Annotated in this window: 53 protein-coding genes and 2 tRNA genes (2 of these 55 only partly in view); 36 read left to right on the top strand and 19 right to left on the bottom strand. The window is 71.7% G+C overall.

Annotated elements, in window-relative coordinates; all coding sequences use genetic code 11:
* Positions 1-1,106 carry the 3' portion of an ABC-F family ATP-binding cassette domain-containing protein gene (locus B2363_RS06635; RefSeq protein ID WP_286929293.1) on the top strand. Its footprint begins 667 nt before the window's first position, so only the last 1,106 of its 1,773 coding nucleotides appear in the window; its start codon lies off the left edge, out of view; it ends in the stop codon at positions 1,104-1,106.
* 8 nt (positions 1,107-1,114) lie between these two features.
* Here the strand turns inward: B2363_RS06635 and B2363_RS06640 are convergent, their stop codons facing one another.
* A complete protein-coding gene (locus tag B2363_RS06640) occupies positions 1,115-1,600 on the bottom strand; it encodes a MarR family winged helix-turn-helix transcriptional regulator (protein WP_181754703.1) in 486 nt (161 codons plus the stop codon).
* A 105-nt stretch (positions 1,601-1,705) separates the two neighbouring features.
* Here B2363_RS06640 and B2363_RS06645 point away from each other — a divergent pair.
* Positions 1,706-1,784 (top strand) — tRNA-Gln (locus B2363_RS06645).
* Positions 1,785-1,789: 5 nt separating this feature from the next.
* Here B2363_RS06645 and B2363_RS06650 read toward each other — a convergent pair.
* A complete protein-coding gene (locus B2363_RS06650) occupies positions 1,790-2,269 on the bottom strand; it encodes an SRPBCC domain-containing protein (RefSeq protein WP_286929295.1) in 480 nt (159 codons plus the stop codon).
* Positions 2,270-2,287: 18 nt separating this feature from the next.
* Here B2363_RS06650 and B2363_RS06655 point away from each other — a divergent pair, with 18 nt between their 5' ends.
* The 6 genes from B2363_RS06655 (at position 2,288) to pth (ending at position 6,844) form a co-directional block, all read left to right on the top strand.
* On the top strand, positions 2,288-2,611 hold the full coding sequence (locus tag B2363_RS06655) for an ArsR/SmtB family transcription factor (RefSeq protein WP_286929297.1): 324 nt from the start codon (positions 2,288-2,290) through the stop codon (positions 2,609-2,611).
* Between the two features lie 56 nt (positions 2,612-2,667).
* Positions 2,668-4,119, top strand: coding sequence for a bifunctional UDP-N-acetylglucosamine diphosphorylase/glucosamine-1-phosphate N-acetyltransferase GlmU (gene glmU / locus B2363_RS06660; RefSeq protein WP_286929298.1), 1,452 nt, complete (start codon positions 2,668-2,670; stop codon positions 4,117-4,119).
* A gap of 22 nt (positions 4,120-4,141) precedes the next feature.
* Positions 4,142-5,080, top strand: coding sequence for a ribose-phosphate diphosphokinase (locus B2363_RS06665; protein WP_181756193.1), 939 nt, complete (start codon positions 4,142-4,144; stop codon positions 5,078-5,080).
* Between the two features lie 7 nt (positions 5,081-5,087).
* A complete protein-coding gene (locus B2363_RS06670; RefSeq protein WP_286929299.1) occupies positions 5,088-5,456 on the top strand; it encodes a hypothetical protein in 369 nt (122 codons plus the stop codon).
* A 171-nt stretch (positions 5,457-5,627) separates the two neighbouring features.
* On the top strand, positions 5,628-6,278 hold the full coding sequence (locus B2363_RS06675; RefSeq protein ID WP_181754723.1) for a 50S ribosomal protein L25/general stress protein Ctc: 651 nt from the start codon (positions 5,628-5,630) through the stop codon (positions 6,276-6,278).
* The gene (pth, locus tag B2363_RS06680) at positions 6,278-6,844 is read left to right on the top strand and encodes an aminoacyl-tRNA hydrolase (protein WP_181754725.1); all 567 of its coding nucleotides are present in this window, start codon (positions 6,278-6,280) and stop codon (positions 6,842-6,844) included. The genes B2363_RS06675 and pth overlap by 1 nt, the downstream gene beginning before the upstream one ends.
* A gap of 10 nt (positions 6,845-6,854) precedes the next feature.
* Here pth and B2363_RS06685 read toward each other — a convergent pair whose 3' ends face one another.
* Positions 6,855-7,607, bottom strand: coding sequence for a hypothetical protein (locus B2363_RS06685; RefSeq protein ID WP_286929300.1), 753 nt, complete (start codon positions 7,605-7,607; stop codon positions 6,855-6,857).
* Positions 7,608-7,952: 345 nt separating this feature from the next.
* Here B2363_RS06685 and B2363_RS06690 point away from each other — a divergent pair, with 345 nt between their 5' ends.
* Genes B2363_RS06690 through B2363_RS06720 form a run of 7 tightly spaced genes read left to right on the top strand, consistent with a single transcriptional unit; the run spans position 7,953 to position 17,950 of the window.
* On the top strand, positions 7,953-11,957 hold the full coding sequence (locus B2363_RS06690) for a BACON domain-containing protein (RefSeq protein ID WP_286929302.1): 4,005 nt from the start codon (positions 7,953-7,955) through the stop codon (positions 11,955-11,957).
* 3 nt (positions 11,958-11,960) lie between these two features.
* Complete coding sequence (locus B2363_RS06695; RefSeq protein WP_286929304.1) at positions 11,961-13,007, top strand: hypothetical protein; 1,047 nt, start codon at positions 11,961-11,963, stop codon at positions 13,005-13,007.
* On the top strand, positions 13,004-13,468 hold the full coding sequence (locus B2363_RS06700) for an acyltransferase (protein ID WP_286929306.1): 465 nt from the start codon (positions 13,004-13,006) through the stop codon (positions 13,466-13,468). The genes B2363_RS06695 and B2363_RS06700 overlap by 4 nt, the downstream gene beginning before the upstream one ends.
* Entirely contained in the window at positions 13,465-14,580 is a 1,116-nt protein-coding gene (locus B2363_RS06705; protein WP_286929307.1) for a DegT/DnrJ/EryC1/StrS family aminotransferase, read from the top strand. Before B2363_RS06700 ends, B2363_RS06705 begins: the two co-directional genes overlap by 4 nt.
* Positions 14,577-15,641 carry a glycosyltransferase family 2 protein gene (locus B2363_RS06710; RefSeq protein WP_286929309.1) on the top strand — a complete coding sequence of 355 codons (1,065 nt, stop codon included), beginning with the start codon at positions 14,577-14,579 and terminating at the stop codon, positions 15,639-15,641. The genes B2363_RS06705 and B2363_RS06710 overlap by 4 nt, the downstream gene beginning before the upstream one ends.
* A 4-nt stretch (positions 15,642-15,645) precedes the next feature.
* Entirely contained in the window at positions 15,646-16,875 is a 1,230-nt protein-coding gene (locus tag B2363_RS06715; protein WP_286929311.1) for a lipase family protein, read from the top strand.
* 10 nt (positions 16,876-16,885) lie between these two features.
* Positions 16,886-17,950, top strand: coding sequence for a glycosyltransferase family 2 protein (locus B2363_RS06720; RefSeq protein ID WP_286929312.1), 1,065 nt, complete (start codon positions 16,886-16,888; stop codon positions 17,948-17,950).
* Here the strand turns inward: B2363_RS06720 and B2363_RS06725 are convergent.
* Genes B2363_RS06725 through B2363_RS06740 form a run of 4 tightly spaced genes read right to left on the bottom strand, consistent with a single transcriptional unit; the run spans position 17,934 to position 21,668 of the window.
* Positions 17,934-19,370: a DUF4082 domain-containing protein gene (locus tag B2363_RS06725; RefSeq protein ID WP_286929313.1), complete on the bottom strand. Its 1,437-nt coding sequence runs from the start codon at positions 19,368-19,370 to the stop codon at positions 17,934-17,936. The two genes, B2363_RS06720 and B2363_RS06725, sit on opposite strands and share 17 nt — an antisense overlap.
* Complete coding sequence (locus tag B2363_RS06730) at positions 19,370-20,215, bottom strand: glycosyltransferase (RefSeq protein WP_286929314.1); 846 nt, start codon at positions 20,213-20,215, stop codon at positions 19,370-19,372. The genes B2363_RS06725 and B2363_RS06730 overlap by 1 nt, the downstream gene beginning before the upstream one ends.
* The gene (locus B2363_RS06735; RefSeq protein WP_286929316.1) at positions 20,212-21,135 is read right to left on the bottom strand and encodes a glycosyltransferase family 2 protein; all 924 of its coding nucleotides are present in this window, start codon (positions 21,133-21,135) and stop codon (positions 20,212-20,214) included. The genes B2363_RS06730 and B2363_RS06735 overlap by 4 nt, the downstream gene beginning before the upstream one ends.
* Entirely contained in the window at positions 21,132-21,668 is a 537-nt protein-coding gene (locus tag B2363_RS06740) for an acyltransferase (protein ID WP_181754749.1), read from the bottom strand. Before B2363_RS06740 ends, B2363_RS06735 begins: the two co-directional genes overlap by 4 nt.
* A gap of 151 nt (positions 21,669-21,819) precedes the next feature.
* Here B2363_RS06740 and B2363_RS06745 point away from each other — a divergent pair, with 151 nt between their 5' ends.
* Positions 21,820-23,328, top strand: a complete 1,509-nt coding sequence (locus tag B2363_RS06745) for a lipopolysaccharide biosynthesis protein (protein WP_286929317.1) — start codon at positions 21,820-21,822, stop codon at positions 23,326-23,328.
* Between the two features lie 2 nt (positions 23,329-23,330).
* On the opposite strand, the gene B2363_RS06750 is transcribed toward B2363_RS06745, so the two are convergent.
* Positions 23,331-24,533 (bottom strand): glycosyltransferase family 4 protein, encoded by a 1,203-nt coding sequence (locus B2363_RS06750; RefSeq protein WP_286929319.1) that lies wholly within the window; start codon positions 24,531-24,533, stop codon positions 23,331-23,333.
* A 140-nt stretch (positions 24,534-24,673) separates the two neighbouring features.
* On the opposite strand from B2363_RS06750, the gene B2363_RS06755 reads away from it, so the two are divergent.
* On the top strand, positions 24,674-25,942 hold the full coding sequence (locus tag B2363_RS06755) for a hypothetical protein (RefSeq protein ID WP_286929321.1): 1,269 nt from the start codon (positions 24,674-24,676) through the stop codon (positions 25,940-25,942).
* A gap of 4 nt (positions 25,943-25,946) precedes the next feature.
* On the opposite strand, the gene B2363_RS06760 is transcribed toward B2363_RS06755, so the two are convergent.
* Together B2363_RS06760 and B2363_RS06765 are read right to left on the bottom strand one after the other, a co-directional pair.
* Positions 25,947-27,317 (bottom strand): O-antigen ligase family protein, encoded by a 1,371-nt coding sequence (locus B2363_RS06760; protein WP_286929322.1) that lies wholly within the window; start codon positions 27,315-27,317, stop codon positions 25,947-25,949.
* On the bottom strand, positions 27,314-28,150 hold the full coding sequence (locus tag B2363_RS06765) for a hypothetical protein (protein ID WP_286929323.1): 837 nt from the start codon (positions 28,148-28,150) through the stop codon (positions 27,314-27,316). The genes B2363_RS06760 and B2363_RS06765 overlap by 4 nt, the downstream gene beginning before the upstream one ends.
* A gap of 199 nt (positions 28,151-28,349) precedes the next feature.
* On the opposite strand from B2363_RS06765, the gene B2363_RS06770 reads away from it, so the two are divergent.
* Entirely contained in the window at positions 28,350-29,033 is a 684-nt protein-coding gene (locus tag B2363_RS06770; RefSeq protein WP_286929324.1) for a hypothetical protein, read from the top strand.
* 84 nt (positions 29,034-29,117) lie between these two features.
* Here B2363_RS06770 and B2363_RS06775 read toward each other — a convergent pair whose 3' ends face one another.
* Both B2363_RS06775 and B2363_RS06780 read right to left on the bottom strand, forming a co-directional pair.
* A complete protein-coding gene (locus tag B2363_RS06775; RefSeq protein ID WP_286929326.1) occupies positions 29,118-30,656 on the bottom strand; it encodes a DUF4082 domain-containing protein in 1,539 nt (512 codons plus the stop codon).
* A gap of 195 nt (positions 30,657-30,851) precedes the next feature.
* Positions 30,852-32,165: a glycosyltransferase family 4 protein gene (locus B2363_RS06780; protein ID WP_286929327.1), complete on the bottom strand. Its 1,314-nt coding sequence runs from the start codon at positions 32,163-32,165 to the stop codon at positions 30,852-30,854.
* A gap of 112 nt (positions 32,166-32,277) precedes the next feature.
* Here B2363_RS06780 and B2363_RS06785 point away from each other — a divergent pair, with 112 nt between their 5' ends.
* Together B2363_RS06785 and B2363_RS06790 are read left to right on the top strand one after the other, a co-directional pair.
* Positions 32,278-32,883 carry a serine O-acetyltransferase gene (locus tag B2363_RS06785; protein ID WP_286929329.1) on the top strand — a complete coding sequence of 202 codons (606 nt, stop codon included), beginning with the start codon at positions 32,278-32,280 and terminating at the stop codon, positions 32,881-32,883.
* A complete protein-coding gene (locus B2363_RS06790; RefSeq protein ID WP_286929331.1) occupies positions 32,880-34,283 on the top strand; it encodes a class I adenylate-forming enzyme family protein in 1,404 nt (467 codons plus the stop codon). The genes B2363_RS06785 and B2363_RS06790 overlap by 4 nt, the downstream gene beginning before the upstream one ends.
* Positions 34,284-34,286: 3 nt before the next feature.
* Here the strand turns inward: B2363_RS06790 and nadE are convergent, their stop codons facing one another.
* The 3 genes from nadE to B2363_RS06805 are packed head-to-tail and all read right to left on the bottom strand — an operon-like array spanning position 34,287 to position 37,456.
* Complete coding sequence (gene nadE / locus B2363_RS06795) at positions 34,287-35,252, bottom strand: NAD(+) synthase (RefSeq protein ID WP_181754770.1); 966 nt, start codon at positions 35,250-35,252, stop codon at positions 34,287-34,289.
* On the bottom strand, positions 35,249-37,189 hold the full coding sequence (gene asnB / locus B2363_RS06800; RefSeq protein ID WP_286929333.1) for an asparagine synthase (glutamine-hydrolyzing): 1,941 nt from the start codon (positions 37,187-37,189) through the stop codon (positions 35,249-35,251). Before asnB ends, nadE begins: the two co-directional genes overlap by 4 nt.
* Before the next feature lie 18 nt (positions 37,190-37,207).
* A complete protein-coding gene (locus tag B2363_RS06805) occupies positions 37,208-37,456 on the bottom strand; it encodes a hypothetical protein (RefSeq protein ID WP_286929334.1) in 249 nt (82 codons plus the stop codon).
* Positions 37,457-37,658: 202 nt separating this feature from the next.
* On the opposite strand from B2363_RS06805, the gene B2363_RS06810 reads away from it, so the two are divergent.
* From B2363_RS06810 to B2363_RS06835, 6 genes are all read left to right on the top strand, one after another.
* Complete coding sequence (locus B2363_RS06810) at positions 37,659-38,498, top strand: hypothetical protein (protein ID WP_286929335.1); 840 nt, start codon at positions 37,659-37,661, stop codon at positions 38,496-38,498.
* Positions 38,495-38,881: a holo-ACP synthase gene (gene acpS, locus B2363_RS06815; protein ID WP_286929337.1), complete on the top strand. Its 387-nt coding sequence runs from the start codon at positions 38,495-38,497 to the stop codon at positions 38,879-38,881. Before B2363_RS06810 ends, acpS begins: the two co-directional genes overlap by 4 nt.
* A 50-nt stretch (positions 38,882-38,931) precedes the next feature.
* Positions 38,932-42,411, top strand: a complete 3,480-nt coding sequence (gene mfd / locus B2363_RS06820; RefSeq protein WP_286929338.1) for a transcription-repair coupling factor — start codon at positions 38,932-38,934, stop codon at positions 42,409-42,411.
* A gap of 71 nt (positions 42,412-42,482) precedes the next feature.
* Positions 42,483-43,502, top strand: coding sequence for an LCP family protein (locus B2363_RS06825; protein ID WP_286929339.1), 1,020 nt, complete (start codon positions 42,483-42,485; stop codon positions 43,500-43,502).
* Positions 43,503-43,527: 25 nt separating this feature from the next.
* Entirely contained in the window at positions 43,528-44,151 is a 624-nt protein-coding gene (locus B2363_RS06830) for a hypothetical protein (protein WP_286929340.1), read from the top strand.
* A gap of 1 nt (position 44,152) precedes the next feature.
* Positions 44,153-44,722, top strand: a complete 570-nt coding sequence (locus B2363_RS06835; protein ID WP_286929341.1) for a MazG family protein — start codon at positions 44,153-44,155, stop codon at positions 44,720-44,722.
* Positions 44,723-45,202: 480 nt separating this feature from the next.
* Here the strand turns inward: B2363_RS06835 and B2363_RS06840 are convergent, their stop codons facing one another.
* Both B2363_RS06840 and B2363_RS06845 read right to left on the bottom strand, forming a co-directional pair.
* Positions 45,203-45,721 (bottom strand): cysteine hydrolase family protein, encoded by a 519-nt coding sequence (locus tag B2363_RS06840; RefSeq protein ID WP_286929343.1) that lies wholly within the window; start codon positions 45,719-45,721, stop codon positions 45,203-45,205.
* On the bottom strand, positions 45,718-47,220 hold the full coding sequence (locus B2363_RS06845; RefSeq protein WP_286929345.1) for a purine-cytosine permease family protein: 1,503 nt from the start codon (positions 47,218-47,220) through the stop codon (positions 45,718-45,720). Before B2363_RS06845 ends, B2363_RS06840 begins: the two co-directional genes overlap by 4 nt.
* 195 nt (positions 47,221-47,415) lie before the next feature.
* Between B2363_RS06845 and eno the strand changes: the two genes are divergently transcribed.
* From eno to B2363_RS06875, 6 genes are all read left to right on the top strand, one after another.
* Positions 47,416-48,690, top strand: coding sequence for a phosphopyruvate hydratase (gene eno, locus B2363_RS06850; RefSeq protein ID WP_181754790.1), 1,275 nt, complete (start codon positions 47,416-47,418; stop codon positions 48,688-48,690).
* 3 nt (positions 48,691-48,693) lie between these two features.
* Entirely contained in the window at positions 48,694-49,245 is a 552-nt protein-coding gene (locus tag B2363_RS06855) for an FtsB family cell division protein (RefSeq protein WP_181754792.1), read from the top strand.
* Positions 49,242-49,736 carry a DUF501 domain-containing protein gene (locus tag B2363_RS06860; protein WP_286929347.1) on the top strand — a complete coding sequence of 165 codons (495 nt, stop codon included), beginning with the start codon at positions 49,242-49,244 and terminating at the stop codon, positions 49,734-49,736. Before B2363_RS06855 ends, B2363_RS06860 begins: the two co-directional genes overlap by 4 nt.
* 55 nt (positions 49,737-49,791) lie before the next feature.
* Positions 49,792-50,715, top strand: coding sequence for a Ppx/GppA phosphatase family protein (locus tag B2363_RS06865; RefSeq protein WP_286929349.1), 924 nt, complete (start codon positions 49,792-49,794; stop codon positions 50,713-50,715).
* The gene (locus tag B2363_RS06870) at positions 50,715-51,632 is read left to right on the top strand and encodes an NAD(P)-dependent oxidoreductase (RefSeq protein WP_286929350.1); all 918 of its coding nucleotides are present in this window, start codon (positions 50,715-50,717) and stop codon (positions 51,630-51,632) included. The genes B2363_RS06865 and B2363_RS06870 overlap by 1 nt, the downstream gene beginning before the upstream one ends.
* 10 nt (positions 51,633-51,642) lie before the next feature.
* A tRNA-Leu gene (locus B2363_RS06875) sits at positions 51,643-51,715 on the top strand.
* A 2-nt stretch (positions 51,716-51,717) separates the two neighbouring features.
* Here the strand turns inward: B2363_RS06875 and B2363_RS06880 are convergent.
* Positions 51,718-52,167, bottom strand: a complete 450-nt coding sequence (locus B2363_RS06880; protein ID WP_181754800.1) for a hypothetical protein — start codon at positions 52,165-52,167, stop codon at positions 51,718-51,720.
* A complete protein-coding gene (trmB, locus tag B2363_RS06885) occupies positions 52,164-52,907 on the bottom strand; it encodes a tRNA (guanosine(46)-N7)-methyltransferase TrmB (RefSeq protein WP_286929352.1) in 744 nt (247 codons plus the stop codon). Before trmB ends, B2363_RS06880 begins: the two co-directional genes overlap by 4 nt.
* Before the next feature lie 35 nt (positions 52,908-52,942).
* Between trmB and B2363_RS06890 the strand changes: the two genes are divergently transcribed.
* From B2363_RS06890 to B2363_RS06905, 4 genes are all read left to right on the top strand, one after another.
* Positions 52,943-53,449, top strand: a complete 507-nt coding sequence (locus B2363_RS06890) for a DinB family protein (protein WP_286929354.1) — start codon at positions 52,943-52,945, stop codon at positions 53,447-53,449.
* 145 nt (positions 53,450-53,594) lie between these two features.
* Positions 53,595-53,921, top strand: a complete 327-nt coding sequence (locus tag B2363_RS06895) for a PadR family transcriptional regulator (RefSeq protein ID WP_078698918.1) — start codon at positions 53,595-53,597, stop codon at positions 53,919-53,921.
* On the top strand, positions 53,918-54,967 hold the full coding sequence (locus tag B2363_RS06900) for a hypothetical protein (protein WP_286929356.1): 1,050 nt from the start codon (positions 53,918-53,920) through the stop codon (positions 54,965-54,967). Before B2363_RS06895 ends, B2363_RS06900 begins: the two co-directional genes overlap by 4 nt.
* An 81-nt stretch (positions 54,968-55,048) precedes the next feature.
* Positions 55,049-55,892, top strand: the 5' portion of a protein-coding gene (locus tag B2363_RS06905) for a Bax inhibitor-1/YccA family protein (protein ID WP_286929358.1). It continues 8 nt past the right edge of the window; only the first 844 of its 852 coding nucleotides appear in the window; the start codon lies at positions 55,049-55,051; its stop codon lies beyond the right edge, outside the window.

Raw genomic sequence — 55,892 nt, forward strand, 5'->3', positions numbered from 1 at the left:
AGCGGCGCCAGAACCTCATGCGCAAGGAGCTGGCCTGGCTGCGACGCGGCGCGCCCGCCCGGACGTCGAAGCCCAAGTTCCGCATCGACGCGGCGAACGAGCTGATCGAGCGCGAGCCGCCCGTGCGCGACTCGGTGTCCCTGGCCAAGCTCGCCACGGCGCGGCTGGGCAAGGACGTCGTCGACATCCTCGACGTCTCGGTCTCCTACGACGACCGACCCGTCCTGCGCGACGTGGAGTGGCGGATCGGTCCGGGCGACCGCGTCGGCATCCTGGGCCCGAACGGCGCGGGCAAGAGCACCCTGCTCGGCCTCGTGACGGGCGAGGTGACGGCCACGTCCGGCCGGGTCAAGCGTGGCAAGACCGTGAAGATCGCGGCCCTCACGCAGCACCTCGCCGATCTCGACGCCGTGGCGGACGACCGGGTCAGCGAGGTCGTCGGCCGCAGGCGCACGTCCTACGAGACCGAGGGCAAGGAGATGACCCCGGGCCAGCTGCTGGAGCGCCTCGGCTTCACCTCCGCCCAGCTCTCCACGCCGGTGCGCGACCTGTCGGGCGGCCAGAAGCGACGCCTGCAGCTCATGCTGATCCTGCTCGACGAGCCGAACGTGCTGATCCTCGACGAGCCGACGAACGACATGGACACCGACATGCTCGCGGCCATCGAGGACCTCCTCGACACGTGGCCCGGCACCTTGCTGGTGGTGTCGCACGACCGCTACCTGCTCGAGCGCGTCACCGATCACCAGTTCGCCGTCCTCGACTCGCACCTGCGCCACCTGCCGGGCGGGGTGGACGAGTACCTCCGGCTCCGGGCGGCCCAGCCCGTCGCCGCTTCCGGCGCCCCCGCGAAGCCGGCGGCGCCCGCGTCCTCGTCGCAGCGCGGTGGCCAGAACGAGCGCCAGCTGAAGAAGGACGTCGCCCGGATGGAGCGCCAGATCGAGCGGCTCACCGAGCGGATCGCGGACCTCGACCGCGCGATGGTCGACGCCTCGACCCAGCCCTCGCGGCTCATGGAGCTCGATGCCGAGCGCCGCCCGCTGGCCGAGGAGCTCGAGGCCACCGAGGAGGCGTGGCTCGAGGCCTCGGCCGAGCTCGAGTCCTGACCCGCGGGTCAGCCGTTGAAGTGAGCCGTGAGGGTGCGCAGCGCGTCGGCGACGTGGTCGCGCTCGGACTCCGGGAGGTCCGCCAGGATCGTGGTCTCCAGGGCCAGCAGCGTGTCGAGCGCGCCGTCGACGCGACGGCGGCCCTCCGGCGTCAGCCGCACCAGCACGCCGCGCCGGTCGGAGGGCGCGGGGCGTCGCTGCACCAGGCCGCGCTGGACGAGCCGGTCGACGCGGTTGGTCATGGTGCCGCTCGTGACCATCGTGGCGGCGACGAGGTGGCCGGGGGAGAGCTCGTAGGGTTCGCCCGAGCGACGGAGGGCCGAGAGGACGTCCCACTCCCACACGTCGAGCTCGTGCGTCGTGAAGGCCTGCTTGCGGAGCCGCTCGAGGTGCTTGGCCAGCCGCATGAGCCGGCTGAAGACCTCCAGCGGGGAGACCTCGACGTCCGGGCGCTCGCGGCGCCACGCCGCGACGATCTCGTCGACCTCGTCCATGTCGCCACGGTAGACCATCAAGAATCTTGACGTAGAGATAGTTCCCCGGAGCGCTTCACGGGGGCGTCGGCGGACCGCGCGGCTCCGGTAGCCTGAGGCCACCGATCCCCGGTTGGTCTGCCGGCAGGGCCCGCCTGACTTTGAATCAGGACTAGCGACGTAGGTTCGACTCCTACCCGGGGAGCCGTCTCAGCGGTAGAAGCCCTCACGCAGGTTGATCCCGTGCTCGACCCACACCTTGAGGGCGGCGAGCATCCCCGTCCAGCCCTCGCAGTTGCCGAACGCGTTCGTGGCGCCCTCGGGGGTCACCGTCCACGACTGCTCGGAGATGGTGACCAGGGTGCGGCCCTCGTCGCCCTCGACGGGCTCGAGCTCGAACGTCGTCCGCGTCGTGCCGCTGTCGCTCGTCGTCGCGTTGCCCTCCCACTCGATCACGAGGCGGCGGGGCGGGTCGGCCTCGACGACGGTCACCGGGAAGCGGCCGGGGTAGTCGTGGAAGTCCCAGGTCACCTCGGCGCCGGGCTCGAGGCGGCCGCGCGCCCCGCCCGTCGTGAAGTACCGGGAGAGCTGGTCGGGATCGACGATGGCCTCGTACACCTCGACGCAGGGTCGGGCGATGCGGCCGGAAACGGTGAACGACAGGGTGTCGAGACGCGTGGAAGGGCTCATGTGTTGTAAATTTACAACATGAATGCCGCCACGAAAAGGAGTGACGACGACCTGGTCTTCAAGGCCCTCGCCAATCCCGTCCGCCGGCGGATGCTCGACGCGCTCCGCGAGGAGCCCCTGACGACGGGTGCGCTCTGCGCGGCATTCGACGACCTCGACCGCACCACGGTCCTGCAGCACCTGCGCGTGCTGGAGCGTGCCGAGCTGGTCACGGGTCGGAAGATCGGTCGCGAGCGCCACCTGTCCCTCGCCCCGCTGCCCATCAAGCGCATCCACGACCGCTGGATCAGCGACTACGCCCGCGCCGCGGTCGACCTCCTGGGGCGCCTCGACGACGACTGACCCGCTGGGCTCGCGGGAGGCACCTACACTCGGAAGGTCGTCAACGAAGGAGTGCCGTGAGCGAGCAGGTCACCGCGATCGTCCTGGCCGCAGGGGCCGGGACGCGCATGAAGTCACGCCGGGCGAAGGTGCTGCACGAGATCGCCGGGCGCCCCATGCTGGGCCACGCGCTCGACGCCGTGCGGGCCGCCGGGGTCGACCGGGTCGTCACCGTCGTGGGCCACGACCGCGAGCAGGTCGAGGCCGCCGTGGCCGCGCTCGACCCCTCCGTCACGATCGCCGTCCAGTTCGAGCAGCGCGGCACCGGCGACGCGGTGCGCGTGGCGCTCGACGCCGCGGGCGCCGACGCCGCCACCTACCTCGTCACCTACGCCGACGTGCCGCTGCTCTCGGCCGACACCCTGCGCGCGCTCGTGGGCGAGCACCGCGCCAACGGCCGCGCCGTCACGATCCTCACCTCCGAGCCCGAGGACCCCACCGGCTACGGCCGCATTCTGCGCGACGGGACCGGCGCCGTCGTGGCGATCCGCGAGCACAAGGACGCCACCGACGACGAGCGCGCGACCCGCGAGGTCAACAGCGGCATCCTCGTCGTCGACGGACCGTTCCTCGACCGCGCCGTGCGCGCGCTCAGCACCGACAACGCGCAGGCCGAGCTGTACCTCACGGACATCGTCGGTCAGGCCGTCACCGAGGGGCTGCCCGTCGGCGCGCACGTCCTGGAGGACGTCTGGCAGACCGAGGGCGTCAACGACCGTCGCCAGCTCGTCCGCCTCGGCCGCGAGCTGAACACGCGGATCGTGAACCACTGGCTCGCCGAGGGCGTCACGATCCTCGACCCCGGGACCACGTGGATCGACACCGGTGTGACGATCGGCCGCGACACCACGATCCTGCCCGGCACGCAGCTGCTGGGCGCCACCACGATCGGCGAGGGCGTCACGATCGGACCGGACACCACGGTGCGCAACGTCGAGATCGGCGACGACGCCTCGGTGGTGCGCACGCACGGCTCGGACTCCGTCGTCGGGCCCCGCGCCAGCGTCGGTCCGTTCGCCTACCTGCGCCCGGGCACGGTCATCGACGAGGGCGGCAAGGTGGGCACGTTCGTCGAGGTCAAGAACAGCCACATCGGCGCCGGCGCGAAGGTGCCGCACCTGTCCTACGTCGGCGACGCCGAGGTGGGGGAGGGCAGCAACCTCGGTGCCGGGGCGATCACGGCGAACTATGACGGGGTGAACAAGCACCGGACCACCATCGGTGCCCACGTGAAGACCGGCTGCCACAACGTGTTCGTGGCGCCCGTCGAGCTCGGTGACGGAGCGCACACCGGCGCGGGAACGGTCGTGCGCGACGACGTGGCGCCGGGGGCGCTGGCCGTCCCCGCCGCTGGACAGAGGACAATCGAGGGGTGGGTCGCGAGCCGGCGACCGGGTACGCCTTCCGCGCTTGCCGCGGACCAGACCACGCAGGAGACCAGCGGTGGCCACTCACAAGAGCCTCAGTAAGCGCACGCCCACGAGCAACCTCATGTTGTTCTCGGGCCGCGCGCACCCCACGCTGGCGAAGGAGGTCGCCGAGCTGCTCGAGGTCGACTGCGTTCCGACCACGGCCTACGACTTCGCGAACGGCGAGATCTACGTCCGCTTCGAGGAGTCGGTCCGCGGCTGCGACGCCTTCGTGATCCAGAGCCACGCGGCGCCGATCAACGAGTCGATCATGGAGCAGCTCATCATGATCGACGCGCTCAAGCGCGCGTCGGCCAAGCGCATCACCGTGGTGCTGCCGTTCTACGGCTACGCCCGCCAGGACAAGAAGCACCTGGGCCGCGAGCCGATCAGCGCGCGCCTCATGGCCGACCTCTTCCTGGCCGCCGGCGCCGACCGCCTCATGACGGTCGACCTGCACACGGCGCAGATCCAGGGCTTCTTCGACGGCCCGGTCGACCACCTGCTGGCCATGCCGATCCTGACCCGTCAGGTCCGCAAGCGCTACGGCAAGAAGCCGCTCGCCGTCGTGTCGCCGGACGCCGGTCGCATCAAGGTGGCCGAGCAGTGGGCGCGCCAGTTCGACAACGCGCCGCTGGCCTTCATCCACAAGACCCGCGACGTCTCCAAGGCGAACGTCACCAAGGCCAACCGCGTCGTGGGCGAGGTCGCCGGCCGCACGTGCATCCTGGTCGACGACCTCATCGACACCGGCGGCACGATCTGCCAGGCCGCCGAGGCGCTCATGAACGACGGGGCGGCCGAGGTCGTCATCGCGGCCACCCACGCCGTGTTCTCGGGCGAGGCGATCGACAAGCTCAAGAACTCCGTCGCCACTGAGGTCATCGTCACCAACACGCTGCCGCTCGCCGACGAGCACCGCTTCGACAAGCTCACCGTCCTGTCGATCGCGCCGCTGCTCGCGCAGGCCGTCTCGGCCGTGTTCGAGGACGGTTCGGTCACCAGCCTGTTCTCGGAGTGAGGACGCCGTGACCACGGGACAGGTGCTGCGCGCCGCCGTGCAGCTGGGCCTGCTCTACGCCGCGATCGGCGTCCTCGCCACGCTGCTGCTGGCGCTCGTGGGCGGCGGTCTCGGCGAGTCCCTGCTGCTGCCGCTGGTGGTGCTGGCCGTCGCGCTGTTCGTCGCCGCCGCCTTCATCGTGGTGCTCGCCCGGCTGGCCGCCGGCTGGCTGCAGGGACGCGTCCGCGATCCCGTCGCCGGCGCGATCATGATCGCCTCCGCGGTCGTGCTGCTCAGCGGAGCGCTCACCGTGCAGTCGCTCGGCGTCCTCGCGCTGGCCGTCTCCGCCCTGATGGCGCTGGCCACGCATCTCGTGCTGACCCGCCGCTGGGCCTGATCCCGGGTCCGCAGCCGATTTCGGCTCCCGCTCGAGGGTGCGTTAGACTCGTGGGGTTGCCTCGGCGAGGGTCCACCTGACCGTGATCGACAGGGCGCTCCACAGGAGTGCTGTGTCGAGCGCCGAGACCAAAGACTTCAGACTGAACCCCCTCCCAAGGAGAGAATCCCCGTGGCCGAGATCAAGCTTTCCGCCGAGCAGCGCACCGAGTTCGGCAAGGGTGCCGCCCGCCGCATCCGTCGCGAGAACAAGGTTCCCGCCGTCCTGTACGGACACGGCTCCGACCCCATCCACGTCACGCTGCCCGGCCACGACACCATGCTGGCGCTCAAGACCGCCAACGCGCTGCTCGCGATCGACCTGGGCTCGGACAACCACCTGGCCATCCCGAAGCAGGTCCAGCGCGACCCGCTCAAGGGCTTCATCGAGCACGTCGACCTGCTGATCGTCAAGAAGGGCGAGAAGGTCACCGTCGACGTCGCGATCACCGTCGTCGGCGAGCCCGAGCCGGGCGTGCTGCTCGTCACCGAGAACACCACCGTCTCCCTCGAGGTCGAGGCCACGCACATCCCCACCGACATCGAGGTGCCCGTCGCCGGCCTCGAGGTCGGCGCCCAGGTGCTCGCCTCCGACCTCGCCCTGCCCGAGGGCGCGTCCCTCGCGGTCGAGGAGGACCTGCTGATCCTCAACCTGACCCACGCGCCCACCGCGGCCGAGGTCGACGCCGAGCTCGAGAGCGCCGAGGCCGATGCCGGCATCGAGCACGACCAGCCCGAGACGCCCACCGAGGGCGCGCCCGAGCCGGAGTCCTCCGAGGGCTGATGACCTGGCTGGTCATCGGGCTGGGCAACCCCGGCCCGTCCTATGCCGCCACCCGGCACAACGTCGGGTACCACGTGACCGATGAGCTGGCCGCCCGCATGGGCGGCCGGTTCTCGTCTCTGAAGGCGGCCCGCGCCGACATCGTCTCCGGACTGCTCGCCGGCGAGCGCACGGTCCTGGGCCGGTCGCGTGCCTACATGAACGAGAGCGGCGGCGCCGTCTCGTCACTGATGAAGTACTACGACGTCACGCCCGAGCGCCTCATCGTCATCCACGACGAGCTCGACCTCCCACTCGGCTCGCTGCGCTGCAAGTCCGGCGGCGGCGACAACGGGCACAACGGCCTCAAGTCGATCCGTCAGTCGATCGGCACGGGCGACTTCCTGCGCGTCCGGTTCGGGATCGGCCGCCCGCCGGGACAGCAGCCGGTGCACGACTTCGTCCTGAAGCCGTTCGCCAAGACCGAGCGCACGGAGGCCGACATCGTCACGCAGGAGGCCGCCGACGCGGTCGAGAGCCTGATCTCGGTGGGCCTGGAGAAGACGCAGAGCGCCTTCAACTCCTGAGCGCGATGCGTCAGAGGCGCTTGAGCTGGACGAGCTCGCCCTCGGCGAAGACGCCGACGTAGCGCGTCGCGACACCGCAGGCCGCGAACTCGCGCTCCTGGATCGAGCGCACGCCCTTCGCCGCGAGGCGGCGCAGTGGCGCCAGCTCGGCGTTCGCCTGGGCCATCACGTTCGGGTCGCCGGCGTACAGCTGGGAGAGGCGCGCCGAGTGTTGGAGCACCTGCGACACGTCGACCCGCTCGAGGACGCCCGGCGAGCGCATGAGCCGCTGGGCCTGCGCCAGGGTGGTGCCCCTCACGGAGGGGGAGTACGCCGCGTCGACCTTGAGGGCGCGCACGTCGGGTGACGTCGCGCAGGCGTTCTGGCGCACGACGAGCCGCAGGGATCGGCGGGTGGTGCTGGTGCGGCCCCTGGCCTTCGACTTGACCTTGACGACGAGGCGGTAGGTGCCGGGGCGCAGGCTCACGGCCCGGCGGTTCGCCTGGCGCAGCTTGCCGGAGCGGTAGACGGTGATCCGCTTGGAGACGACCTTGACGCCGGACCCCTTCTTCACCAGCGGGGTGACGCGAACCGACCCCGACCAGCCCACCACGCGCTGGGTGGGGTTGGTGATCTTGACCTTGCCCTTCGGCACCTTCGTCGCGGCGCTGACGGTTCGCGGGGCCGGGGAGCTGGCCTTGGCGGACGTGATCGCACCGGCCACGAGCACGGCGGTCGCGATCGTCGCCACGAGCGATCCCAGCGCCCACGTCTTGGTGTTCACCCCTGAAGTATGGGGCACATGTGACTCGCGTGACCACTGATATGCCAGATACAGGTTGCTACTCGTGGTACCGCAGCGTGCTGGACGCGTATCACCGCCGGCCCCGGAGCGCTCATGGGCAGCAAGGTCGGTTCGCCGGGAACGAAGTTTCGAACCACATACGTCGCACTGGTCACAACATTGGTGAAGGCGCCAAAGTGCAGTCGTTCCAGTCGTTAGGCTCCACTCACGGGGGTGCTCGCGGTCGGTCACGTTCACGGCGCGCCGCGTGGCAACGGTGAAGATTCGGGTCTCATGCGTCGCACAGGGCGGGAGTTGCAGAGGCCATCGGTGAAGGACGGCACGATGCTCCATCTCAACCCTCCCGGGCGACGCACAGCTGCCATCGCAGCCGCGCTGGTCGTCCTGACGGCGGCGCTCCAGGGCCCCGCCGCGGCGGAGACGGAGGCGACGACGTCCCCCACGGCACCGACCTCCGCGCCCACCAGCACGCCGACCTCGGCGGCCCCCACCACGGCACCGACCACCGCACCGACGCCGGCGCCCACGCCGGCGCCCACGAGCGCGCCGAGCCCGTCCGCCTCCGCGCTGACCGTCCCGGACTACAGCCGCTCCGTGCTCGACACGTCGCCGTCCCAGCTCGCCTTCGGGACCCGCCACGCCGTGCAGTGCGACGGTGCCCAGACCGTCTCCGTCGTCACCTGGAGCGGTGACAACCTGCCCTGGGTCGCCTCGGCCGACGCGTCGTGGATCACCCTGTCGGCCACGTCCGGAGCCAGCCCGGCGCAGTTCACGGTCACGGCCGACTGCGACGACCTCGCCGTGGGCGTGCACTCCGCCCGGGTGACGGTCCGTGACGACGTGCCCGGGGTCGACCAGAGCCAGACCGTCGACGTGCGCGTCGTGGTCAACCCGTCCGGTCCCGTCGGCATCTCCACGTGGAAGGACGGCCACCGCGGCGCGTTCAGCTCGTCGACCGATGACAGCTTCTCGTCGGGCTATCCCGAGCTCAAGGCGGCCGGCACCACGGGCACCTTCGTGATGAACGGCAGCACGCCGCCCGCTGACTACGCGCAGATGTACGCCGACGGGATGGAGCTCGGATCGCACCTGCTCTACCACCTGTGCACGCTGGTCAGCCGGACCAGCCTGATCTCGCACATCACCGGCAGCATCAATGGCGTGGCCCAGGCGACCGGCTCGGCCGACGAGGTCCAGAGCCTCGTGTGGCCGTGCGGCTTCCGCAACATCGAGTACGGCGTCATCGCCGCCGACTACTTCCTCTCCGCCCGCGGCTACAACTGGAACGCGCTGGAGGACACGACGCCGACCGACTTCATGGACATGAAGAGCTTCAACTCCCACGAGCACGCGCCCGCGCCGCCGGCCGACCTCAAGACGATCGTCGACATGGCGCAGAGCCAGGGCAAGTGGGCCAACCTCGTGCTGCACGACATGACCAACGACGACGGCGCGATCGCCTACGCGGCGACGAAGGACGTGTGGAGCGCGCCCATCGGCACCGTCGTGAAGTACATCCACCAGCGCAACCGCACGGTGATTGACGACGTCGTCGAGGGCGAGGACGCGCTCGACTTCACGATCCGGCGCCTGGGCCTGCCCGAGGTGCCGCAGCGCGACGCCGAGGCGTTCGTGAAGTCCCGCGACAAGCTGACCTTCACGGTCGACGTCACGGGCGTGCCGCACGTCTCGGGCGTTCGCGTCGCCGGTGCCGCGGTGCCGTTCCGCATCCGCACCGACGGGGGCACGTCGACGCTGTACTTCTCCTCGGCGGTCACCACCGACAAGCAGTCGGTGAAGGTGCTCAAGTCCGAGACGGTCCCCGCGATCCTCGACGCCGACGACGCGCCGCTGACCCTCACGGCCGCCGAGGGCGGCGCCGCCGTCGAGAAGGCGCTCGGCGTCCGCAACGCCGGCGAGGGCACCCTGCAGTGGACCGCCGAGGTCCTCTCGGGCGAGTCCTGGCTCTCGGTGTCTCCGGCATCCGGCACGGGCAACGGCTCGTTCACCGTGCGGGCCACGCCCGGCACGCTCGCTGCGGGATCGCACACGGGCTCGATCAAGGTCCACGCCGCGGGTGCCGCCGGCAGTCCCGTCACGATCCCCGTGACGCTCAAGGTCACGCCGCGCGGCGAGGCGCGGTACGCGCTGACCTATCCCGACCGCCAGGCGCTGCTGGCCGACGGCTGGGACTTCCGGGCCAGGACCGCTGCGGGCGCGGTGCGCGACACCGAGCGCACGAGCGGATCGGTCGTCGCCTACTCGGCCTCCGGGCTGCGGATGCCCGTGGACACCGGCGACATCTGGTCGTCCATGAACAACTCGCGCAACTCGCTGCTGCGCGACCTGCCGACCGGGTGGAACCGCGTCGAGCTGAACGTCCCGTCGTTCGCCCCGACGCGGAACTACCAGTCCGCCGGCATCGGCGTCTATGACGACGACGACAACTACGTGCTCCTGACCCGCAGCTTCAACGTCGGCCAGCGGGTCTCGCTGGTCAACGAGGTCGCGGGCAACGCCCAGATCGTCCTGGCCCAGACCTCGACCGCGACGAGCCTGCGGCTGCGCCTGACCCGCTCGGGCAACACCATCACGGCGGCGATGTCGACGAACGGCGGAACCACGTGGACCCCCGCCGGGTCGGTCACGTCGACGCGGGCGTTCTCGCGCCTCGTCCTGCTGACCGGTGCCGACGCGCAGTCCACGTCGCAGCCGACGGCCGTCTACGACGAGGTCGTCGTCGCCTCCGCGGGCGAGTCGACCGAGCCGACGACGACGCCCACGACGCAGCCGACCACGACTCCCACCACGACTCCCACCACGGTGCCGACGACCGAGCCGACGACGACGCCCACGACGGTGCCGACCACCGAGCCCACGCCCACGACGCCCACGCCGACGCCTCCGGCGCCGAGTGCGGGCACGTTCTCGCTGGGCTACCCGAACCGCGCCGCCCTCGTGGCCGACGGCTGGGACTTCCGGGGCCGCACCGGCGCCGGCCTGGCCCGCGACACCGAGCGCACGTCGGGCAGTACGGCGACGTACTCGGCCCAGGGCCTGGGCCTGCCGACCACCTCCGGTGATCTGTGGTCGACGTCGAACAACTCCGACAACACGGTCCTGCGCGACCTGCCGAGCAACTGGAGCTCGGTACGCGTCCGACTCACCCACGCCCCGAGTGCGAACTACCAGCACGCCGGCATCGTGCTGTACGACAACGACGACAACTACCTCGAGCTCGCGCGGTCGTACCACTCCACCGCGGGCGGGCAGATCGTCATGGCGATCAACGAGACCGCGGGCACGCCGGTGGCCCAGGCCGTCGCGGGCGTGACGGCGACCGATCTGGTGCTGCGCTTCGAGCGCAACGCGGCGACGAACCAGATCGTGTCGTCGTTCTCCACCGACGCGGGCGCCACGTGGCGCACGGTCAGCACGGTGACCCGCGGGTTCACGGCGCCGCGACTGGCGCTGAACTCCGGCGGCGCCACAGGTGCGCAGGTCACTGCGACGTTCCGCGAGGCCACGGTGCAGGTGCCCACGACCGTGGCTCCGACCGAGCCCGCGCCGTCGCCGACCACCCCGTCGCCGTCGCCGACCACCCCGTCGCCGACGCCGACCACCCCGTCGCCGACGCCCACCACGCCGACGCCGACCCCGACCCCGACGCCGACCCCGACGCCCACGGTCCCGACCGAGACGACGGACACGCACGTGCTCGACCAGACCTCGCGCACGGCACTGCTGGCAGCGGGCTGGGACTTCGCCGCCCGTACGGCGGCCGGCGCGGCGCGCAGCACCGAGAGCGCGACGCTCGCCCCGACGTACGCGGCCAACGGGCTCGGCCTGGCGACCGGCCCGGGCGACCTGTGGCAGGCGATGAACAACACCGCGAACACGGTGTTCCGCGACCTGCCCAGCACCTGGACCAGCGTCACCGCGACGATGGCCTACGCGCCGACGGCGAACTACCAGCACGGCGGCATCGTGCTCTACGTCGACGACGACAACTACATCGAGCTGACCCGCGCGTACAACTCCGGTGCCGGCGGGCACAGCGTGGCCCTGATCGACGAGCGCGCGGCCAGTCCGATCGTGCAGCGCGTGCCCACCACCGCCACGTCCCTGAGACTGCGGTTCACCCGTGATCCGGCCACCCAGGTGATCACCGCGGCCTTCTCGGCCGATGGTGGCTCAAACTGGAGCGAAGTCGGTCGCGTCACCCGTACGCTGACGAACGTGCGCATCGGACTCAACGCAGGCGGAGCCGTCTCCGGCGCGCCCGTGGCGCGGTTCGAGCGGGTCGTCGTCGGCCGGAGTGCGAGCTGATCCATGCGCGTCGGAATCATCGGGGGCGGCTTCTTCGGCTTCCACATCGCCCAACAGATCGAACGGCGCTTCGGCGACGTCCGGGTCGAGATCTTCGAGCGTGAGCCCACGCCGCTGATCGGCGCCGGCACGACCAACCAGTGCCGGCTGCACATGGGCTTCCACTACCCCCGGTCGGGCTACACGATCTACCAGTCGATCATGGGCTTCGACCGCTTCACCGCCGAGTACTCCGAGTTCCTCAGCGACGTCGACGAGAACCTCTACGCCGTGCACCACGACGGTCTGGTCTCGGTCGAGGAGTACCTCGCCGTGATGAGCTCGTTCCACCTCAAGTACGAGGTGCTGCCGATCACCGGAGAGCTGCTGCGCCGCCCCGACGACTACGGGCTGCTCATCAAGGTCCTGGAGAAGTCGATCGACGTGAAGGCCCTGCGCGAGCGCCTCGTCCGCCGGTTCGACGGCGTCCTGCACGTGGACACGCCCGTCGACGAGGTCGACGCCGCGACCGGCACGATCCGCAGCGGCACGCGCGAGTTCGGGCCGTTCGACTACGTCATCAACGCCAGCTACACCGACCCGAACATGGGCCTGCCGGCCGACAAGCACTTCCGGATCAAGTGGGAGCTCGCGGCCCTCGTGCTGGCCAAGACCTCGCTGCACTCGAGCATGGCGGTCACGATCATGGACGGCGACTACGTCTCGGTCTACCCGGCGTACGACGGCCTGCACACCCTCTCCTCGGTGGCCTACACGCCGATGCGGCGCTACGACACCCACGCCGAGCTGATGGCCGACTACCCCCACCGTCACGAGATCGCCGAGCGCGAGCACGTCGCGGCGAAGATCGCGCAGGACGTGGGGGAGTACCTCCACGTGGAGCACGACCAGAAGGAGCTGTGGGTCACCGCGAAGACCAAGCTCGCCACCGACATGGGCGACTCCCGGGTCACCGAGGTCCGTCACCACGACCGGCTCTTCTCGGTGCTCTGCGGCAAGATCGACGCCGTCTTCGAGGCCTCCGACGCCATCTTGCGAGAGATGCGGTGAGCGAGCCACGGCGGCTGTCGATCGGCATCCGCGACTCCATGTTCGGCGACGACTGCGTCGTGGCCGAGTGCGTCAACGTCTACGAGGCCACCTTCGGCGACCGGTGCTTCGTGGGTCCGTTCGTCGAGGTCCAGAACGACGTCGTCTGCGGCACGAACGTGCGCATCCAGTCCCACACCCTGGTCTGCGAGGGGATGCGGATCGGCGACGACGTGTTCATCGGCCACGGGGTGATGACCGCCAACTCCCGCTACCCGCAGGCCGGTGCGGCCGACTGGACCTGCGAGCCGCCGGTCGTGGGCGACCGCGTCTCGATCGGCTCCAACGCCACGATCCTGCCGGGCGTGACGATCGGCGACGACGCCGTGATCGGCTCCGGCGCCGTGGTCTCGCGCGACGTCGCGGCAGGCACCATCGTGGTGGGTACCAACCGTGTCCTCGAGAAGCCGGAGCCCGCATGACCGTCCCCTTCCTCGATCTCGCCGCCCAGCAGGCCGAGATCGCCGACGAGGTGCTGCCGCTGTGGCAGGAGGTCTTCGCGTCCGCGGACTTCGTCGGCGGACCCCACGTCGAGGCGTTCGAGCGTGAGTACGCCGCCTACGTGGGCGTCGAGCACTGCATCGCCGTCGCCAACGGCACCGACGCGATCGAGCTGGCGCTGCGCGCCGTGGGCGTCGTGGCCCAGGACGAGGTCGTGCTCCCGGCGAACACGTTCGTGGCCACCGCGGGCGCGGTCGCCCGGATCGGAGCGGTGCCCGTCCTCGTCGACGTGGACCCCGACCACCTGCTCATCGACCCGGCCGCCGTGGACCCCGTGATCACGGACCGCACCCGCGCGGTCGTCCCCGTCCACCTGTTCGGCCAGACCGCGCCCGTCGAGTTGGTGCGGACCGTGGTGCAGGACCGGGGCATCTTCATCGTGGAGGACACCGCCCAGGCCCAGGGCGCCCGCTCGGCGGCCGGCACCGCCGGCGCACTCGGCGACGCGTCGTCCACGAGCTTCTACCCGGGCAAGAACCTGGGCGCGGCCGGCGACGCCGGCGCGGTCCTCACCCGTGACCCGGTGCTGGCCGAGGTGGTGCGCAGCACCGCGAACCACGGCAGCACGGTCAAGTACGTGCACGACCGGGTCGGCATCAACTCGCGCCTCGACGCCGTGCACGCGATCGTCCTGAGCGCGAAGCTGCGCCGCCTGGAGCGCTGGAACGACGCCCGCCGCGCCGTCGCCCAGCGGTACGCCGAGCTGCTCGCCGACGTCACCGGCGTCCGCACCCCGCGCACGCGGCCGGGCAACGAGGACGTCTGGCACCTCTACGTGGTGCAGGTCGACGACCGTGACCGCGTGCTCGCGCGCCTGCACGAGGAGGGCATCGGGGCGGCGATCCACTACCCGACGCCCGTGCACCTCACCGACGCGTACGCGCACCTCGGGTACGGGCCGGGCACCTTCCCGGTCGCCGAGGAGGCCGCCGGCCGGATACTGTCGCTGCCCATGCACCCGCACCTGAGCGCCACCGACCAGGACCGCGTCGTCGACGCCCTCGGCCGCATCGTGGGGGAGGGCACCGCATGAAGGTGCGCTGGCCGAGCCGGCCCACGGTCGGCCGACTGCCCCACGTCGAGGTCGTCGTGCCCTGCTACAACTACGGCCACTACCTGCCCGGCGCCGTCGAGGCGGTCGTGCGCCAGCCGGGGGTCACCACCACCGTCACGATCCTCGACGACAAGTCCACCGACGACTCCGCCGAGGTCGCCGAGCGGCTGACCCAGCAGCACCCGAACGTGCGCCTCATCCGCAACGAGCAGAACCTGGGCGCCGTCCCCACCTTCAACAAGGGCGTCTCGCAGGCCGACTCCGACTACGTCGTCCTCATCTCGTCGGACGATCAGCTGGCGCCCGGTGCGCTGGGCCGGGCCACGGCGCTGATGGAGACGCACCCCAGCATCGGGCTGGTCTACGGCAAGACGCAGAAGTTCCTCACCGACCCGGTGCCGCGGCCCACACGGCCGGCGGTCACCTGGACCACGTGGGACGGCGACGACTGGATCCGCATGCAGCTGCGCCGGTCGTGGAGCAACATCGCCTCGCCCGAGGCCGTCGTGCGCACCTCGGTCCAGCACGACGTCGGTCCGTACGACGAGGACCTGCCGTTCACGCACGACGCGCTGATGTGGCTCAAGATCGCCGCGGTCGCCGACGTCGGCCACGTCAACGGCGTCGACCAGGCCTACTACCGGCGCCACCCGAGCAGCATGTCGATGCAGGTCGGCCTCGCGCGCGACGCGTGGGAGCGTTGGCGCGCCTACGACCGCTTCCTCTCCTCGTGGCCGAACCGCGCCAGCGCCGAGCGGCTGCACCCGCACGTGCGCCGGCGGCTGGCCGACGAGGTCCTGCTGACCGCGCTGCTCCTCGGCGCGGAGTCCCCGCTGACGGACGGGGCGTTCGACGAGGCCTTCGACACCGCCCGCCGGATCGACCCCGAGGTCGTCGGCCGGGCGCAGTGGTCGGATCTCGAGGCCCTGCGCGACGGCCGCCCCGCCGAGGGCCTGCCCGCGCACGCCCGGGCGGCGGCCCGGACGGCCGCCCTCAAGTCCCGGTGGCAGCGCTGGCACCGCTACCGCTACTTCGGGTAGGACGATGAGCTCCCTGCGGTCGCGGCTGTCGCGTCCGGTGGTCCTCGTGGCCATCGCGCTCACGGTCGTGCTCGTCGCGGTCGTGGCGGTGGCCGTCCTGGCCACCCGGGGCGACCCCGGCGACGGTCAGCGGTCGACCGCGCCGCTGCCGCAGGAGCCCGGCGAGCTCCTGGAGGCGACGCCCGTCGCCGAGGGAGCGCCCGAGGGCAGCCGCGCCTGGCGCATCCTCTACACGACCACCGACCGCGAGGGCACCACGATCGAGGCGACGGCCGGCGTGTACGCGCCCGCGGACACGTCCCTCACCGACCTGCCGGTCGTCGCCTGGGGTCACGGCACGTCCGGCTTCGCGCGGGCGTGCTCGCCCAGCCTTCAGCCCGACCCCATGGCCGCCGGCTCGATGTACGTGGCCGACGAGGTGATCGACCGGGGCTGGGTGCTGGTCTCGCCCGACTTCCCCGGCGTGGGTGACGACGGCGACCAGCCCTACCTGATCGGCGAGGGCGCCGGCCGGGCCCTGCTCGACGCGGCGCAGGCGGCGCGCGACCTCGACGACCTCGACACGGCACCCGAGACGGTGGTGTGGGGCTTCTCCCAGGGCGGTCACGCGGCGCTGTGGGCCGGCGGGCTCCAGCCGGCCTACGCCCCCGACGCAGAGCTGGCCGGAGTCGCCGCCCTCGCGCCGGCCACCTTCCTGAAGGAGACGTTCGACCGGCTGCCGGCGCAGGACCGGATCTTCGCGGCCTACACGATGGCCTCCTACGACGCGGCCTACGACGACGTGCGCTGGAGCGACTACGCGACCGAGGAGGGCGAGTCCTTCGGGCGCGAGGTCGCCGCCGAGTGCCTCCCCGACCCGCAGGCCTACTCCGAACTGGCGACGGAGGTCATGTCGTTCCAGGACGGCGCGCTGTTCGACCAGTACTTCGCCAGCGGTGCGATGGGCAAGCGGCTGGCCGAGAACGAGCCCGAGCTGCCGGTCGAGGCGCCGCTGCTGATGGCCCAGGGCGCGACCGACACCGTGGTGCTGCCCGAGCGGCAGGCCGAGTTCGCCACGCGGGCGTGCGCGCGCGGCCAGGTCCTGGAGTACGTCACGGTCGAGGGCCGTGACCACCTCGGTCTCGTGCTGGAGGACTCGCCACTGTTCCCCGACCTGTTCGCCTGGACCGAGGCCCGCTTCGGCGGGACCCCCGGTCCTGCCGAATGCGTCCGGCGCACGGCCGGCCGCGGGTAGGCTCGGCGCGATGCTCGACTACGCCATCGTGGTGGCCACCCGGAACCGGCTCGACATGCTGCGCGTCTCGCTGCCGCTGTTCGTGGCGCAGTCCCGGCCCGCCTCCCGGATCGTCGTGGTCGACCGCAGTGACGACCACGAGGCCGTGCGCGCCTACTGCGAGTCGGTGGCCCGGGAGACCGAGATCCCCCTGGTCGTGCGGTACGGCGACCAGGCCAACCTGCCCGCCCAGCGCAACCAGGGCCTCGATCTCGTGACGGAGCCGGTCACGATGTACCCCGACGACGACTCGCTGTGGTTCCCCGACACGGCCGAGCACCTCATGGACGTCTACGAGGCCGACCGCAACCGCCGCTACGGCGCGATCTCCGCCACGCCGGTGGCCGCGGCCCCGCCCGGCGTCGACGTGCCGATCGCGCCCACCCGGCGACTGACGAACGTCCCGGTCGTGATGGCGATCAGGAACCGCGTCGAGCGGCTGATCGTGCCCGCCCCGTTCGTGCTCTTCGGCGCCGAGCGCACGAAGGCACTGCGGTCCGGCGCGGAGCAGGACGGTCTGGACCACCCGCTCGTGCCCACCATCGGCGGCTACCGGATGACGTTCCGCACCGAGGTCCTGCGCGAGCTGCGGTTCGATCCCACGCTGGGCTCGCGCGTCGGGTACGCCACCCACGAGGACATCGACATCGGCCTGCGCGTCCTGGCCTCGGGATCCCTCGTCGCGGCGGCGCCGCGGTCGCTGGTGTTCCACTGCGTCGCCCCCGGCGCGCGGGCCGCCGGGTTCGACTACGGCTTCTTCCACGTCCTGAACTACCTGTACATCTGCGCGAAGGTGATGCCCGAGCGGTCGCTCGCGCGGCGCCGGCTGCGGCGGTACCTGCGCTACAAGCTGTTCCTCTACGCGGCCAAGCGACGCGACCAGTACGGGCGCGAGGTGCACCAGGGCGCGAAGGCGGCGTACGCAAGGTTCGACGAGGTCATGGCGGCCGACCAGTCCTCGCTCCCCGTGCTCTACGGGCAGGTCGCCGACGCCGAGCGCGCGGCCCACGCCGCGTCGCTCACCGCTCGCAGCTGAGCGGCCCGAGGGCGCTGATGTCGCCGTCCGGCGACACCGACACGATTTCGTTGCCCGCGCCCCAGGTGGTCCGGTCGCACGTGGTGACGTTCGAGGGCCCGTACTGCCAGGAGTCGGCGACGACCTTGAGGCCCGAGACCCGGCCCGGGGTGCCGAGCCGGAACGAGAAGCCACCGCCGCCGACCAGCACGTTCTCCACCGTCAGACGCTCGTTGCCCGAGTTCTCGGGGTGGAAGATCGCGCCGTTGCCCAGGCACCCCTCGTCGTGGTTGAGCAGGATCGTGGTGTCGCGGATCGTGGCGGGGGCGGCGCTGTTGGCCTGGAAGCCGTCGCCGTGCCAGTCGACGTCGGGGCAGCCGTCCGCCGGGGCGATGCTGAGGTAGGAGTCCTCCACCACGACGGGGCCGCAGCCGTGCTCGGCGCCACCGGCCCGCAGCCCCTCGGACAGGCCGATGACCTTGACCCGGGTGGCTGTGTAGCCGCCGAACTGCACGGCCGGCTGGAACAGCTCGGTGTCGCCGCGGACGAAGCTGGAGTCCTCGATCACGAGGTTGTTGTTGCAGGCGTTCGCCTGCAGGTTGTCGATGCGCGAGCCGACGAACTCGACGCGTCGGATCGTGACGTCGGGGGCGCGGACGTGCAGCACGCCGTTGACGATCCTCACGTCCTCGAGCACGGTGCCGGGCTCGTCGACGTCGAGGTCGCCCGTGTACGTCTGCTCCGGCTCCCAGTCCTCGGGCACGCCGGTGTCGGCCGACGTGGGGTAGCCGGAGGCCTTGAAGTCGTCGGTGTCGACGATCTTCGGGTCGGCGGGGGCCGCGGCCTCGGGCACCTTGCCACGCGGCATGAACAGCGGGTCGACCCAGTACTGGCTGGACTCCCACGACTTCGTCGGGAAGTTGCTCTCGGCGCCCTCGGCGTAGACGCCGCTCTTGCCGGGCTCGATCTCGAGCGCCCCGGAGTACGACTGGCCCGAGTAGCCGACCGTCTGGGCGAAATTGCCCTGCGGTGCGTGGTACGACACGACGTGGCGCTCGCCCTGCTCGATCTCGACGGGCTGGTCGAACCACGCGGTGCGCCACCCCTCCTGGCCCCCGGTCTCCCCGAAGTCGACGGTGGCGAGCCGCTCGCCGTCGGACGACCACAGGCTGGCCACGTGGGGCCCCTCGTTGCGGGGTGTCCACCAGAAGCGCACGCCGGCGACCGCGCCCTCGACCTTGCTCGTGAACGCCGTGCCGAGCTCCACGGGACCTTCGTCGTTCACCACGCCGACGTGCGCAGGGGGGACTTCGGGCCACAGCGAGACGACGTCGCCCGAGGGGGCACCGTCGTCGAGCGGGTCGATCACGAGGAACGCGACGACGGCGAGGGCGACGAGGGCGACGATGACCCCGAGGCTGATCAGCAGGAGCTTGCGCATCAGCGACCCGCTCCCGCGTCGACCGGCCCGCGCGAGGTCTCGTCGCGGTTCCACGCACGCGTCGAGCGCACCCGCGCGTGCAGGCGGGCCGCGACCGTGACCGCCACGTAGACGAGGGCGGCGGGCAGCAGGCGCGGCTCTTGGCGCACGATGTCGCGCCACGTGGGCCGCGGTGCCTGCACCCGGTGGCCGAGCGCGGCCAGCTCCTGGTTCCCTGCGACGATGCGCACCTGGCGGCGGTAGAGCGAGCGCAGGGTGCGCGGGGGATGCACGGTGAAGGTGGCGCCGTCGGGGTTGTGGCGCTCGGCGTGCTCGAAGTGGGCGTAGACGAAGCCGTCGTCGGCGATGACGTCGGGGAAGGCGCCGAAGCGGGCGCGGCCCTGCTCCGAGAGGGCGTAGACCCCGGCGCCGATCACGTGGTGCCTGACGTAGCCCAGCCGCGAGCGGATCGCGTAGTAGGCCCGGCACGGGAGCGAGAGGCCGGTCGTGTCGAACATCGGCCGTGGCGCCGCCGCGAGGTGGCCCGACTCGAGCGCGCCGACGACCGCCTCGAGGGCGCCGGGCGACAGCACGACGTCGGCGTCCAGGTAGACGCGCGGGAAGGCCGAGACGGCCGCGTCGCCGGCGTTCAGGGCCGCGGTCTTGGAGGCGGTGGGGATCTCCACGACCCGGACCCCGTCGTACGCCGCGGCGACCTGCGCGGTGGCGTCGGTGGTGGCGTTGCAGACCACGACGGTCTCGAAGTCCGCCGGGTCGAGGCCGTCGAGCGCGGCCTCGATCGTGCGGCCGATGACGCGCTCCTCGTCATGGGCCGGGATCACGATGCTCGCTCGGGCCGGGTTCATCGCGCCTCGCCCGGGAAGCCGTCCCACCACTCGCCGCGGCGGCGCCACGTGGCGAGCCACTTCGCGCCGCGGCCGGTGAGCCGCGAGCCGAGGGCGCGCAGGCCCACCCCGGCCCGCAGCAGCGCGACGCCGAGCGGGGCGCCTCGACCGTGGTGGGTGCGGGCGTAGGTGATCTTGCCGGCCAGCAGCAGCGGCTTGCTGCCCGCCGTGCCCTCCGACGAGCGGCCGACGGCGTGGACGACCTCGACCGCGGGATCGATCACCGGCCGGGCGCCGAGTGCGCGGGCGCGGGCGCTGAGGTCGGCGTCCTCGCCGTAGACGAAGTAGCGCTCGTCGAAGCCTGCGAGACGGTTCCACAGGTCGCGCTCGACCAGCAGCAGGCAGCCGGTGATCATGCCGACCTCGCGCACGGTGTCGCGCGGCCAGCGGCCGAGCGACTCGGGGTCGAAGACGGTGGAGTGGCGGAAGACGGTGGACAGGCCCGACGCGAAGCAGAACGTGCTCCACAGGCTTGGCAGCCCCCAGCACGACGAGGGCTCGAGCTCGCCCTCGGTGGTGAGCGTGCGGCCGCCGTACATCCCGTGGCCGGGGTGGCCGCGGGCGAAGTCCACGAGCTCGGCGAGGGAGCCGGGACGGGCGTCCATGTCGGGGTTGAGCATGAGCACCCACGGTGCGGAGCTCGCGGCGGCGCCCTGGTTCACGGCACGGGCGAAGCCCACGTTGGCGTCGTTGCGCAGCAGCATGGCGTGCGGCGCGTGGAGCGAGACGACCTCGGCGCTGTCGTCGGCCGACGCGTTGTCCACCACGACGAGCTCGGCGGACAGGTCGCCCAGGGCGGCCGGGAGCGAGTCCAGGCAGCGGCCCACCCAGTCGGCGCTGTTGTAGGTGACGATGACGATCGCCAGGTCGGCGGTGCTCACGTGGCGGCACCGCGGCGGCGCACGACCTTGGCCGGGACGCCGGCGGCGACGGAGTCGGGCGGCAGGTCGCGGGTGACCACGGCGCCGGCGGCCACGATGGTGCCGTCGCCGATCGTGACGCCCGGCAGCACGACGACCCGCGTGCCCAGCCACGTGTTCGCGCCGATGACGACGTCGGCCTCGCGCTTGGGCAGGTCCATCACGGGGCCCGGCCCCGCGTCGAAGTCGTAGTTCGAGGCGGTGATGAAGACGTCGGGGCCCAGGAGGGCGTGGTCGCCCAGGGTGATGCGGCCGTTGGAGTCGCCGGCCCACAGGCAGCTGCCCTGACCGATGTGCGAGCCGTCGCCGATCGTGACGCGGCTGCCGTTGCGCACCGAGACGGTGGGGGAGAGGCGCACGCCCGCGCCGATCGTGGCGTCGTCGATCGAGGCGCCGTCGTACCCGGCGAAGTTCGCCATCCGCGCCCAGCGACGCCACGTGCGGGGGCGCAGGACGCGTCGCGCCGCACTCGAACCCGGTCGACCGTCGCTCATGAATCGGTCCTCTCGACGTCGCCCGCGAGGTGCGGGCGGTCTGCGCATTCGGCCTCTGACGGACAGTGCCGCGCAGTACAGTGTATTGCGGTCGGGCGCTGCCTTTCCGGGGTTTGGGGCGATGGACCGAGGTCCGTGCGATGGGGTGGGAATGAGCGAAGACACCGGACTCGCCCGGCACACCTCGATCAGCGTCCTGTGGATGACCGCGCAGCGCTGGATCACCCGGCTCGGCGGCTTCCTGACGATCATCATCCTCACCCGGATCCTGTCGCCCGAGGACTTCGGCGTCGCCGCCACGGCCACGACGCTGCTCCCGCTGATCTACGTCCTGGCCGACGCGGGCTTCTCGGCATACCTCGTCCAGGCCGACGAGGTCGACGAGCGCACGCTGGCCACCGCGTTCTGGTTCTCGCTCGTGTCCGGTGCGGCCCTCGCCGGGGTGATCGCGCTCGCGGCGCCGTTCATCGGCGCGGCGCTCGACGTGCCCGAGGCCGCTCCGCTCCTGCAGGTCATGGGCCTGTCCGTGCTCGCCGTCGCGGTCGGCTCCGTGCCGATGGCGCTGCTGCGGCGCGCGATGGAGTTCCGCAAGCTCGCCCTGATCGAGGCCAACGCGGCCATCATCGCCCAGGTCGTGGCGATCACCGTCGCGGTCACCGGCGGGGGTGCCTGGGCGCTGGTGCTGCAGGTCCTCTGCGGCCAGGTGATCGTGCTGGTCTCGGTGTGGATCGTGGCGCGCTGGCGGCCCCGCCCCGGCTTCTCGCTCGCGCGGTTCAAGGTGATGGTCGCGTTCGGCTCGCACGTCGTCGGCAGCGGCCTCGTGTACGCGCTGCGCGTCTGGGCCGAGACGGCGATCGTCGTCGCGGGGCTCGGCGTGCGCGAGATGGGCTTCCTCTCGATCGCCCAGCGGCTGGTGCAGACGGCCCAGGACCTCTCGATCTCGGCGCTGCTCCCGGTCTCCATGGCCGCGTTCGCGAAGATCCGCGACTCCGTCGACCGGCTGCGCGGCTTCTACCTGCGTGCCTCGGCGGTCGCGTACGCCGTGATCACGCCGCTCATGGTCTTCCTCGCGGTTGCGGCGCCCGAGGTCGTGGAGCTGCTCTTCGGCGCCGACAAGTCCGAGAGCGCGCTCGTGGTCCCGGCGCTGGCGATCATGGCGATCGCGGGCGTGGGCTGGGCCGTCGACCAGGCGCTCCTGGTGGGCACGGGTCACCCGGGCCGCTGGTTCGCCTTCATCGCGGTGATCTACAGCCTCGCGCTGCTGGTCTCGCTGTACCTCGTCCAGTTCGGGCTGATCGCGGTCGTCACCGGGTGGGCCGCCATCGCGATCGCCGAGGCGCTGCTGCGCTCCATCCCCGTGGCGCCGGTCATCGGCGCGACGCGGTGGCAGGTCATGGCGCCGTTCGTCAGCGTCGTGCCCACCGCCGTGCTGGCGGGGGCGGCCGGCTGGGGCGTGCTGTGGCTGGCCGACCCGCTGCCGCTCCTCGTCGAGATCTTCCTGGGCGGGATGTCGGTCCTCGTCACCTACCTCGTGGCGATGGCCCTGCTCAAGCCGGCGACGACGGCCACGGTGCTGTCGGTGCTTCCCGGCCGCATCGCCGGTCCGGTGCGCGCCGTGCTCGGCCGTCGCCTCCGCGTCGGGGACGCTCCCGGCGCCTGAGGTCAGCGACCCTCGAGGGCGCGGCGGTAGAGCGTCTCCAGGTGCTCGACGCGGCTGTCCCAGAGCGAGACCTCCGCGCTGCGCTCCCGCGCTCCCGCGGCGAGGCGGGCCCTCAGACCCGGATCGGCGCACAGCCTCGTGAGGGCGTCGGCGAGGTCGCGGGCCAGCTGCTCGGGATCGGTGACGGGCACCCGGATGCCGCAGTCGTCGGTGACGGTGCTCGCGGGGCCACCCCGGTCGCACGCCACCACCGGCAGCCCGTGCGAGAGCGCCTCGATCACGACGATGCCGCCGGCCTCGCGGTAGCTGGGGAAGACGAAGACGTCGGCGGCCGCGTAGAAGTCGTCGACCGCCTCGTGGTCCACGCGACCGTGGAAGTGGACGAGGTCGGCGATGCCGAGCTCAGCAGCCAGCGCCTCGCACGCGGCCCGGTCGTACCCGTCGCCGACCACGTCGAGGGTGGCGGTGCCGCGGGGGAGCAGGTGCAGGGCGCGGACGGCGTCGCGGACGCCCTTGTTGCGGATGACGCGGCCCACGTAGAGCAGCCGCACGCCCTGGGTGCGGTCGGAGCCGGGCGCGGCGGGCGGCAGGACCTCGATGCCGGTGTCGCTCATCGTGGTGAAGTCCCGCACGGGGATGTCGCCCAGCTGGTCGCGCACGTAGTCGGCGATGCCCACGACGAGCGAGGCGTTCGCGAACGTGGCGCGCAGCGCGGGGCTGCGCCGCAGGCGAAACCGGTCGAGCCGGCGCAGCCCGGTGAACCACGGGGCGCCGCCCTCCTCGTCGGCGAAGGCCGGCGGCGACTCCAGGCTGCCCCCGACGGGCCCGATCACGTACGGGACGCCCGCATCCCGCAGCGGCGAGGCGAAGCGCAGGGACACCGGGGTGATCTGGTGGGCGAGGTCGAAGCGCTCGCCGCGGGCCAGCGCCCGGCGGATCCAGCGGCGGGCGCGCCACGCGAACGGGTAGTAGCCGGGGTTCAGCATGGCCTTGAAGCGCTCGTGGCGCCCGATCAGCGGGGGCTCGTCCCACTCGACGATGCGCGCGCCCTCGACCGTCCCGGTGAGCGGCAGTCCGGCCCGCTGGCGGTAGCACAGGACGGTGACGTCGTGGCGCTCCGCGAGGCGCCGGATCCACTGGTGCGCGATCCACGCCTCGCCCACGGACTCCGGGTGCGCCGTGGAGACGACCAGCAGGAGTCTCACGCGCCGCGCCCCACGCGGACGGGGACGAGGAGGACCTCGGGATCGGACATCGCAGCGCTCACCTCGGCGTCGGGGACGGTCGGGCACATCGTATCGGCGAGACGCCCTCGGGCGGGCGATTCCGCGACTAGGCTCGGGCCATGGCAGATCCATCTCGGCTGGTGCCGATCGCCGGGATCGACCGGCTCCTGGGCGGCTCGCGGATCCGCCAGTCCTTCAGTCCACTCGACCTGCCGCCGCTGGAGCTGCTGGGTGACGCGCTCGTGCGGCTCGCCGCCCACGGCCCCCACACCCGGGCCGGGTTCGTGAAGGCCGACGACGAGCACTGGCGCTACGTCGGCGCCGGCATCGCCGAGCGGCTGCCCGAGATCTTCCGCGTCGTACCCGAGGGCACGGCCGAGTCGGCCCAGGACTGGCTCGCGGCGCACCTCGTCGAGGACCTCCCGCTGCAGTTCGCCGTGAAGGGCGACGAGCTCGCCTCGGCCTTCGACCACGTGCTGCTCGACGCACCTCTGGCCTCGAGCATGCCGACCATCATCGTGACGATGGCCGGGGGAGCGCCGGTCCCGTCGCTGTTCGACACGGTCACCGAGCGGCCCGTGACGCGCGCCCTGTGGAACACCTTCGGCCGTCACCCCGGCACCCTGCTGACCCTCCTGCGCAGCCGCGGCGCTGCTCCCGAGGTGGCCGCCCTCCCGGCCGGTGCGGTCGAGCGCGAGGACGATCGCGTGCCCCTCGTCGATCCCGGGCACCTGACCCACCGCCTGCACCGCTCGTGCGACGTCGAGCAGATGGCCGGGGTCCGCGAATGGGGTGCGGCGCACGGTCTCGGGATCAGTCCCACCATGATACTGCTGGCGGCCGCCGCCACGCAGCAGGCCGGCATCCCCATCGAGCCGCAGGGCGACCTGGTGGTCGACCTGCGCCGCTACCTGCCGAAGGGCGTGACCACGGGCGGGAACTTCATCACCGGGGTGTCCGTCCCGGTGTGGGGCGAGGGGTTCGAGCCGCCGATGGTGGGCGAGCGCCTCAGCACGATGCTCGACTCGGGCCGGCCGCTGGCGGCGGTGGCCGCGCGACTGCTGCGAGCGCGGCGGCGCCCGCCCACGGCCCCGACCGAGGCCGACACCGTGCCGCGGCCGGTGCGCGCCCGGACGTCGGTCAGCAACCCCGGCGTCCTGCGGATCTACGAGGCGCTGCCGTGGAAGGTACCGCCGGCCGAGCGCCGGGTCGTACACGGCACCGACGGCGTGGTGCCGAACGCCATCGGCTGGATCAGCTCGACCGACGCGGGACAGTTCCGCGTCTCGGTGTCCTTCCGTGCCGACGTGTTCGACCCCGCCCTGGTGGACCGTGCCGCCACGCTCATGTTCACCGATCCGGTGGGCGTGCTCGACGCGATGGTCTGACGCCTCAGCGCGCGCGGCGGAGGCGGCGGCGCACCGCGCCGACCCAGCGCCGCGGGTGCGGGACGGCCGGCTTCGTCAGCGCCAGCGCCGCGGGACGACGTGGCTCGAGCACGACGATCCTGTGCACCGCTCCGGCCATGCCCAGCAACAGGAAGTACGTGCCCATCGTCATCGGGAACGCGAACGAGTCGAACAGCGCCATGCCCGTGGCGCCGGCGGCGATGGCGGCCAGCAGGGACAGGCCCAGGTCGCGCGTGTCCTCGTCCTCGGCGAGCAGGCGCACCCGCAGTGACACCCAGAGCCCGGCCACGGCGAGCAGCAGGAAGGCCGCCGTGCCGACCAGGCCGATGCTGACCATGAGCAGCAGGTACTGGTTGTCGAAGATCCGGTACTTGGGCAGGAACGAGCCCAGGCCGCGGCCGAAGAAGGGCGACTGCGCGATGTACGCCCAGGCGATCTCGTAGCTGTCGGTGCGCGACGTGATGCTCGGGTCGGTGCCGACGTTGCGGAACAGCGACTGGATCGTGCCGAACAGCCGGGGCACGGCGGCGAACAGCACCACCGCCATCGCGAAGGCGCCGGCGAGGAAGAGCCGACGACGCTCGCGCGGCCAGCCGATCACCAGCACCGCCGCGGCGACCGCGGCGCTGACGTAGGCCGAGCGCGAGAAGGTCAGGGCGATCGTGACACCCACCATGAGCGTGGGGATCCACTGCAGCAGCCGTCGCCCGTGAGTGGTGTGGAACGCCGCGTGCAGCGTGAACGGCAGCATCATCGCCATGATCACGCCGAACTCGATCGGGTGCGTCGCGGTGGCCGAGGGCCGGATCGTGTCGCCGCGCGTGAACACCTCGAACTGCGCGGCGGACAGGCCCGGGATGGAGATCCGGTTGATGATCGGGTCGCTCGTGACGACCTGCATGATGCCCAGGAACGCCATCAGGCCACCGGCCCACGCCAGGCCCGTCGCCAGCGTGCGGGCGCGCTCCATGGAGGAGATGCCGTCGTGCGCGACCAGCAGCGTGCCCGACCACGAGAGGACGACCGCCATCGCGACGTTCACGGGGCTGATCTCGTCAAAGTCGATCGGCCGGGACATCGCCACGACGTAGGTGATCGCGACACAGGCCACGAAGCCGAACAGGGCGCGCCGGACGGGCAGCACCTCGCGGGCGTGACTCTGGCTGGTGGTGCGCCCCACCTGGTAGAGCGCCCAGCCGCCAAGGCTGATCAGGCCGACCAGCATCGAGGGCGAGCCGGCACTGCCGAGCGCGGGGACGACCAGCCGGGACGGGATCGCGTAGAGGACGGTCAGGTAGAGCAGGAGCCAGGTGACCGAGTCCATCCGCGCCGGAGTCCGGACGGACGAGCTCATGGCGGGGTGAGGCTCCGGGGGCTCCGGCGGGCGAGCTCCTCCTCCGTGGGCTCCCACGTCTGCTCGTTGCCGGGGGTGTCGGTGCCCCCGTCGGTGTCGGAGGTGGCGTCCTTCACGGACTGCTCGTCGGCCAACTCGGTGGCCACGGCGTCGTCCGTGTCGGTGGAGTCGGAGGTGACCGTGCCGTCCGTCGCGGGGACCGGAGTGGCGTCGGCCTCGCGAAGGCGGCGCGCACGACGGCGGCGCGCGATCGCGTCGATGCCTGCGGTGGCGCCGGCGGTCAGCGCCAGACCCACGGCGACCGCCGCGACGACGGCTCGCGTGGTGGCGCGGGTGACGGCGGTGGCCTCGAGGTCGGCGGCGAGCTGCATGGACGTGATGGAGTCACCCTTCGGCACGTCCTGCTGGGCCTGCAGGTCGGTGAGCGCGGTCGGCGCCGCGGCCAGGACCGCCTCGAGGGTGTCCACGGTGGCCTTGGCGCTCTGCGCCGACACCTGGACGAGGACCACGGGACCGCGCATCGTCGGGTCGGTGGTGACCTCGTAGAGGGCGCCCGGCTGCTTCTCGAGGATCTGCTCGCGGACCTCGTCGCCGTTGAGGCGGGCCACCACGAGCGACGTCGGCACGTCGAGGTTGTTCAGCTGGAGGAACGGGTTCTTGATGCCTTCGCCGCTGACCTGGTCCTCGGGAGGCAGCAGCAGCACCGTGCCGCTGGCCTCGTAGACCGGGGGAGTGGACGAGTACGCGGCGTAGCCCAGGACTCCGGTGAGGAGCAGGCCCGCCACGACGACGTACCAGCGTCGCAGCACCGTCTTGATGACTTCTACCAGCATGGATTCCCCAGTGGATCTCGTTCCCCGACTCCCGCGCGATGACCCTGTGCCGGCCGCCGTGGTCCCATCGTAACGAGGGGATCGCGATGCGGGGGGCTTTCCGCCCGGCGGTGGAACACCGTGATCGGCCCGGAACGACGGGAGTGCGTGCCAGACTGGAGGGCGACGCGGACGCCCGGTCCGCCGGAGGAGGAGTGACGTGGTCTTCTGGGACGTGCTCGTCGCCGCCTTCCGGCGCTGGTACGTCGTCGTGCTCGGGCTCGGGATCACCTACGTCGCCGTCGCGGCGGTCGGCTCCGGACAGGACGTCTACTACCTGCGGGGACAGGCCGTCTTCGTCTCCCCGGCCAGCGAGGTCTACCCGAACAAGCTGCGCGTCAACGCCGCCGACCTGATCACCGTGGCCGGAATCGTCGGCAAGCGGATCAACGGCATGGACGCGCTGCCGAAGACGGCGTCCTCGGCCGCGACCATGGTGGGTCGCGGGGTGCGCGACGGCGTGCTGATCACGCTGCCCGACAACGGGGTCCAGTGGGCGCCGTACTTCGACACCCGCGCCCTCTACATCGAGGTGGCCGCCCCCGATCCCGAGATCGCGCGAGCTCGGCACCGCGAGGCGCTGCGCCAGATCTCGGCCGAGCTCCAGACCCTCCAGGACGAGCAGGACGTCGCCGCGGACGAGCGGGTGACGATCGCGCCCTCGCCCGAGTCGCCGGCCGTGGTCCAGTTCCGCGGCCAGCCCAGGCTCGCCCAGCTGATGGTGCTGGTCCTCGGCGGCGGCGCCACCCTGCTGTGCGTGGCGGCCCTGGAGCGGAGCGCCCAGCGCCGCCGCGACCGCAAGCCCGCGGCTGCCGACGACGACCGTGAGCTCGCTCGGGTCTGACCTCCTCCTGCCTGCACGACGAAGCCCCGCGCACCATCAGGTGCGCGGGGCTCCGTCGTCACGATCGCAACGGGCGGTGCGGGGTCAGCCGCGGAAGCCCAGGCACGAGAGCGGGCGACTGGACGACCAGGCTCCGGTGCTCTCGTTGTAGTTGACGTACTCGTTCCCCGAGCCCCAGGTGATCCCGGCGCCGCAGGCCTGGTTGTGGCTCGGCCCGTAGATCCAGGAGTCCTCGGCCACCTTGAGGTTGGTGACCTGACCCGGGGTGTCGAGGCGGAAGACGAAGCCGCCGCCGGACACGAGCACGTTGTCGATCACGGCACTGGTGTTGCCCTGGGTGGGGTAGAAGAACGCCGAGTTGCCGATGCAGTACGGCGTCGGGTTCAGCTTCAGCACCGAGTGCCGCACCGTGACCTTCGCGCCGTTGTAGCCCTGCAGCGCGTCACCGTGCCAGTCGATGCCACTGCCGGCACGCTCGCAGCCGGCGTAGGCGTTCACGCTGACGAACGAGTCGACGACGGAGACCTCGCCGCAGCCGTAGTCGCGGCCACCGACGCGCAGGCCCTCGGACGGACCGTCGACCTTGACCCGGCGCGCCGTGTAGCCGCCGAACTGGATGGCCGGCTGGCCGATGTCGGTCGACCCGCGCAGGATCGTCGTGTCCTCGACGACCAGCCCGTTGGAGCACTGGCGGTTGAAGACGTTGCTGATCTGCCCGCTGCTGATCTCGACCCGCCGGACGGTGACGTTCGCCGCGCGGATGTTGAGGTTGCCGTTCACGATCCGCAGGTCCTGGACCACCGCGCCGGCCGTGGTGACGTTGTGGTCACCGTTGATCGTGCGGGTGGGGGTCCAGCCGGCCGGCGTTCCGGTGTTGGCTCGGGTCGGGAAGTTGGAGCCTCCCGCCGGCGGGCTCGTCGGCGCGGTCGTCGGGCTCGTGGTGGGCTGGCTCGTCGGTGCCGTGGTCGGAGCACTGGTCGGCGCTGTCGTCGGAGCCGTGGTGGGTGCCGAGGTCGGAGCCGTGGTGGGCGCCGAGGTCGGAGCCGTGGTGGGCGTCGTGGTGGGCGGGGGCGTCGTGGGCCCGGCGTCGCCGGTGGAGACCACCACGTCGACGTGGTAGTTCGAGGCGCGGTACGTCCGCGTCGGGAAGTTGCCGAGGCGTCCGCTGTAGACACCCGCCTCCGGGGCGGCCCGCAGCACGCCGTTGCTCACCGCACGGGTGAACTGGCGCTGGTCCTGGGGCTGGCGGCCCTGGGGTGCGGAGTAGGAGACGACGTAGTTCTCGCCGGGCTCGAGCAGCACGGGGGAGTCGAGGTCCACCGTCTGCAGGCCGGTCTGGCCCGAGGCGGGGAAGGTCGCGGTCGACAGCGGCGAGCCGGTGGGCGACCACAGGGTCGCGATCGTGCCGCTGCTGAGGGTCTGGCTCCGGTACACCTGGATCGACTCGGCGTAGGCCGGACGGGTGACCTGGAACTTCAGCCCGACCTCCCAGGGGCGGGAGTCGCCCAGCGCGCGGGGGCGCAGGTCGTCGGGGAGGAGGCTCTGCGTCTCCGCGGCGGCGGAGGTGCGCTCCGTGGCGGCGAACAGGGCTGGGGTGGTGAGTGTGACGGCGAGCAGTGCCATGACGAGGCTGCGTCGCGAGAAGGAGAGTTTCCGCTTGGCCGAGATCCTGCGGTGCTTTCGGGGGGACTGGGGGGTCAACGGCATGGAGATAGGCCTTGAAGTAGAGGCGTGAACTCGCCAACCCTCGCACGCCCCGACACGGCGATGCAAGCGAAATGGCAGGCAGAACCGGCCCTCGGGCGAGAGTGGAGTGACTCAGGATGCGGGTGGGACTGGGCCCCGCGAGAGCACGAAGCGCTCGAACTCCTCCTGTGTGACCAAGTCCACATAGTTCTTTCTGACTGGTCCGGCCTCGTCCGTGGTACCCAGCAGGGCCCTCCAGACGCCGACGTAAGCCTCCGACTGCGGTTTCCAGTCCAAGTGGGTCGAAACGCGTTCGCGGGCCTCTCGCGCCAGCCTGACGCGCAGTTCCGGGTCGTCGAGCAGGCGCTCGACGGCATCGGTGAAGGCGCCGATGTCACCCGATTCGACGTACAGACATGTCTCACCTGCCGAGACCCGGGTCTCCACGAGGTCGAACGAGACGGTGGGCAGCGCATAGGCCATGTACTCCATCGTCTTGTTCATCGTGGAGACGTCGTTCAGCGGCGTCTTGAGGTCGGGGCACAGCCCCACCGTGGCGGCGCTGAGGTGCCGCGCGATCTCGGCCGGACCGACCCGACCGGTGAAGGTGACGAGGTGATCCAGGCCCAGCTCGGTGGAGCGCCGGCGCAGGTCCTCGTAGCAGTCGCCGAAGCCCATGAGGACGGCGTCGACGTCGGTGCGTCCGCGCCGGTGCACGAGCTCGTCCATGACGTCGAGCACGGTCTCCACGCCGTCCTGCGGGCCCATGATCCCGAGGTAGGCCAGCGTGTGGCGGGTGGGCGTGGGGGCACCCGGGTCGTGGATCGGCCGCATCGTCGAGGTGTCCGGGCCGCTGCGCACCACGGTGACGTCCTCCGGACGGAACCCGCCGCGCTCGAGGGCGATCCGCTTGTACGACTCGTTCGTTGAGATGACGTGGTCCGCCGTGGCGTACGTGCGGCGCTCGAGCCACTTCAGGAAGGAGAACTGCAGGCGCTGCATGAGCGAGGAGGGCTCGCCGAAGCGCGAGAGGAAGAGCTCGGGATTGAGGTCGTGCTGGTCGAACACGAACGCCACGCCGCGCCGGCGCCACAGCCGGGCCAGCGCCCAGTAGGTGTCGGGCGGGTTGCAGGCCTGGATCGCCTGGAAGGGGCGCTCGCGCCACACGCGCAGCGAGAGCCAGGCGGTGCGCAGCCACGAGTAGACGAACTCCACCAGGTAGCCGAGCGCGCCCGAGGCCTGCGGCGCGGGACGGTACTTGTGGATGCGGACCCCGTCGAGGGTCTCCGCGGACGGGTCGCCCGGGCCCTTGGGGCAGATCACGCTCACGTCGAACCCGGCGGCGATCAGCGCCCGGCACTCGAGCCACACGCGGCGGTCCAGCGGAACCGGCAGGTTCTGGACGATCACGAGGACGTGCGGCCGGGATGCGGGCGCGTTCGACATGGGCACCAGCGTAGGCAGTCCGCCGGGCCGTCGTGGCGAAACCGCGAGTCTGTCCCGACAGCCGCGTTTCGTGGCTCGACCGGCGGCCCTCGTCCGGTGCCATACTCCTGCCATGACGACAGACCAGGAGCCCGCGAAGCCGACCGCGCCGGTCGTCACCGACCCCACCGAATGGGACATGTCGACGTGGCAGGGCCTGCTCGACATCGTCCGTGAGGACATGGCCTCGCACGCTCCCGGCTGGCTCGTGCCCGCCAAGCACATGCTCGCGGTGCACCGCTTCGGCGAGTGGGTCCACGCCCCCGCGCGCGGCTTCCTCGTCCGCCGCCTCGGACGGGTGCTCTACAAGTTCGTCAACGCCGCGTACGTCCGGAACGTGCTGGGGTTCGAGGTCAGCCACGACACGGCGATCGGTCACCGGGTGGTCTTCGTCCACCAGAACGGCGTGGTGCTCCAGCCCGGTGCCGTCATCGGTGACGACTGCATGATCTACCACGGCGTCACCCTCGGCCGCCGGTGGGAGCCCGACCATGCGGAGTCCTATTACGCGCCGCCACGGATCGGCCGCGGCGTCCACCTCGGCGTGGGCAGCGTCGTCATCGGAGCGGTGCGCGTCGGCGACGGCGCCAAGGTCGGTCCCAACGCGGTCGTCGTCACCGACGTCCCGGCCGGCGGCAGCGTGGTGTCGCCCCCCGCCCGGTCGCTGAGGCTGCGATGACGGGTGTCTCGTTCGCCGACCTGCTGCGGTGGACCGACGACCCGCAGCGCGTCGCGGTGATCGACGGGGAGACCGTCCTCACGCGTGGCGACCTGTTCACGCGGGCGCTCGAGCGCGCCGAGCACATCGCGGCCACCGTGCCGGCCGACGAGCGCGTCGCCCTGTCGGGTGCGGGGCACGAGGCCGTCGTCGACATCGTCGCGGTGCTCCTGTCGGGCCGGTCGCTCGTCATGCTGCCGCGACCCACCCCCGAGCGCACCCGCGAGCTCGCGGCGCGGTCGCGGTGCCGGTTCGACCTGGCGGCCGGCACCCTCGAGCCGTTCGGCGTCGAGCCCTCGACCGATCCGCGCCACCTCCCCGCCGACGGCGTCGACGTCGTCGGCTCGCCCGAGGCGCTGCTCCTGTTCACCTCCGGCACGACGAGCGAGCCGAAGGGCGTGCGGCTCTCGGCACGGAACGTCGCGTGCAACGTCACCGCGGTGAACCAGGTGGTGCAGCCGTGGGACACCGACCGGGACGTCCTCGGCTTCATCCTCGACCCGACGCACTCCTACGGGTTCTCGATGGTGCTGCTGGCGCTGATGCGCTCGGTGCCCCTGCTGATGACGTCGGGCACCCTGCCGTCGCGGCCGCTCGCCGATCTGCTCGACCAGCACGGCGTGACGATCCTGCCGTGCGTCCCCTACTACCTGCGCCTCGTCGCGCGCCGCTTCACGCTCGGCGAGGACTTCGCCCCGGCCCTGCGCATGCTGCTGCTGGCCGGCGGCGGGGTGTCCGACGCCTCGCTCGCCGAGCTGACGCCGGGGTTCGGTGGCGGCACGCACCTCATGTACGGGCTCACCGAGGCCACCGCCCGGGTGGCCGTGCGGCCGCCGGGCAGCACCGCGCCGGCCGACTCCGTGGGCCTGCCCCTGCCGGGCACCACGGTCGACCTCGTCGACGCCGACGGCCGGGTCGCGACGGACGAGGAGGGACGCATCCGCGTGAACGGCCCCTCGGTCTTCATGGGCTACCTCGGCGACCCGGTGCGCGAGCCCGGCACGCCGCTGGTCACCACCGATCTCGGCCGGATGGACGCCCACGGCCACCTCACCGTGACCGGACGGCTCGCGGAGATGATCAACTTCCGCGGCAACCGCGTCTCGGCCGTGGCGGTCGAGGCCGAGGTCGCCCGCGTCGACGGCGTGGCCGGTGCGCTGCTGCTGGCCGACGACACGGTCGAGGACGCGCAGTGCTCGCTGTTCGTCGAGCTGGCGCCCGACGCCGATCGCGAGGGACTCACGCGGCGTGTGCTGGCCGCGGTCGACCCGCGCGGCCTCGTGCGCGAGGTGGTGGTGGTCGACCGCCTCGAGACCACGCGCACCGGCAAGCTGGTCAGGCGCCGCCCGGCCGGCGCCTGAGGCTCACAGCGACGTCAGCAGGTACTCCGCGTACAGCGCCCGGCGCGTGTAGAGCTCGAAGAACTTCTCCACGTCCGAGGTGCCCAGGCCGAGGCGCTCGGCGGTGGCCGCCGGGTCCTCCTGCTGGTCCCAGGCCAGCCACAGCTCGTCGTTCATGCGCACCGACGTGCCGTAGAAGTACTCCTCCTGGCTCTGCGGCGCGCTGAACGTGTCGGTCGTGGGCGGCCGCTTCTGCACCGACTCGGGCACGCCGATGTGCGCCGCGACCTCGTACACGTGCGACTTGAGCAGGTGGCGCAGCGGGAAGACCTCGCCGCAGCCGTCGCCGTGCTTGACGTAGAAGCCCTGGTCGAGCTCGAGGCGGTTGGAGGTGCCCACCACGATCTGGTTGCGCTCGTCGGCGATGCGGTAGGTCGAGAGCATCCGGATGCGCTGCTTCTGGTTGGTCGCGGCCATGATCGTCAGGAAGTCGCGGCCGCCGAGGCGGTGCATCGTCTGCTCGCCGCCGCGGATCACGTTGAGGCGGAAGGACTGGAGCTGCTCGTCGTTGCCCAGCGCCGGATCGAACTCCACCGAGTAGCGGTCGCCGGCGTCAGCGTCGAACTCGGGCACGATCTTGCGGACCACCGCGAGGCGGTCGTCGTAGCAGCCGAGGGCGTCCAGCGGGGCGGTGATGTCGCGGTGCAGCAATTCGACGCCGAACGCGTCGGCGACCTCCTGCGCGTAGCCCACGGTCTCGCCCGAGCTCTCCTTGTCGGGCAGCGTCAGCGCGACGACGCGCTTCGCCCCCAGCGCGCGCACGGCCAGGCCCAGGCAGGCGGAGGAGTCGATGCCGCCGCTGAGCGCGACGATCGCCCCGGTGCGGCGGAAGTGCCGCGCGGTGTCGCGGATGGACGCGACGAGCAGGTCGGTGGTGGCGCCCACGTCCTCGAGGTCGATCCGGCGGCTCAGTTCCTGGATGTCGGTCATGCGGTTCCCCTTCGAAGGTCGGCGTCCGCGTCCGCGAAGCCGTAGGTCTGGACGAGCATCGTGGTGCTGAGGATCCACACGAGCGCGAGGTCGTCGTGGAAGCTCGTGCGGCTGCGATGGGTCTTGTCGATGAGCCACGCCACCCGCCGGGGGTCGAAGACCCCGGTGTCGGCCACGGCGTCGGGCGAGAGGTACCGGTCGAGCAGGGCGCGGCCGGTGGGCGAGCGGAAGACGCCGCCCTCGGGCGCGGTGTAGGGCTGCTTGACGCGCTCGGTGACCGCGGCCGGGAGGTGGGCGCGCACCGCCTCCTTGAGCACGAGCTTCTCGTTGAGGTCGTGCAGCTTCGAGGCCTCGGGCAGCGTCAGGGCGAAGTCGATGACGTCCTCGTCGAGGAACGGGTAGCGGCACTCCACGCTCTGGGCCATGAACGGGCGGTCGCACTGGGTGGCCAGCAGCGAGGTGCCCAGGAAGTAGGTGGCCTCGAGGTACTGCGCCCGCTCGACCGTGGACCACCCGTGGAAGGCGTCGGGCAGCCGGTCGCGGACGCGCCCGAGGGTGCCCTCGAGCGAGGTCTGCTCGCGCAGCGGCTCGGCGAGGTACTGGGTGATCCGGAAGGCCGCCGACCAGCGGTGCAGGTGCGAGAAGACGGGGTCGTCGCGCTGCTCGAGTCCGCGCTCGTAGAACGCGGCGCTCGCTCCGCGACCCAGCTGCTCCTGGTGGGCCAGCGCCTTCTCGAGCAGCCGGCCGAAGGCGGGGGAGTCGGGGTCGGCGGCCCACGCGTCGCGGATGGACGCCACCTTGAACACGTCGTAGCCGCAGAACAGCTCGTCGGCGCCCTCGCCGCTGAGCACGGCGCGCGAGCCGCTCTGCTTGATCCGCTCGGCCAGCGCGATCGAGGACCCCGGCGCGGTGCGCATGAGCGGCAGCTCGGCGTGGCGCGTGATCAGCTCGAGGGCCGACGCGACGGACTCGTCGTCGCACACGATCGCGTCGTGGTGGGTGTCGAAGTGCTCCGAGACGAGCGCTTGGTAGGGAGCCTCGTTCAGCCCCTCCTGGGCGAACTGGATCGAGAAGCTGTCGATCGTCTGGTCGGGCCGGATCGAGCGCAGGGCAGCGAGCACCGCGCTGGAGTCCAGGCCACCCGACAGCAGTACGGCGGGATCGCCGTACTGGGGGACCCGACGCTCGACCGCGGCGGTGAGCAGCCCGAGCAGCTCCTTGGCCTGGTCGTCGACGCTGCGGTCGTCGCGCTGCTCGGCGAACTCGAAGCGCCAGTAGCGCGAGGCGGTCTCGTGGCCGTCGTGGGACTCGACGAAGCCGCCGGCCGGGACGGAGGAGACGCCGTGGAACGCGGTGCGGCCCGGGTGCAGTCCCCACAGCACCCCGGCGTCGACGATGTCGGGCAGCGACATGGGGGTGCGCAGGCCCGCGTCGGCGAACGCCTTGACCTCGGAGGCGAAGACCAGCTCGTCGGCGGGCGTCCGCGTCCAGAACAGCGGGACGATGCCGAGCCGGTCGCGCGCAAGCAGGAGCCGACGGCGATCGGCGTCCCAGAACGCGATCGCGAACTGGCCGCGGAAGCGGGCGAACGCGTCGGAGCCCCACTCCATCAGGGCGTGCAGCACGACCTCGGTGTCACCGGAGGTGCGGAACGTGTGCCCGACGCCCTCCAGCGCCGACCGCAGCTCGGCGAAGTTGTAGACCTCGCCGTTGAACGACAGGAGGTAGCGCCCCGCGTCGTCGGCCATCGGCTGGCGGGAGGTGGGCTTGTCCACCAGCGCGAGCCGGACCGTGCCGAAGTGCGCGGCGCCCGAGCTGGTGGAGAGGCTCTCGTCGGGGCCGCGGTGCGCGATGCTGGCCAGCATCCGCTCCACCGACCGGAGTCGGTGGGCGTCGTCGTGGGACGCCGGTGCGACGATCCCCGCAATTCCGCACATGGCCGGTCCGGTGGCGAATCAGCTGTGCTGCACGATGAAGTCGACGACGGAGTCGACGGACGCGAAGGTGGCCCGGGTCTCCTCCTCGGCGGCGAGGGGCCGCCCGATGCGGTCCTCGACGAACACGGCGACCTCGGCGATGCCGAGGGAGTCCAGGACGTCGTCCACGAGGGGGGAGTCGTCCTTCAGCTCCTCCGGATCGAGGGGGATCAGCTCCCCGAGGATCAGCTCGCGCAGCTCGTTCACGAGCTCTTCTCGCGTGGCCATGGGCACTCCTTTACCTTCTGTCACACCTGCCGATGCCAGCCCGGGGTCGACCGTCCCGGTGTCCGGACACTACCAGTCGAATTACGGCGAATTCACGGGTTTCCGGCAACGGTCGGACGGTACGATCGGGGCACCGGATCACGTATCTCCCACGAGTCCTGCGGCTCCTTGGTGATACCACCGCGACGAGAGGAGTTCGACGATGCGCAAGGCCTGGGTCATTCTGGTGGCGCTGCTGGCCGCCGTCGCCCTCGCCGCAGGCATCGGGATCGCCGTCGCGGCCGACGTCGACGAGGTCGCCGGCGAACCCTTCACCCCCGTCGAGGCGAGCGAGGCCGACATGGAATCACTGGGCGACACCAAGGTCTTCTTCGCGCACCAGTCGGTGGGCGACGACGTCCTGCGGGGCATCGGCCTGATCCACGAGCAGGAGGGCCTGCCCGCTCCCGAGGTCACCGAGGCCACGTCCGTCGCGGGTCCCGGCATCACCCACATGCACGTCGGCACCAACGGCGATCCGCTCGGCAAGATCAAGGAGTTCGACTCCGTGGTCCGTGCCGGGGTGGGCGACCAGGCCGACGTCGTCGTGTTCAAGCTCTGCTACGTCGACCTGTGGGCGTCCTCCGACCTCGACGAGGTCTTCACGGCCTACCGCGACACGCTGCGCTCGCTGCAGGAGGCCTACCCGGACACCACGTTCGTCGCCACGACCGAGCCGGTCACCACGCGACGCAGCTGGAAGGGCTGGGTCAAGAAGGCGATCGGGCGCGACGACGGCCTCGCGAACGAGAACAACGTCGCCCGCGAGCGCTACAACCAGATGATCCGCGCGGAGTTCTCCGAGCCGGGCGAGCTGTGGGACGTCGCCGCGATGCAGTCCACGACACCCTCGGGCGAGCGGGTCGCGGCCTCCGAGGACGGCCAGACCTTCTACTCCCTCTACGACGGGTACGCCCGCGATCCCGGCCACCTGAACGAGGCCGGCAGCATCGTCGCCGCCCACAGCTTCCTGGCCACGGTGGCGGCGGCGAACCGGTCGTGACCCCCGGCGTCGCCTGCGGGGTCGACATCGTGTCGGTCGCCCGCATCCGGGCCGCCGTGGAGCGCTCGGGCCCCCGGTTCCTGCAGAAGTACTGGACCGAGGACGAGCTGGCCTACTGCGCGGGGCGGCCCGAGCGACTGGCAGCCCGGTGGGCGGCGAAGGAGGCCGTGATGAAGGTCCTGGAGGGCGGCTTCGACCGGTTCGACCCGCTCTCGATCGAGGTGCGCCGCGACGTCGGGGGAGTCCCGCGGCTCGAGCTCGCGGCTGCCGCCGCCGACCGCGCGCGCGAGGTCGGCCTCGCATCGTGGTCCCTCTCGCTCTCGCACGAGCAGGAGCACGCGATCGCGATGGTCACGGCACTGCGCTGGCCCCCGTCGTCCTGAGGCTCGCCCGGCGGGTCCCGCGCGGTCCCAGCCCGTAGGCTTGACAGGCCATGGCACAACCTGAACTGACCGCGGCGGTCGCCGCTGAACCCCATCTCGTCGAGTTCGCCTCCGCCCTGGGCGGAGGTGCCGCGACGGCGCAGCTGACGGCTCCTCCCGCGTTCCACCCGTTCGTCGCCGCGGCCCTGTCCGGCGACGAGTCCGTCGTCGTGGCCGTGACCGCCACCGAGCGCGAGGCCGACGACCTGGCTGCCGCGGTCGGCGCCCTGATCGGCCCCGAGCTGGTCGCGTCGTTCCCCGCGTGGGAGACGCTGCCCCACGAGCGGCTGTCGCCGCGCTCGGACACCGTGGGCCGGCGGCTCGCCGTGCTGCGCCGCGTCGTCCACGGCGGCGACGAGCGCCCGCGCGTCGTGGTGGCGCCGATCCGGTCGATGCTGCAGCCGCAGGTCAAGGGGCTGGCCGACCTCGAGCCGGTCGAGCTGCGCGCCGGCCAGGACGTCGAGCTCGACGACATCGTCGCCCGCCTGGCCGCGGCCGCCTACACCCGCGTCGACCTGGTCGAGCGGCGCGGCGAGTTCGCCGTCCGCGGTGGCATCGTCGACGTCTTCCCGCCCACCGAGGACCACCCGCTGCGCGTGGAGTTCTGGGGCGACACGGTCGACGAGATCCGGCGCTTCGCCGTGGCCGACCAGCGCACCCTCGAGCCGGTCGACCGGCTGTGGGCGGCGCCGTGCCGCGAGCTGCTGCTCACTGACGAGGTCCGCGCCGCCGCCTCGCGGTACGCCGTGAGCCACCCCTCGCTGGCCGAGCTCTTCACGAAGCTGTCGGAGGGTCACGCGGTCGAGGGCATGGAGTCGCTGGCCCCCGTGCTGGCCGGCGAGATGGAGCTGTTCGTCGACCTGCTGCCGCCGGGGTCGACGATCGTGACGTCCGAGCCCGAGCGGATCAAGGCGCGCGCCGCCGACCTGTTCGCCACCAGCGAGGAGTTCCTCGCCGCGTCGTGGGCCACCGCTGCCGGCGGCGGCGAGAGCCCGATCGACCTCGGCTCGGCGGGCTTCCACGAGCTCGACGACGTCCGCGAGCACGCCGCGAAGCTCGGACTGGGCTGGGGCGAGGTCTCGTCCTTCGCCCTCGACGAGTCGCACGTCGTGCAGGCCGAGCCGGCCCCGCAGTACCGCGGTGACACCGAGGCGGCGTTCGCCGACATCGTGAAGTGGCGGTCCGAGGGCCGCCACCTCGTCCTCGTGGCCCCGGCACACGGGCAGGCCCAGCGCACCGTGGAGTGGCTCGCCGAGCACGACGTTCCCGGCGCCATCGTCGACCGCGCCGACGGATCCGACGGCATCGAGCGCGGCGTCGTCCAGGTGATCTGCGCCGAGATCGGGCACGGGTTCGTCTCGGACTCGCTCGGCCTCGTCCTGCTGACCCGCGACGACCTCGTGGGCCAGCGTGCCGTCGAGCGCACCACGAAGTCGATGCCCGCGAGGCGCCGGCGGCAGATCGACCCCCTCGAGCTCAAGCCCGGCGACGCGGTCGTCCACGAGCAGCACGGCGTCGCCCGCTACGTCGAGCTCGTCAACCGCGTCGTTCACGGCGCGGCCCGCGAGTACCTCGTGCTGGAGTACGCGCCGAGCAAGCGGGGCCAGCCCGCCGACCGGCTGTTCGTCCCGATGGACCAGCTCGACCAGGTCAACCGCTACATCGGCGGCGAGTCGCCGTCGCTCGACCGGCTCGGCGGCGGCGACTGGTCGAACCGCAAGTCCAGGGCCCGCAAGGCGGTGCGCCAGATCGCCGACGAGCTGATCAAGCTCTACGCCGCGCGCCAGTCCACGAAGGGCCACGCCTTCGGCCCCGACACCCCGTGGCAGGCCGAGCTCGAGGACGCGTTCGCGCACGTCGAGACCCCCGACCAGCTCGCCACGATCGACGAGGTCAAGCGCGACATGGAGCGCACCGTCCCGATGGACCGCCTCGTGTGCGGCGACGTCGGCTACGGCAAGACCGAGATCGCGGTCCGCGCGGCGTTCAAGGCGATCCAGGACGGCAAGCAGGTCATCCTGCTGGTGCCCACCACGCTGCTCGTTCAGCAGCACTACGCCACGTTCGCTGAGCGCTTCGGCCAGTTCCCGGTCACGATCCGGCCGCTCTCGCGGTTCCAGAGCGACAAGGAGTCCAAGGCCACCCTCGAGGGACTGGCGGAAGGCTCCGTCGACCTCGTCATCGGCACCCACCGGCTGCTCCAGCCCGGCGTGCGGATCAAGGACCTCGGCCTCGTGATCGTCGACGAGGAGCAGCGCTTCGGCGTCGAGCACAAGGAGGCGCTCAAGCACCTGCGCGCCGCCGTGGACGTGCTGAGCATGTCGGCCACCCCGATCCCGCGCACGCTCGAGATGGCCGTCACCGGCATCCGTGAGATGAGCACCATCGCCACCCCGCCGGAGGAGCGCCACCCGGTGCTGTCCTTCGTCGGGCCGTACGAGGACAAGCAGGTCACGGCGGCGATCCGGCGCGAGCTGCTGCGCGAGGGCCAGGTCTTCTACCTGCACAACCGCGTGCAGAGCATGGACAAGACCGCCGCCCACATCCGCGAGCTCGTGCCCGAGGCCCGCGTGGCCGTGGCCCACGGCAAGATGGGCGAGCACCAGCTCGAGGAGGTCATGGTCGCCTTCTGGGAGAAGCGCTTCGACGTCCTGGTCTGCACCACGATCGTCGAGTCGGGCCTCGACGTGTCGAATGCCAACACGATGCTCATCGAGCGCGCCGACACGCTCGGCCTCTCGCAGCTGCACCAGCTGCGCGGCCGCGTCGGCCGTGGCCGCGAGCGCGCGTACGCCTACTTCCTCTACCCGCCCGACAAGCCGCTCACCGAGACGGCGCACGACCGGCTCGTCACGATCGCGCAGCACTCCGAGCTCGGCGGCGGCATGGCCGTGGCGATGAAGGACCTCGAGATCCGCGGTGCGGGCAACCTGCTCGGCGGCGAGCAGTCCGGGCACATCGCCGACGTCGGCTTCGACCTCTACATCCGGCTCGTCGGCGAGGCGGTCGCGGAGTTCCGCGGCGACGCGGCGCCCGAGAAGGAGGTCAAGCTCGAGCTGCCCGTCGAGGCGCACCTGCCGCACGACTACGTGCCCAGCGAACGGCTGCGCCTTGAGATGTACAAGCGACTCGCCGACGTGCGGGCCACCTCCGACATCGACGAGCTGCGCACCGAGCTGCAGGACCGCTACGGCAAGCTGCCCGACTCCGTGGAGGCGTTGCTCGACGTGGCGGCGCTGCGGGTCAAGGTGCGGGCCGCGGGCCTCACCGAGGTGACCTCGGCCGGGTCCAACATCCGGTTCAACCCCGTCACGCTGCCCGAGTCCGCGAAGCTGCGCATCAACCGCATCTACCCCAAGAGCCTGTACAAGGAGGCCGTCAAGGTCCTGCTCGTGCCGGCTCCGCGCGAGCCCGGGATCGGCGGCAAGCCGCTGCGTGGGCGCGAGCTGCTCGACTGGGTCGGGCGCGTCGTCGACACCATCGTCGGCTGACTCCGGCGCAGCCTCCTGAGAGGTTGCTGAATCCGCGGAAACACCGGCGGAATCTCGGTTACTGTCAGGCGGTGACCGACACCGAAGCCCCCGTCGCCGCGGCGCCCAAGCCGCGGTGGCGGCGCGTGCTGCGGAGCCTGGTGATCGTCACGACGATCGTCGTCACGGTCGCGGTGCTCGCGGCCGTGGGCACCGGCGTGTGGGTCCAGAGCCGGCTGGGCGGCCAGGTCGAGCACCTGCCGTCGGCGATGCCGCAGGGGAAGCGCCCCGCGGAGTCCGCCGGGGACTCGATGAACATCCTGCTGATGGGCAGCGACAAGCGCGTCGACGGCTCCGTCGCCGGCCAGCGCAGCGACACGATGATGGTGGTGCACGTCCCCTCCGACCGCAGCGGGCTCGGTGTCGTCGGCATCCCGCGCGACTCCTGGGTGCAGGTGCCCGGCCGCGGGCCGGCCAAGATCAACGCCGCGTTCGCCTGGGGCGGCCCGGCGCTCGCCGTCGAGACGGTCGAGAACCTCACCGACGTCCGCATCGACCACGTGGCGGTCATCGACTGGGAGGGCTTCAAGGCCCTCACCGACGCGATGGGCGGGGTCGAGATCACGGTGCCGGCCACCGTCACCGACGGGTACTCCGGCCGCACGTGGCAGGCCGGCACCCAGCGCATGGACGGCGCGACCGCGCTGGACTACGTGCGTCAGCGGGCCGGGCTCGCCGGCGGTGACTTCGACCGCATCAAGCGCCAGCAGAACTTCCTGCGCGCGCTGATGGCCCAGGTGCTCTCCACGCGGACCTTCGCCAATCCCTTCCGCATGTACGACGCCCTCGACGCGGTCACCGCGAACCTGACGGTGGACGCGGGCTGGAGCACCGGGGACCTGCGCGACTTCGCCTGGTCGCTGCGGTCGATCCGCTCCGAGGACGTGGCGTTCACGACCGTGCCGGTGAAGGGCACGGGCATGGAGGGCGACCAGAGCGTCGTCTACCTCGACCGCCAGGCCGGCGAGGAGATGTGGCAGGCCGTCCGCGAGGACGCGGTGGCCGAGTGGGTGGCCGAGACCGGCACGGGCCTGCCGGCTGACGTGAACTGAATCACGCTCCCGGTACGCTGACGCCATGTCGAAGACCCGCCTGGCCGTCCTCGGGCTCGCCGCGCTGCTGATGGCGGGCTGTGGCCCCGTCAATCCCGGTGCCGCGGCCGTCGTGGACGGCACCCGGATCCCCATGTCCGACGTCGAGGACGTCGCCGACGTGTACTGCACCGCCTCCCTCTCGGGCCAGAGCGGCAGCGCCGCCGGCATCGACTCGGCCGCCCTGCGCCGCCAGTCGGTCGCCGACCTGGTCTCGGGCGAGGTCGCCGACCAGGTCGCGAAGGACCGCGGCTACGACGTCACGGTCCCCGCGCTGGGCTCCGCCGAGCAGGCGCAGCTGGAGCAGATGTTCGGCGACGAGCTCCCGGCCGCGCTGGACCTGATCGAGCGCAACCAGCGCACCGGCGTCATCGCCCAGGAGATGGCCCGAGAGGCCGACGCCTCGATCCAGGAGGGCGAGCAGCTGCTCCAGGCCGGTCAGCAGCTCCTGGCCGAGGCCACCGCCCAGGCCGACATCTCGGTCGACCCGCGGTTCGGCCTGGACGAGACCATCCAGCAGATCTCCGAGACCGGGTCGCTGTCGGTGTTCGGCGGCGAGCTGGACGCCACGGCCACCGAGGACCGGCCCGCGGCGCTCCAGTGCTCCTGACGTGAGCCGGGAGTTCGACCGCCTCGTCGAGGTGATGCGGCGGCTGCGGACTGAGTGCCCGTGGACCCGCGAGCAGACCCACGCGTCGCTGCGGCGCTACGTCATCGAGGAGGCCTACGAGACCGCCGAGGCGATCGACCTCGCCGACTCGAGCCACCTGCGCGAGGAGCTGGGCGACCTGCTGATGCAGGTCGTCATCCACGCCGCCATCGCCGAGTCCGACGACGAGGGCTGGACCACCGACGACGTGGTGCGCGAGATCGCGGACAAGCTGGTGCACCGGAACCCGCACGTCTTCGGCGACGTGACCGTGACGTCAGCGGCCGAGGTCGACGCCAACTGGCAGCGCCTCAAGGCCGAGCGCAAACAGCGCACCCACCCCACCGAGGGCATCCCGGCCGACCTGCCGGCCCTCATGGCCGCCGAGAAGGTGCTGGGCCGGGTCGATCGCCCCGTCGAGGGCGACGACCTCGGCGCGGACCTGCTGAGACTGGTCGAGAAGGCGCGCGCCGCCGGCCTCGACCCCGAGGCCGAGCTGAGGCGAGCCACCCGCCGCCACGCCGACGGCTGATCTCGATACACCGTCTCGCTGCGCTCGCCGGCACTCGATCAGCGAGCCACCCGGTGGTCGAGTAGCTCCGCGAGGGACGAGCGGGCGTATCGAGACCACGCCCGGCCGCTGACCCCGAGCCTGATCTCGATACACCGTCTCGTTGCGCTCGCCGGCACTCGATCAGCGGCTCGCCCGGTGGTCGAGTAGCTCCGCGAGGGACGAGCGGGCGTATCGAGACCACGCCCGGGCGGCTGACCCCGAGCCTGATCTCGATACACCGTCTCGCTGCGCTCGCCGGCACTCGATCACCGGGCCGCCCGGTGGTCGAGTAGCTCCGCGAGGAACGAGCGGGCGTATCGAGACCACGCCCGGCGGCTGACCCCGAGCCTGATCTCGATACACCGTCTCGCTGCGCTCGCCGGCACTCGATCACCGGGCCGCGCGGTGGTCGAGTAGCTCCGCGAGGAACGAGCGGGCGTATCGAGACCACGTCCGGCCTCAGACGACGGTGATCTGCGGACCGTAGAGCGCCATCACATCGAGGGCCTTGGCGTGGTTCTCCGGCGTCGACCCGGCGCAGGCCTGCGCGACGACGCGAACCGTCGCACCCGCGTCCGCGGCCGCCAGGGCGGTCGAGATCACGCAGCAGTCCGTGGCCACCCCGGCCACCACCAGCTCGGGCGCCGGCCCCGTCACGGCCTCGAGCGCCGGCCACTTGCCGAACGTGGTGGCGTCGACGGTGCCACCGGCGGCCAGGTCGGCCACCTCCGGCACGAGGTCGAACAGCGCGTCCCCGGGCGGGCGGTCGGCGAAGGGCCACGCCTCGAAGTACGCGTTCCAGGCGCCCACCCGCTCGTCGCCCACCGCCGGCACCCACCGCGTGACGATCGTGCGGTGCCGCGCCGCGAGCTCACGCACCGGCTCGACGATCGCCCCGAACATGGGCGAGCCCCACGGCGAGTCCGGCGCCGCGAAGACCCGCTGCGGGTCGATCACGACGAGCCAGGGCTCGCTCACGCGCGCTCCTCCTGGCGGGCCACCCGCCCGCGCTGCAGCAGCAGGGTCGCGAGGAAGCCGATCGCGAAGGCCAGCAGGACGCCGAGGTTCGCGTAGGCCCAGTTGCCGTCCCAGTACGCCCCGTCCTCGACCCACGTGGCGAGGCCGAGCGGCTCGAGCAGGTAGCCCTGCCAGTTGTTCCAGGAGGCGTCCTGCGCGAAGTTGTTCACGACCAGGCCCCAGCCGATGACCGACGCGACCACCATCGCGGCGATCGCACCCCAGTTCACCGCGCCGTACCGCCCGCCGGAGTCGAACAGCGCCGCCTCGTCGTAGTCGCTGCGGCGCAGGGCGATGTCGGCGATCACGATGCCTGCCCACGCCGCGATCGGCACGCCGAGCGTGATGAGGAAGCTCTGGAAGGGCGCCAGGAAGCTCTCGGCGAAGAAGACCACGTAGATCGTGCCGAGCGTCAGGATCACGCCGTCGATGAAAGCGGCGGTGGGCCGGGGGATCTTCACACCGAGGCTCAGCAGGGTGAGGCCGGAGGAGTAGATGCCGAGGACGGCGCCGCTGACCAGGGCCAGCACGGAGGCGACGAGGAAGGGCACGAGGTACCAGGTCGGCAGCACCGTGGCGAGCGTGCCGATCGGGTCGTTGACGATCCCGGCGCTGAGCTCGGGCGAGGACCCGGCGAGCAGGATGCCGTAGAGGACGAGCACCACGGGGGCCAGCGCGCCGCCGACGGTGTTCCACAGGACGATCTGGGCACCCGGGGTGGAGCGGCGCTGATACCGCGACCAGTCGGCGGCGATGTTGATCCAGCCGAAGCCGAAGCCCGTCATCACCATCACGAAGGCGCCGATGGTGGCCTGGCCCGAGCCGTTCGGCAGCGCGGTGACGGCGTCGAGGTCGATCTCGTCCAGCGTGAGGAGGATGTAGCCGATCGTGGCCAGGCCGGTGAGCCACGTCAGGACCGACTGCATCCGCATGATGATGTGGTAGCCCGCCACGGAGGCGGCCACGATGAGCGCGGCCACCACGAGCATCGCGATGACCTTCACCGCGTCGCCGCTGCTCCAGCCGAGCTCGCGGAACACCGTCGCGGTCGCGAGGGTCGCCATGATCGCCAGGAACGTCTCCCAGCCGATCGAGATGATCCAGCTGAAGACGCCCGGCAGCTTCTGGCCGACGACGCCGAACGGCGCGCGGGACAGGATCATCGTGGGCGCTGAGCCGCGCTTGCCGGCGATGGCCACGAGTCCGCACGCGGCGAACGACACGACGATGCCCACGACGGCGACGAGCACGGCCTGCCACAGCGAGATGCCGAAGCCGAGCACGTAGCTGCCGTAGGAGATGCCGAAGACCGACACGTTGGCCGCGAACCACGGCCAGAACAGGTCGGAGGGCTTCGCGGTGCGCTCGCTCTCGTCGATGATCTCGATGCCGGTGGTCTCGATGCCCGCGCGGCGCACCGCATCGAGGCCCCTGCCGGGCCCCTCGCTGTGAATCGTCATGTCCGTCCTCCTGCCGATGCCTGGGCTCACTGTCCCACGCAGGCGACGAAGGATGAGGCATTCGGCCCCGCTGCGGTACCCGAATGCATCATCGTGCGTCCGGCGGGCGCGGGGTCACCCCGGCACAGGGGCCCACGGCGCTACGCTGGGGCTGCTCGACTCCCACACCTTCCGCCACCCACCGAGGAGCCTGCCGTGGCCATCATTCATGACGTCGCCGCCCGAGAGATCCTGGACTCCCGGGGCAACCCGACCGTCGAGGTCGAGGTCGTCCTGGACGACGGCACGCTGGGTCGCGCCGCGGTCCCCTCGGGTGCCTCCACCGGTCAGTTCGAGGCCGTCGAGCTGCGCGACGGCGGCGACCGCTACCTCGGCAAGGGCGTGCTCAAGGCCGTCGAGGCCGTCAACGGCCCGCTCGCCGAGCTCCTCGTCGGGTTCGACGCCGACGACCAGCGCGCGATCGACGAGGCGATGCTCGACCTCGACGGCACGCCCAACAAGGGCCAGTACGGCGCCAACGCGATCCTGGGCATCTCGCTCGCCGTCGCCCACGCGGCCGCAGAGTCGGCCGGCCTGCCGCTGTTCCGCTACGTCGGCGGCCCCAACGCCCACGTGCTTCCCGTGCCGATGATGAACATCCTCAACGGCGGTGCGCACGCCGACTCCAACGTCGACGTGCAGGAGTTCATGGTCGCGCCGATCGGCGCCGAGAGCTTCGCCGAGTCGCTGCGCTGGGGCGCCGAGGTCTACCACGCGCTCAAGGGCGTCCTGCACGACCGCGGCCTGTCCACGGGTCTGGGCGACGAGGGCGGCTTCGCGCCCAACCTCGAGAGCAACCGCGCCGCGCTCGACCTCATCGCGGTCGCGGTGGAGAAGGCCGGGTTCACGCTGGGCTCCGACATCGCGCTGGCGATGGACGTCGCCGCGAGCGAGTTCCACGGCGACGCCGGCTACACGTTCGAAGGCGTGGCCAAGTCGACCGACGAGATGATCACGTACTACAGCGAGCTCGTCGCCTCCTACCCGATCGTGTCGATCGAGGACCCCCTCGACGAGGAGGACTGGGCCGGCTGGACCGCGATCACCGCGGCGCTGGGCGACAAGACGCAGCTCGTCGGCGACGACCTGTTCGTCACCAACGTCGAGCGCCTGGGCCGCGGCATCGCCGAGAAGGCCGGCAACGCGATGCTGGTCAAGGTCAACCAGATCGGCTCGCTCTCGGAGACCCTCGACGCCGTCGACCTCGCGCACCGCGCCGGGTTCCACAACATGATGAGCCACCGCTCGGGCGAGACCGAGGACGTCACGATCGCCGACCTCGCGGTCGCCACGAACTGCGGCCAGATCAAGACCGGCGCCCCGGCCCGCTCGGACCGCGTCGCCAAGTACAACCAGCTGCTGCGCATCGAGGAGCTGCTCGGCCCCGCCGCCAGCTACGCGGGCGCGCAGGCCTTCCCGAGGTTCGCCTGAGCCATGGCAGGACGCGGATCGTCCCCGTCGTCGCGCCGACCCACGGGTCGGCGCGACGGCCGGTCGACCCCCCGCACCACGTCACGCCCCACCACCGCACCCGTCGTCGCGGCGGCGCCGGGCGGCTCCGGTACCCGGTTCACCACCCGCGCCCTGATCCTGCTGGGCGTGGCCGTCATGCTGATCGCCTCCTACACGGCCTCGGTGCACGCGTGGTGGCAGCAGCGGTCCGAGATCGCCGCGCTCGAGGCGCAGAACCGACAGACCAGCGCCGAGATCGAGGACCTCGAGGACCAGCAGCGCAGGTGGAGCGACCCGGCCTACATCCGCCAGCAGGCGCGCGAGCGCTTCGGCTGGGTCATGCCCGGCGAGATCGGCTACCGCGTCATCGGCGTCGACGGCGAGCTGAAGGGCCAGTCCTCGCGGCTCGAGGAGCCCGAGGTCGCACCGCGCCAGCCGTGGGTCGAGCGGCTGTGGGGCTCGGTCGAGGCCGCCGGGACCCCCGAGCAGGAGTCCGCGCCGCAGGGCGACCCCGAACTGGAGACCGACGAATGATCGACGCCGCCGACATCGCCGCGATCACCGAGCAGCTCGGCCGGCCGCCCCGCGGGATGATCGAGATCTCCTCGCGCTGCCCTTCCGGGCACCCGAACGGCGTGAAGACCGAGCCGCGGCTGCCCGACGGCACGCCCTTCCCCACGCTGTACTACCTGACGTGCCCCCGCCTGACCGGCGCGATCGGCACGCTCGAGGCCTCGGGCCTGATGGCCGAGATGACGCAGCGACTCGCCGAGGACGCCGAGCTGGCCGCGGCCTACCGCGCGGCCCACGAGTCGTACCTGGCCGAGCGCGAGGCGATCGGGCACGTCGAGGAGATCGACGGCATCAGCGCCGGCGGCATGCCCGACCGCGTCAAGTGCCTCCACGTGCTGGTCGGTCACTCGCTGGCGAAGGGCCCGGGCGTGAACCCCCTCGGCGACGAGGCGGTCCGCCTGCTGGGCGACTACTGGGGCCACTCGGCGTGCGCCCCGGCCGACCCCGCCTGACCGAGGCCTCGCACCGGTGCGGAGCCGGGCCACGGCGCCCCGATAGCCTGACGGCATGGCTGGGAGCACGGTGGCGGCGATCGACTGCGGGACCAACTCCATCCGTCTGCTCGTCGCGCAGGTCGACGGCGGCACCAAGACCGACCTGCTGCGCGAGATGCGCGTGGTGCGGCTGGGGCAGGGCGTCGACCAGTCGGGCACCCTCGCGCCGGAGGCCGTCGAGCGCACGCTCGAGGCCTGCCGCGAGTACGGGCGGGTCATCGAGGCCATGGGCGTCGACGTCGTCTCGTTCGCGGCCACCTCGGCGGTGCGCGACGCCGACAACGCCACCGAGTTCTCCGACAAGGTCGCCGAGATCCTCGGGGTGCGGCCCCGCGTGCTGAGCGGGCAGGAGGAGGCCCGTGCCTCCTTTGAGGGCGCCACCGGCGACATCGCCGAGGCGCTCACGGCCGTGATCGACCTCGGCGGCGGATCGACCGAGGTCGTGCAGGGCCTCGGAGCGCCGACGTTCTCGCACTCCTTCGACCTCGGCTCGGTGCGCATGACCGAGCGGTTCCTCTTCACCGACCCGCCATCGGTGGGCGAGGTCACCGCCTGCATGAGTCACCTCGACGCCGTGCTCGCCCCGGTGCTGGGCTCGCTGCCGGCCTCGGACGAGATCGTCGGGGTCGCCGGCACGATCACCACGATCGCCGCCCACTCCCTGGCGCTGCCCTCCTACGACAGCGAGCTGATCCACCAGGCGCGCATCCACGTCGACGACGTCCGTGCGGCCTGCGGCAACCTCATGCAGATGCCCGTGGCCGACCGGCGCGCGCTGCCGTACATGCACCCCGGACGTGCCGACGTCATCGCCGGGGGAGCGCTGATCCTCGACCGCGTCCTGGAGCACCTGCCGCGCAACACCGACGAGCTGGTCGTCAGCGAGCAGGACATCCTCGACGGCATCGCCTGGGCCGCAGCGAGGGAGATCGCCTGATGCGAGTCTCTGTTCCCGACGAGTCCTGGCTGGACGTCCTGGCCGACCTCCCGGTCGACGTGATCGTGTGGGACGGACGTGCACCCCAGCCCGAGGGCCGCATCGACCTCGCCGTCTGGCCCTACACGCTCGACCCCTCCGACATGGCGGCCGTCGACGCGTCGCGCATCGGCCTCATCCAGGGGCAGTCGCTCGGCTACGACGGGGTCGCGGCGGTGCTGTCGGCCGGTGGCCGCTACGCCAACGCGGTGGACGTGCACGAGGACTCCACCGCCGAGCTGGCGGTCGCGCTGCTCCTGGCCGCGGTCCGCGACCTCGACGTCTTCGGGGCCCAGCAGGCGCAGGGTCTGTGGCGCAAGAGCTGGACCACCAGCCTGCTCGACCGCCGGGTGATGCTGCTCGGCGTGGGCGGCATCGGCCGTCGCGTCGCGGCCCGCCTCGACGGCTTCGGCTGCGAGATCGTCCGCGTCGGCTCCCGGGCCCGCGACGACGAGCACGGTCACGTGCACGGCACCGACGAGCTCGCCGACCTGCTGCCGTCGGTGGACGCCGTCGTGGTGGCGGTGCCCCTGACGCCCGACACCGAGGGCATCGTCGATGCCGGGTTCCTCGCACGGCTGCGCGACGGCGCCATCGTCGTCAACGTGGCGCGCGGACGCACCGCTGTCACCGAGGCGGTCCTGGCCGAGGCGGGGCGCGTCCGCTACGCCTCCGACGTGTTCGACCCCGAGCCGCTGCCCGAAGGTCATCCGCTGTGGTCGGCGCCCGGCGTCATCATCACCCCTCACATCGGCGGCATGACGTCGGCGATGGCACCGCGGATCCAGGCCGTCGTGCGCGGTCAGGTGGAGCGTCTGCTCGCCGGGCAGGAGCCGGCCGACGTCGTGGTGGACCACAGGGACGCGCCCGGATCGTAGGCTGGGCCAGGCTCCCGTAGCCCAACGGCAGAGGCAGACGGCTTAAACCCGTTTCAGTGCGGGTTCGAATCCCGCCGGGAGCACCTCAGGACTGGGTGAGCTGCACCGCGGACCACGTCTCGTCCAGTGCGGTGGGATCCGTCGTGGTCCAGCCGTACTCGTCCACGCCGGTGCGCAGGATCGGCAGCGGCAGGGCGTCGGTGGGGTAGAGCACCCACACCCGCCCGATCGAGCCGAGCCGCGGCAGGACGTCGTCGAGCCGCATGTGGAACTCCTGGGTGTTCGACACGGCGATGAGGGCGGTGTCGATGCCCGAGGGCTTGTCGCGCTCGGCCGGCTCAGGATGGTTCTCCGCGCCCGTCCAGGTGTCGTCGAACCAGCGCTCGCTCTGCTCGGGCTCCTCGTCCTGGTACGTCTCGACGCCGTCGGGGAGCGGGTCGAGCAGCGCGGTCTCCTCGATGGAGTCGCCCACGATCCAGACGAGGGTGCCCGGCTCGATCCCCAGCAGGTCGGCCGTCGTCTGCTCCTGCGTCATGCGCTCATCCTAGTGGCGCTCAGATCCCGGATCGTGCGTCCCTTCGCCGTGCCCTTGGCCTCGAAGCGGGTGACCGGGCGACCCGCGAAGCGCTCCTCCCAGTCGCCGGAGGTGGCGAAGCCCTCGGCGCGGCCCAGCACCTCGAGCATCTGGTCGGCGTAGTCCTGCCAGTCGGTGGCCAGGCGCCAGGTGCCCCCCGGCTTCAGGACGCGGCGCACGAGGGGGACGAAGTCGTCGGTGACCATGCGGCGCTTGTGGTGGCGCGTCTTGTGCCAGGGATCGGGGAACCAGACCCGCAGCTCGTCGAGGCTCTCCTCGGGCAGCACGCGGGTGAGGGTGGGGACGGCGTCCACCACCGCGAGTCGCACGTTCTCCACGCCCGCGTGGCGCAGACCGATGAGCGTCTGGGCGACGCCCGGCACGTAGACCTCGAGGCCGAGGAAGTCGGTGCCGGGGTTCTCCTTCGCCGCGTGCACGAGGGACTCGCCCCGTCCGCTGCCGATCTCGAGCACGAGCGGAGCGCTGCGGCCGAAGAGCTCGGCCGGGTCCAGCGTGAAGCCCTCGGCGGCCGAGGTGCTGGTGCGGCCGCGCGGAACGTCGACGACGAACCGCTCGGCGACGTCGTCCCACGCGTCCTGCTGGCGGTCGGAGAGGCGGCCTCCCCGCCGGGTGAACGACACGATCTCGCGGCGGAAGGGCTCTTCGTCTCGATCCGTGCGGTCTTCGGCGGTTTCGGGCATGGTCCGAACCTATCGAGCCTGCCATCGTGGCCGGCATGGCGATCATCCCTGACACGAAGGACTGGACGTGGGTGCTGGAGCGCACCTGCGAGGAGTGCGGCTTCGACCCGGCCGCCGTCGACCCGCCGCGGGCGGGGGAGGAGGTCGCGGCGATGGTGCCGCGGTGGCGCGCGGCGCTCGAGCGGCCCGACGTGCGCGAGCGGCCCGACGACGCGACGTGGTCGGTGCTGGAGTACGCCTGCCACGTCCGCGACGTGCTGCTGCTGTTCGCCGAGCGCCTCGAGCTGATGCGCGAGCACGACGGTCCGGAGTTCGCGAACTGGGACCAGGACGCGAGCGCGGTGGGGTACGCCCGTGAGTCCCCGGCCGCTGTCGCCGCCGAGCTCGCCCCGGCCGCCGACGCCTTCGCGGCGCAGATCGAGGCCGTCACCGACTGGGCGCGCCCCGGCTACCGCTCCAACGGCTCGGCCTTCACCACCGACACCCTGACCCGTTACGCGCTCCACGATCTGGTGCACCACCTGGACGACGTCCGGGCCTGACAGTTTCCCCGGTTAACCGGGGAAACTGTCACTTCGCGAGGTTCGCGAACCACGTGAAGTGACAGGAAACCTCCGTCAGTCGCGACACGCCGGGCCGGTGTCGTGTCGTGCACACTAATGCGGATTGCGTGGTACTGTCCGACGCATGGATGCGACCCAACTGCTCAAGGGAGTGCTCGACGTGGCCGTGCTGGCCGTCGTCGAGGGCGAGGACGGGTACGGCTACGACGTGGTCCGACGACTGCGCGCCGCCGGGCTCGAGGAGGTCGGCGACGCCTCGGTGTACGGCACGCTGCGACGGCTGTACTCCGCCGGCGCCCTGACCTCGTACGTGGTGCCCAGCGAAGAGGGCCCGCACCGCAAGTACTACGGCATCACCGACCAGGGCCGGTCGATGCTCGCCGCGCAACGCAAGACGTGGGCCGAGTTCGCCCGCACCATGGACCGCATGCTCGAAGGGAACGCCGCATGAACGCCACCACCCTGCCCGCCGAGATCATCGCGTTCGCGGCCGCAGTCCGCACCGCGCTCGCCGACCTGCCGGCCGACGAGGTCGAGGAGCTCACCGACGGGCTCGAGGCCGACCTGGCCGAGGCCTACGCCGAAGACCTGGCGCGCGAGCTGCCCGATCCGGCCGCGTACGCCAACGAGCTGTGCGGCGCCGCCGGCCTGCCGACCCCCGTCATCGAGCGCGGCAGCCGCCTCCGCGCCGTCGTGGAGCCCTTCTCCGAGATGGTCCGCGACCTCGACCGCAACCTGCGCCGCAGCCCGGCGATGGCGGCCGTGCTCGACTTCCTGGTGACCCTGCGTCCGGCGTGGTGGATCGTGCGCGGCTGGGCGGCCTACCAGTGCGTCGGCGCCTTCTTCGGGTTCGAGGGCGACCTGCTCCCGACGGGTGCCCACTGGCTCGTCCTCGCCGTGCTGGTCGCCGGCAGCGTTTTCGTCGGTCTGCGCCGGTGGCCGGGGTGGGTCCGGGTGCTGATCGCCGTCGGCAACGCGATCGCCGTCGTGGCCACGGTGGTGGCCGTCGCGCAGGTGCCGTCGAGCGAGGACGTGGGCCGCGCCTGGTCCTACGCCGACTCCGCCTACGAGAACGACAGCGCGATGGTGGGCCCCGACGGCACCGGCATCTGGCTCAACGGAACGCAGGTGACGAACATCTTCGCCTACGACGCGAAGGGTCAGGTGCTCGACGGCGTCCAGCTCTTCGACCAGGACGGCAAGCCCCTGGCCACGTCGGTCCCGGGCGGCAACGGCTGCCTGGCCAAGGACGAGTGGGAGGAGTGCACGACCCCGGGGGCGTGGGTGCCCACGCAGCTCGAGACCGGCGCGACCGCCTGGAACGTCTACCCGATGCGCATGGCCGAGTCCAGCTTCGAGGACCCCACGGCGCCGCTCGCCGGCGCCGTGCCGCAGGAACGCCCGGCACCCTTCGTGAAGGTCCCGGCCCTGATGACGGTCACCCCCGAGGAGAAGGCGCCACCAACCGAGGAGAAGTCACCCGCCCGGGAACAGTGAACGCGGTGGATGCGTTGGATAGTGTAGGAACACCGACCCCGCCACCACCGGCGCGCGGGGCCAGATTCTCCGGAGGAGATCATGAGGAGCAGCAACCCCGTCTTCGCCAGAAGCGAAGAGTTCAACGGTCGCAACACGACCCAGTACGCCGATCCGTCGCAGTGGAAGATCGACCTGTCCGGATCGGGTGACGGCTCGCAGGCTGCGGGTCTGCAGGCTCCCACGTCCCCCGGACGCATGACCCTCGACACCGTCGTGGAGAAGACCGCCATCACGCTCGGCCTCGTCGTGCTCGGTGCCGCCGTCGCGTGGTTCCTGATCGGCGACATCGACTCCGACGCCGCGCTGGCGACGGCGTGGACGTTCTCCATGGGCGGCGCCCTCATCGGCTTCGTGCTGGCGATGGTGAACTCGTTCAAGAAGGTCATCAGCCCTGCGCTGGTCATGGTCTACGCCCTCGTCGAGGGTGTCTTCGTCGGCGCCTTCTCCAAGATCGTCTCCACGTGGGTCGGCGACGCCGGGATCGTCTTCCAGGCCGTCCTCGCCACCTTCGTGGCCGCCGGTGCCACCCTGGCCGCCTACAAGTTCTTCAACATCCAGGTCACCCCGAAGTTCCGCCGCGTCGTCATGATCTCGCTCTTCGCGTTCATGGGCGTCATGCTGCTCAACCTGGTGCTGAGCCTGTTCGGCGTGTTCCCCAACGGCGGCCTGCGCAGCATGGACAACCCGATGCTGGCGGTCCTCGTCGGCGGCGTGGCGATCGTGCTGGGCGTCCTGTGCCTGATCATGGACTTCGACTTCGTCGAGCGCGGTGTCGCGGCAGGCCTGCCCGAGCGCGAGTCCTGGCGCGCGGCGTTCGGCCTGACCGTCACGCTGGTCTGGCTCTACCTCGAGATCCTGCGACTCCTCGCCATCTTGCGCGGGG

The sequence above is a fragment of the Aeromicrobium sp. UBA7512 genome, assembly GCF_002476985.1.
Classification (GTDB): Bacteria; Actinomycetota; Actinomycetes; order Propionibacteriales; family Nocardioidaceae; genus Aeromicrobium; species Aeromicrobium phoceense.

What these genes read in the sequence shown, in the direction of transcription:
- B2363_RS06640 (WP_181754703.1), bottom strand. Translation starts at nt 1,600, where the DNA reads ATGGACGAGGTCGACGAGATCGTCGCGGCGTGGCGCCGCGAGCGCCCG.
- B2363_RS06650 (WP_286929295.1), bottom strand. Translation starts at nt 2,269, where the DNA reads ATGAGCCCTTCCACGCGTCTCGACACCCTGTCGTTCACCGTTTCCGGC.
- B2363_RS06655 (WP_286929297.1), top strand. Translation starts at nt 2,288, where the DNA reads ATGAATGCCGCCACGAAAAGGAGTGACGACGACCTGGTCTTCAAGGCC.
- B2363_RS06665 (WP_181756193.1), top strand. Translation starts at nt 4,142, where the DNA reads ATGTTGTTCTCGGGCCGCGCGCACCCCACGCTGGCGAAGGAGGTCGCC.
- pth (WP_181754725.1), top strand. Translation starts at nt 6,278, where the DNA reads ATGACCTGGCTGGTCATCGGGCTGGGCAACCCCGGCCCGTCCTATGCC.
- B2363_RS06690 (WP_286929302.1), top strand. Translation starts at nt 7,953, where the DNA reads ATGCTCCATCTCAACCCTCCCGGGCGACGCACAGCTGCCATCGCAGCC.
- B2363_RS06695 (WP_286929304.1), top strand. Translation starts at nt 11,961, where the DNA reads ATGCGCGTCGGAATCATCGGGGGCGGCTTCTTCGGCTTCCACATCGCC.
- B2363_RS06705 (WP_286929307.1), top strand. Translation starts at nt 13,465, where the DNA reads ATGACCGTCCCCTTCCTCGATCTCGCCGCCCAGCAGGCCGAGATCGCC.
- B2363_RS06710 (WP_286929309.1), top strand. Translation starts at nt 14,577, where the DNA reads ATGAAGGTGCGCTGGCCGAGCCGGCCCACGGTCGGCCGACTGCCCCAC.
- B2363_RS06715 (WP_286929311.1), top strand. Translation starts at nt 15,646, where the DNA reads ATGAGCTCCCTGCGGTCGCGGCTGTCGCGTCCGGTGGTCCTCGTGGCC.
- B2363_RS06720 (WP_286929312.1), top strand. Translation starts at nt 16,886, where the DNA reads ATGCTCGACTACGCCATCGTGGTGGCCACCCGGAACCGGCTCGACATG.
- B2363_RS06725 (WP_286929313.1), bottom strand. Translation starts at nt 19,370, where the DNA reads ATGCGCAAGCTCCTGCTGATCAGCCTCGGGGTCATCGTCGCCCTCGTC.
- B2363_RS06730 (WP_286929314.1), bottom strand. Translation starts at nt 20,215, where the DNA reads ATGAACCCGGCCCGAGCGAGCATCGTGATCCCGGCCCATGACGAGGAG.
- B2363_RS06740 (WP_181754749.1), bottom strand. Translation starts at nt 21,668, where the DNA reads ATGAGCGACGGTCGACCGGGTTCGAGTGCGGCGCGACGCGTCCTGCGC.
- B2363_RS06745 (WP_286929317.1), top strand. Translation starts at nt 21,820, where the DNA reads ATGAGCGAAGACACCGGACTCGCCCGGCACACCTCGATCAGCGTCCTG.
- B2363_RS06755 (WP_286929321.1), top strand. Translation starts at nt 24,674, where the DNA reads ATGGCAGATCCATCTCGGCTGGTGCCGATCGCCGGGATCGACCGGCTC.
- B2363_RS06760 (WP_286929322.1), bottom strand. Translation starts at nt 27,317, where the DNA reads ATGAGCTCGTCCGTCCGGACTCCGGCGCGGATGGACTCGGTCACCTGG.
- B2363_RS06765 (WP_286929323.1), bottom strand. Translation starts at nt 28,150, where the DNA reads ATGCTGGTAGAAGTCATCAAGACGGTGCTGCGACGCTGGTACGTCGTC.
- B2363_RS06775 (WP_286929326.1), bottom strand. Translation starts at nt 30,656, where the DNA reads ATGGCACTGCTCGCCGTCACACTCACCACCCCAGCCCTGTTCGCCGCC.
- B2363_RS06780 (WP_286929327.1), bottom strand. Translation starts at nt 32,165, where the DNA reads ATGTCGAACGCGCCCGCATCCCGGCCGCACGTCCTCGTGATCGTCCAG.
- B2363_RS06785 (WP_286929329.1), top strand. Translation starts at nt 32,278, where the DNA reads ATGACGACAGACCAGGAGCCCGCGAAGCCGACCGCGCCGGTCGTCACC.
- B2363_RS06790 (WP_286929331.1), top strand. Translation starts at nt 32,880, where the DNA reads ATGACGGGTGTCTCGTTCGCCGACCTGCTGCGGTGGACCGACGACCCG.
- nadE (WP_181754770.1), bottom strand. Translation starts at nt 35,252, where the DNA reads ATGACCGACATCCAGGAACTGAGCCGCCGGATCGACCTCGAGGACGTG.
- asnB (WP_286929333.1), bottom strand. Translation starts at nt 37,189, where the DNA reads ATGTGCGGAATTGCGGGGATCGTCGCACCGGCGTCCCACGACGACGCC.
- B2363_RS06805 (WP_286929334.1), bottom strand. Translation starts at nt 37,456, where the DNA reads ATGGCCACGCGAGAAGAGCTCGTGAACGAGCTGCGCGAGCTGATCCTC.
- B2363_RS06810 (WP_286929335.1), top strand. Translation starts at nt 37,659, where the DNA reads ATGCGCAAGGCCTGGGTCATTCTGGTGGCGCTGCTGGCCGCCGTCGCC.
- mfd (WP_286929338.1), top strand. Translation starts at nt 38,932, where the DNA reads ATGGCACAACCTGAACTGACCGCGGCGGTCGCCGCTGAACCCCATCTC.
- B2363_RS06830 (WP_286929340.1), top strand. Translation starts at nt 43,528, where the DNA reads ATGTCGAAGACCCGCCTGGCCGTCCTCGGGCTCGCCGCGCTGCTGATG.
- B2363_RS06845 (WP_286929345.1), bottom strand. Translation starts at nt 47,220, where the DNA reads ATGACGATTCACAGCGAGGGGCCCGGCAGGGGCCTCGATGCGGTGCGC.
- B2363_RS06855 (WP_181754792.1), top strand. Translation starts at nt 48,694, where the DNA reads ATGGCAGGACGCGGATCGTCCCCGTCGTCGCGCCGACCCACGGGTCGG.
- B2363_RS06860 (WP_286929347.1), top strand. Translation starts at nt 49,242, where the DNA reads ATGATCGACGCCGCCGACATCGCCGCGATCACCGAGCAGCTCGGCCGG.
- B2363_RS06865 (WP_286929349.1), top strand. Translation starts at nt 49,792, where the DNA reads ATGGCTGGGAGCACGGTGGCGGCGATCGACTGCGGGACCAACTCCATC.
- B2363_RS06870 (WP_286929350.1), top strand. Translation starts at nt 50,715, where the DNA reads ATGCGAGTCTCTGTTCCCGACGAGTCCTGGCTGGACGTCCTGGCCGAC.
- B2363_RS06880 (WP_181754800.1), bottom strand. Translation starts at nt 52,167, where the DNA reads ATGACGCAGGAGCAGACGACGGCCGACCTGCTGGGGATCGAGCCGGGC.
- trmB (WP_286929352.1), bottom strand. Translation starts at nt 52,907, where the DNA reads ATGCCCGAAACCGCCGAAGACCGCACGGATCGAGACGAAGAGCCCTTC.
- B2363_RS06890 (WP_286929354.1), top strand. Translation starts at nt 52,943, where the DNA reads ATGGCGATCATCCCTGACACGAAGGACTGGACGTGGGTGCTGGAGCGC.
- B2363_RS06895 (WP_078698918.1), top strand. Translation starts at nt 53,595, where the DNA reads ATGGATGCGACCCAACTGCTCAAGGGAGTGCTCGACGTGGCCGTGCTG.
- B2363_RS06900 (WP_286929356.1), top strand. Translation starts at nt 53,918, where the DNA reads ATGAACGCCACCACCCTGCCCGCCGAGATCATCGCGTTCGCGGCCGCA.